This is a genomic window from Oscillospiraceae bacterium (assembly GCA_009780275.1).
In the GTDB taxonomy this organism is placed as follows: Bacteria; Bacillota; Clostridia; order Oscillospirales; family UBA929; genus WRAI01.
Map to the genome: position 1 here is coordinate 1 of WRAI01000001.1, position 57,671 is coordinate 57,671.

At 48.1% G+C, this 57,671-nt stretch carries 55 protein-coding genes and 1 tRNA gene (1 of these 56 running past the window's edge); 26 read left to right on the forward strand and 30 right to left on the reverse strand.

Going from position 1 to position 57,671, the window contains the following annotated elements:
- Positions 1-184 precede the first annotated feature (184 nt).
- The 18 genes from trpS to FWE06_00090 all read left to right on the forward strand — a co-directional run bounded on the left by trpS (position 185) and on the right by FWE06_00090 (position 19,181).
- On the forward strand, positions 185-1,213 hold the full coding sequence (gene trpS, locus FWE06_00005) for a tryptophan--tRNA ligase (GenBank protein ID MCL2545562.1): 1,029 nt from the start codon (positions 185-187) through the stop codon (positions 1,211-1,213).
- A 4-nt stretch (positions 1,214-1,217) separates the two neighbouring features.
- Positions 1,218-2,144 carry a glycosyltransferase family 2 protein gene (locus FWE06_00010; protein ID MCL2545563.1) on the forward strand — a complete coding sequence of 309 codons (927 nt, stop codon included), beginning with the start codon at positions 1,218-1,220 and terminating at the stop codon, positions 2,142-2,144.
- A gap of 3 nt (positions 2,145-2,147) precedes the next feature.
- Complete coding sequence (locus FWE06_00015; GenBank protein ID MCL2545564.1) at positions 2,148-3,647, forward strand: DUF6056 family protein; 1,500 nt, start codon at positions 2,148-2,150, stop codon at positions 3,645-3,647.
- Complete coding sequence (locus tag FWE06_00020; GenBank protein MCL2545565.1) at positions 3,644-4,699, forward strand: undecaprenyl/decaprenyl-phosphate alpha-N-acetylglucosaminyl 1-phosphate transferase; 1,056 nt, start codon at positions 3,644-3,646, stop codon at positions 4,697-4,699. Before FWE06_00015 ends, FWE06_00020 begins: the two co-directional genes overlap by 4 nt.
- 74 nt (positions 4,700-4,773) lie before the next feature.
- Positions 4,774-5,580: a hypothetical protein gene (locus tag FWE06_00025; protein MCL2545566.1), complete on the forward strand. Its 807-nt coding sequence runs from the start codon at positions 4,774-4,776 to the stop codon at positions 5,578-5,580.
- Positions 5,570-6,877: a 16S rRNA (cytosine(967)-C(5))-methyltransferase RsmB gene (gene rsmB / locus FWE06_00030; protein MCL2545567.1), complete on the forward strand. Its 1,308-nt coding sequence runs from the start codon at positions 5,570-5,572 to the stop codon at positions 6,875-6,877. Before FWE06_00025 ends, rsmB begins: the two co-directional genes overlap by 11 nt.
- The gene (rlmN, locus tag FWE06_00035; protein MCL2545568.1) at positions 6,874-7,884 is read left to right on the forward strand and encodes a 23S rRNA (adenine(2503)-C(2))-methyltransferase RlmN; all 1,011 of its coding nucleotides are present in this window, start codon (positions 6,874-6,876) and stop codon (positions 7,882-7,884) included. The genes rsmB and rlmN overlap by 4 nt, the downstream gene beginning before the upstream one ends.
- Before the next feature lie 3 nt (positions 7,885-7,887).
- Positions 7,888-8,631: a Stp1/IreP family PP2C-type Ser/Thr phosphatase gene (locus FWE06_00040; protein ID MCL2545569.1), complete on the forward strand. Its 744-nt coding sequence runs from the start codon at positions 7,888-7,890 to the stop codon at positions 8,629-8,631.
- A gap of 16 nt (positions 8,632-8,647) precedes the next feature.
- On the forward strand, positions 8,648-11,227 hold the full coding sequence (gene pknB, locus FWE06_00045; GenBank protein MCL2545570.1) for a Stk1 family PASTA domain-containing Ser/Thr kinase: 2,580 nt from the start codon (positions 8,648-8,650) through the stop codon (positions 11,225-11,227).
- Entirely contained in the window at positions 11,227-12,171 is a 945-nt protein-coding gene (rsgA, locus tag FWE06_00050) for a ribosome small subunit-dependent GTPase A (GenBank protein ID MCL2545571.1), read from the forward strand. Before pknB ends, rsgA begins: the two co-directional genes overlap by 1 nt.
- A gap of 80 nt (positions 12,172-12,251) precedes the next feature.
- The gene (locus FWE06_00055; GenBank protein MCL2545572.1) at positions 12,252-12,518 is read left to right on the forward strand and encodes an HPr family phosphocarrier protein; all 267 of its coding nucleotides are present in this window, start codon (positions 12,252-12,254) and stop codon (positions 12,516-12,518) included.
- 167 nt (positions 12,519-12,685) lie between these two features.
- Positions 12,686-14,497: an excinuclease ABC subunit UvrC gene (gene uvrC, locus FWE06_00060; GenBank protein ID MCL2545573.1), complete on the forward strand. Its 1,812-nt coding sequence runs from the start codon at positions 12,686-12,688 to the stop codon at positions 14,495-14,497.
- Between the two features lie 95 nt (positions 14,498-14,592).
- Complete coding sequence (locus FWE06_00065; protein ID MCL2545574.1) at positions 14,593-15,540, forward strand: phosphotransferase; 948 nt, start codon at positions 14,593-14,595, stop codon at positions 15,538-15,540.
- 103 nt (positions 15,541-15,643) lie between these two features.
- Entirely contained in the window at positions 15,644-16,183 is a 540-nt protein-coding gene (gene rsmD / locus FWE06_00070; protein MCL2545575.1) for a 16S rRNA (guanine(966)-N(2))-methyltransferase RsmD, read from the forward strand.
- Positions 16,180-16,692: a hypothetical protein gene (locus FWE06_00075; protein ID MCL2545576.1), complete on the forward strand. Its 513-nt coding sequence runs from the start codon at positions 16,180-16,182 to the stop codon at positions 16,690-16,692. Before rsmD ends, FWE06_00075 begins: the two co-directional genes overlap by 4 nt.
- Positions 16,693-16,818: 126 nt before the next feature.
- Entirely contained in the window at positions 16,819-17,325 is a 507-nt protein-coding gene (gene coaD, locus FWE06_00080; GenBank protein ID MCL2545577.1) for a pantetheine-phosphate adenylyltransferase, read from the forward strand.
- Positions 17,326-17,344: 19 nt separating this feature from the next.
- Positions 17,345-17,848, forward strand: a complete 504-nt coding sequence (locus FWE06_00085; protein MCL2545578.1) for an ATPase — start codon at positions 17,345-17,347, stop codon at positions 17,846-17,848.
- 142 nt (positions 17,849-17,990) lie between these two features.
- Positions 17,991-19,181, forward strand: a complete 1,191-nt coding sequence (locus FWE06_00090; GenBank protein ID MCL2545579.1) for a hypothetical protein — start codon at positions 17,991-17,993, stop codon at positions 19,179-19,181.
- A gap of 111 nt (positions 19,182-19,292) precedes the next feature.
- Here the strand turns inward: FWE06_00090 and FWE06_00095 are convergent, their stop codons facing one another.
- Positions 19,293-19,970: a phosphoribosylaminoimidazolesuccinocarboxamide synthase gene (locus FWE06_00095; protein ID MCL2545580.1), complete on the reverse strand. Its 678-nt coding sequence runs from the start codon at positions 19,968-19,970 to the stop codon at positions 19,293-19,295.
- 74 nt (positions 19,971-20,044) lie between these two features.
- Positions 20,045-20,425, reverse strand: a complete 381-nt coding sequence (locus FWE06_00100) for a hypothetical protein (protein ID MCL2545581.1) — start codon at positions 20,423-20,425, stop codon at positions 20,045-20,047.
- A 97-nt stretch (positions 20,426-20,522) separates the two neighbouring features.
- Here FWE06_00100 and FWE06_00105 point away from each other — a divergent pair.
- A tRNA-Ile gene (locus FWE06_00105) sits at positions 20,523-20,599 on the forward strand.
- A gap of 113 nt (positions 20,600-20,712) precedes the next feature.
- On the opposite strand, the gene FWE06_00110 is transcribed toward FWE06_00105, so the two are convergent.
- A complete protein-coding gene (locus tag FWE06_00110; GenBank protein MCL2545582.1) occupies positions 20,713-21,018 on the reverse strand; it encodes a hypothetical protein in 306 nt (101 codons plus the stop codon).
- 192 nt (positions 21,019-21,210) lie between these two features.
- On the opposite strand from FWE06_00110, the gene FWE06_00115 reads away from it, so the two are divergent.
- Genes FWE06_00115 through FWE06_00125 form a run of 3 tightly spaced genes read left to right on the forward strand, consistent with a single transcriptional unit; the run spans position 21,211 to position 23,270 of the window.
- Entirely contained in the window at positions 21,211-22,179 is a 969-nt protein-coding gene (locus FWE06_00115) for a MerR family transcriptional regulator (protein MCL2545583.1), read from the forward strand.
- A gap of 2 nt (positions 22,180-22,181) precedes the next feature.
- Positions 22,182-22,715, forward strand: a complete 534-nt coding sequence (locus tag FWE06_00120; protein MCL2545584.1) for a hypothetical protein — start codon at positions 22,182-22,184, stop codon at positions 22,713-22,715.
- A 21-nt stretch (positions 22,716-22,736) separates the two neighbouring features.
- Positions 22,737-23,270, forward strand: coding sequence for a hypothetical protein (locus tag FWE06_00125; protein MCL2545585.1), 534 nt, complete (start codon positions 22,737-22,739; stop codon positions 23,268-23,270).
- 256 nt (positions 23,271-23,526) lie between these two features.
- Here the strand turns inward: FWE06_00125 and FWE06_00130 are convergent, their stop codons facing one another.
- The 7 genes from FWE06_00130 to FWE06_00160 all read right to left on the reverse strand — a co-directional run bounded on the left by FWE06_00130 (position 23,527) and on the right by FWE06_00160 (position 37,541).
- Positions 23,527-27,702: a hypothetical protein gene (locus FWE06_00130; GenBank protein ID MCL2545586.1), complete on the reverse strand. Its 4,176-nt coding sequence runs from the start codon at positions 27,700-27,702 to the stop codon at positions 23,527-23,529.
- 608 nt (positions 27,703-28,310) lie between these two features.
- The gene (locus tag FWE06_00135) at positions 28,311-29,264 is read right to left on the reverse strand and encodes an N-acetylmuramoyl-L-alanine amidase (protein MCL2545587.1); all 954 of its coding nucleotides are present in this window, start codon (positions 29,262-29,264) and stop codon (positions 28,311-28,313) included.
- A 239-nt stretch (positions 29,265-29,503) separates the two neighbouring features.
- Positions 29,504-29,797, reverse strand: coding sequence for a hypothetical protein (locus FWE06_00140; protein MCL2545588.1), 294 nt, complete (start codon positions 29,795-29,797; stop codon positions 29,504-29,506).
- Positions 29,794-30,741 (reverse strand): hypothetical protein, encoded by a 948-nt coding sequence (locus FWE06_00145; GenBank protein MCL2545589.1) that lies wholly within the window; start codon positions 30,739-30,741, stop codon positions 29,794-29,796. Before FWE06_00145 ends, FWE06_00140 begins: the two co-directional genes overlap by 4 nt.
- 10 nt (positions 30,742-30,751) lie before the next feature.
- Entirely contained in the window at positions 30,752-34,291 is a 3,540-nt protein-coding gene (locus FWE06_00150) for a hypothetical protein (protein MCL2545590.1), read from the reverse strand.
- Positions 34,291-35,013 carry a hypothetical protein gene (locus FWE06_00155; protein MCL2545591.1) on the reverse strand — a complete coding sequence of 241 codons (723 nt, stop codon included), beginning with the start codon at positions 35,011-35,013 and terminating at the stop codon, positions 34,291-34,293. The genes FWE06_00150 and FWE06_00155 overlap by 1 nt, the downstream gene beginning before the upstream one ends.
- Before the next feature lie 5 nt (positions 35,014-35,018).
- Complete coding sequence (locus tag FWE06_00160) at positions 35,019-37,541, reverse strand: hypothetical protein (GenBank protein MCL2545592.1); 2,523 nt, start codon at positions 37,539-37,541, stop codon at positions 35,019-35,021.
- Between the two features lie 83 nt (positions 37,542-37,624).
- Here FWE06_00160 and FWE06_00165 point away from each other — a divergent pair, with 83 nt between their 5' ends.
- A complete protein-coding gene (locus tag FWE06_00165) occupies positions 37,625-38,434 on the forward strand; it encodes a hypothetical protein (GenBank protein ID MCL2545593.1) in 810 nt (269 codons plus the stop codon).
- Here the strand turns inward: FWE06_00165 and FWE06_00170 are convergent.
- From FWE06_00170 to FWE06_00200, 7 genes are all read right to left on the reverse strand, one after another.
- Positions 38,431-39,315, reverse strand: a complete 885-nt coding sequence (locus tag FWE06_00170; protein MCL2545594.1) for a leucine-rich repeat domain-containing protein — start codon at positions 39,313-39,315, stop codon at positions 38,431-38,433. The two genes, FWE06_00165 and FWE06_00170, sit on opposite strands and share 4 nt — an antisense overlap.
- Before the next feature lie 37 nt (positions 39,316-39,352).
- Positions 39,353-39,661: a hypothetical protein gene (locus FWE06_00175; protein MCL2545595.1), complete on the reverse strand. Its 309-nt coding sequence runs from the start codon at positions 39,659-39,661 to the stop codon at positions 39,353-39,355.
- 41 nt (positions 39,662-39,702) lie between these two features.
- Entirely contained in the window at positions 39,703-40,059 is a 357-nt protein-coding gene (locus FWE06_00180) for a tail assembly chaperone (GenBank protein ID MCL2545596.1), read from the reverse strand.
- An 85-nt stretch (positions 40,060-40,144) separates the two neighbouring features.
- Positions 40,145-40,630, reverse strand: coding sequence for a phage major tail protein, TP901-1 family (locus FWE06_00185; protein ID MCL2545597.1), 486 nt, complete (start codon positions 40,628-40,630; stop codon positions 40,145-40,147).
- 315 nt (positions 40,631-40,945) lie between these two features.
- Positions 40,946-41,410: a hypothetical protein gene (locus FWE06_00190; protein MCL2545598.1), complete on the reverse strand. Its 465-nt coding sequence runs from the start codon at positions 41,408-41,410 to the stop codon at positions 40,946-40,948.
- A gap of 1,034 nt (positions 41,411-42,444) precedes the next feature.
- Positions 42,445-44,052 carry a hypothetical protein gene (locus FWE06_00195; protein ID MCL2545599.1) on the reverse strand — a complete coding sequence of 536 codons (1,608 nt, stop codon included), beginning with the start codon at positions 44,050-44,052 and terminating at the stop codon, positions 42,445-42,447.
- Positions 44,053-44,937, reverse strand: coding sequence for an ABC transporter ATP-binding protein (locus FWE06_00200; GenBank protein MCL2545600.1), 885 nt, complete (start codon positions 44,935-44,937; stop codon positions 44,053-44,055).
- Between the two features lie 291 nt (positions 44,938-45,228).
- Between FWE06_00200 and FWE06_00205 the strand changes: the two genes are divergently transcribed.
- A complete protein-coding gene (locus FWE06_00205) occupies positions 45,229-45,513 on the forward strand; it encodes a DUF1294 domain-containing protein (GenBank protein MCL2545601.1) in 285 nt (94 codons plus the stop codon).
- Positions 45,514-45,628: 115 nt separating this feature from the next.
- Here FWE06_00205 and FWE06_00210 read toward each other — a convergent pair whose 3' ends face one another.
- From FWE06_00210 to FWE06_00225, 4 genes are all read right to left on the reverse strand, one after another.
- Positions 45,629-46,354 (reverse strand): N-acetylmuramoyl-L-alanine amidase, encoded by a 726-nt coding sequence (locus FWE06_00210; GenBank protein MCL2545602.1) that lies wholly within the window; start codon positions 46,352-46,354, stop codon positions 45,629-45,631.
- Positions 46,351-46,557, reverse strand: coding sequence for a holin (locus tag FWE06_00215; protein MCL2545603.1), 207 nt, complete (start codon positions 46,555-46,557; stop codon positions 46,351-46,353). The genes FWE06_00210 and FWE06_00215 overlap by 4 nt, the downstream gene beginning before the upstream one ends.
- 137 nt (positions 46,558-46,694) lie before the next feature.
- On the reverse strand, positions 46,695-47,291 hold the full coding sequence (locus FWE06_00220) for a hypothetical protein (protein ID MCL2545604.1): 597 nt from the start codon (positions 47,289-47,291) through the stop codon (positions 46,695-46,697).
- Between the two features lie 74 nt (positions 47,292-47,365).
- A complete protein-coding gene (locus FWE06_00225; GenBank protein ID MCL2545605.1) occupies positions 47,366-48,037 on the reverse strand; it encodes an HAD family phosphatase in 672 nt (223 codons plus the stop codon).
- Positions 48,038-48,118: 81 nt separating this feature from the next.
- Here FWE06_00225 and FWE06_00230 point away from each other — a divergent pair, with 81 nt between their 5' ends.
- On the forward strand, positions 48,119-48,439 hold the full coding sequence (locus tag FWE06_00230; GenBank protein ID MCL2545606.1) for a PadR family transcriptional regulator: 321 nt from the start codon (positions 48,119-48,121) through the stop codon (positions 48,437-48,439).
- Here the strand turns inward: FWE06_00230 and FWE06_00235 are convergent.
- From FWE06_00235 to FWE06_00245, 3 genes are all read right to left on the reverse strand, one after another.
- Complete coding sequence (locus tag FWE06_00235) at positions 48,408-49,739, reverse strand: beta-lactamase family protein (protein ID MCL2545607.1); 1,332 nt, start codon at positions 49,737-49,739, stop codon at positions 48,408-48,410. The genes FWE06_00230 and FWE06_00235 overlap by 32 nt on opposite strands.
- Before the next feature lie 157 nt (positions 49,740-49,896).
- A complete protein-coding gene (locus tag FWE06_00240) occupies positions 49,897-50,067 on the reverse strand; it encodes an Arc family DNA-binding protein (protein ID MCL2545608.1) in 171 nt (56 codons plus the stop codon).
- A gap of 2 nt (positions 50,068-50,069) precedes the next feature.
- Positions 50,070-51,086: an SPFH domain-containing protein gene (locus FWE06_00245; GenBank protein ID MCL2545609.1), complete on the reverse strand. Its 1,017-nt coding sequence runs from the start codon at positions 51,084-51,086 to the stop codon at positions 50,070-50,072.
- A gap of 145 nt (positions 51,087-51,231) precedes the next feature.
- Here FWE06_00245 and FWE06_00250 point away from each other — a divergent pair, with 145 nt between their 5' ends.
- On the forward strand, positions 51,232-52,356 hold the full coding sequence (locus FWE06_00250) for an aldo/keto reductase (GenBank protein MCL2545610.1): 1,125 nt from the start codon (positions 51,232-51,234) through the stop codon (positions 52,354-52,356).
- 456 nt (positions 52,357-52,812) lie between these two features.
- Here the strand turns inward: FWE06_00250 and FWE06_00255 are convergent, their stop codons facing one another.
- The 6 genes from FWE06_00255 to FWE06_00280 all read right to left on the reverse strand — a co-directional run.
- A complete protein-coding gene (locus FWE06_00255) occupies positions 52,813-53,961 on the reverse strand; it encodes a substrate-binding domain-containing protein (protein ID MCL2545611.1) in 1,149 nt (382 codons plus the stop codon).
- Positions 53,962-53,970: 9 nt separating this feature from the next.
- Positions 53,971-55,044 carry a 3-isopropylmalate dehydrogenase gene (leuB, locus tag FWE06_00260; protein ID MCL2545612.1) on the reverse strand — a complete coding sequence of 358 codons (1,074 nt, stop codon included), beginning with the start codon at positions 55,042-55,044 and terminating at the stop codon, positions 53,971-53,973.
- A gap of 140 nt (positions 55,045-55,184) precedes the next feature.
- On the reverse strand, positions 55,185-55,673 hold the full coding sequence (leuD, locus tag FWE06_00265) for a 3-isopropylmalate dehydratase small subunit (protein ID MCL2545613.1): 489 nt from the start codon (positions 55,671-55,673) through the stop codon (positions 55,185-55,187).
- 36 nt (positions 55,674-55,709) lie between these two features.
- Entirely contained in the window at positions 55,710-56,267 is a 558-nt protein-coding gene (locus FWE06_00270) for a chloramphenicol phosphotransferase CPT family protein (GenBank protein ID MCL2545614.1), read from the reverse strand.
- Positions 56,268-56,296: 29 nt separating this feature from the next.
- A complete protein-coding gene (gene leuC / locus FWE06_00275) occupies positions 56,297-57,556 on the reverse strand; it encodes a 3-isopropylmalate dehydratase large subunit (GenBank protein MCL2545615.1) in 1,260 nt (419 codons plus the stop codon).
- Between the two features lie 73 nt (positions 57,557-57,629).
- Positions 57,630-57,671, reverse strand: the end of a protein-coding gene (locus tag FWE06_00280) for a 2-isopropylmalate synthase (GenBank protein MCL2545616.1). 1,623 nt of this gene lie beyond the right edge of the window; only the last 42 of its 1,665 coding nucleotides appear in the window; its start codon lies off the right edge, out of view; it ends in the stop codon at positions 57,630-57,632.

The following is a 57,671-nucleotide window of genomic DNA, read 5'->3' on the forward strand; positions in this document are numbered from 1 at the left end:
AAGAGTTAGGCGGAAGCGTTGATCACGTCCCGGAAAAAGCAAAAGACTGGAACGGTTATCACTTTTATTTCAGAGATTTAGATGGACATTATTGGGAGATAGCATATTAAACAACTACACCGAATAAGCATTCGCTTCACATGTAGGGAATGGCGTCCCCGACATCCCGCAAAGGAGAAACATCATGCAAAACAACTCGCAGGGGACAGCCCCCAAAACCACCATATTCAGCGGCGTAAAGCCGACGGGCGTGCCGACGCTGGGCAACTACCTCGGCGCCATGAAACATTTCGGAACACTGGGCGATGACCCGGACGTGCTGGCGTTATACTGCGTTGTTGACCTGCACGCCATCACCATCCGTGTACCCCCTGCCGAACTGCGTGAAAATACCCTGACATTGCTGGCGCAGTACATCGCCTGCGGCATGAATCCCCAAAAGTGTGTGCTGTTTTTGCAAAGTCATGTGCCGGCGCACGCCGAATTGACGTGGGTGCTGGATTGCTACACCATGTTCGGCGAAATGTCGCGCATGACGCAATTCAAGGACAAGTCGGCGAAAACGCCGCAAAACATCAATGTCGGGCTGTTTAACTATCCTGTGCTGATGGCGGCCGATGTGCTGCTGTATCAGGCCGACATTGTGCCGGTCGGCGAGGACCAGAAGCAGCACATGGAAGTGGCCCGTGACATTGCCGAGCGGTTCAATAGTGTATATGGCGATATATTTACCATTCCCGCGCCGCAAATGCCTAAGCTGGGCGCGCGCATTATGAGTTTGCAAGACCCGTCGCGCAAAATGGACAAGAGTGACGAAAACGAGAACGCCTACATCAGCCTGCTCGATGAGCCGGACGTGATTATGAAGAAATGCAAGCGCGCCGTAACGGACAGCGAGGGCGGCGTGTATGAGTCGGCGGACAAGCCCGGCGTGTCGAACCTGATGACCATATACGCCCAAGGCGCGGGCATGACAATGGCACAGGTGACGGAGCACTTCGCAGGCAAAGGCTACGGCGACTTCAAGCGCGAAGTCGGCGAGCTTGTGGTAGAACTGCTGACGCCTATTCGAGAGGAAACGGCGCGATTACTTGCCGACAAGGAATATCTGTACGGCGTTTTGCGTGATGGCGCGGCAAAAGCGGCAGATCTTGCCACACCGACGTTAAGAAAAGTATATGAGGCTGTCGGCTTTATACCGCAGGGAGGCTAAACTCATGGAATTAACCATCGTCATCCCCGTATACAACGAAGCATCAGCCATCGCACAGAATGTTGATGCTATTCAAGCGCAGCTCGCCGCTGACGGTATTGCGGCTGCGCTGATTTTGGTCGACGACGGCTCACGTGACGATAGCTGGAAGGTTATCCAAATGTTGGCGGTCGGGCGAGACAATATCACCAGCTTACGCCTGTCACGCAACTTTGGTAAAGAAGCCGCGATTTTCGCCGGCATCAAGCAAGTGCAGACTCAATATTGCCTTGTTATGGATGCCGACTTGCAACATCCGCCGCGCTACATAAAGGATTTTTTGCAAACGGCAAAGGATACTAACATTGACATTGTCGAAGGTATAAAAGCCGATCGCGGCAAAGAAAGTTTGCGCTATAAATTGCTTGCCAAGCTCTTTTACCGTATCCTCCGCACCGTAAGTGGTGTTGATTTAGCAAACTCCTCTGACTTCAAGCTGCTCAATCGCCGGGTGATGGATGTGATCAACAGCTTCGACGAAAAAAGAGTATTTTTTCGCGGTCTGGTTGGATGGAGCGGTTTTGAGCGTGCGCAGATTGAGTTTATGGTCGACGAACGCTCAGGCGGTGAGACCAAATTTTCGACACGAAAACTCTTGGGGATGGCGGTCAACTCTATGCTGTCATATACCGGAAAGCCCATTTACCTTACGCTCTTTTTTAGCGTACTTTTTGGCATCGGGGCAATGATTTTGGGTGTGCATACGCTATATAACTACTTTGCCGGTCACGCCGTTAGCGGGTTTTCAACGGTCATACTATTGCTGCTGACCATTGGCGCGTTGATTTTATTTTCGCTATGTATTATCGGCGCGTATATCGCGCGCATTTATGATGAGGTTAAAAATCGACCGCAATACATTATCTCGGAAACAACAAGAAAAGAGGATTAGTTCATGAGTAAAGAGCAACGCAGGACGATACTGTTCTTGTTGGCGTTTGGTGCGGCGTTTTACGCAATGGCGCTGCATTTTCCGTTGTCGGGGGATGATTGGCAGTGGGGCAGCCATCATGCTATTGAAATTCCGCGGCTTAACGGGCGGTATTTGGGAAACTTAACGGCCATTATGCTGGCGAAAATGGTATGGTTGCGCCCGATTGTAATGGCGATGGCCGTGACGGCCAGTGTCTATTTCGTCTCAGCGATTTCGGCGCGTATATCCGGCGCCAAGAGCCGTGCGCCTATGTTGCTGACGGCGTTGCTGTTTATGTTGCTTACCCCCGCTATAATGCGGCAGGTTTATCCGTGGTCGTCGGGCTTTGCCAATTATGTGTTGCCAACGATGTTTGTGCTCGGCACCATCTTTTTCTTTGTGCGCAAACCGGATGCCAAAGCATGGTACATTGCCGCAGTGTGCGCGTGGGCGATATTAGGGCAATTCTTTGTCGAACATATCACATTGTATGCTGTGGCAGCTTCGTTGTTTGTGACAGGGTGGTATATTGTCAAATATAAGCGACTTCATCCCTTCTTAACGGCATTGACAGCAACATATGTGGCCGGCGCGGCCTTGATGTTCATGCATGGTGCGTACGGTGCCGAGGATTTATACGGCAGTCATCCTATGCCAACGGGGTTGCGTGAACTGCTTGGCAATGTGTCAGAAAATTATTTTGATGTTATTAGTCCGCACGGCATTGCCAATAATATGTTCCTCAATGTGTTGATCGTTGTTGCTGTGCTATTGTTGATTCGATCATCGGACAAACTGAAAACACGATATACGTGGGGCGTGGGCATTGCGGCATGTATATCGCTGTTTCCCGTGTATGTGTTTTTGCGGCAACTTCACCCGCATTTGCCGTACGCAAGACTGGTGCGATATTTTGACGGCGTGATGTCGGCACTGTTTTTTGTTGGGTTTGTTGCAGCGGTCTGTCTGTTTATGCCGCAGAGTAAGCATAAGCGACTGGTGCTTTTCGCGCTGGGTTCAGTGGCAATTTTGCTTGCACCGTTGATGGGCATCAGGCCCCTTGGACCTCGCTTATTTTTTATTGTGTATGCTATGTTGGTGCTCGCTGCAGTGAGTGTTATTATGCATCTCAAAGAGCGCAGATTGTTGCCGCAGAGTAAAATGTTGGCTGACCTTTGGCGTGTGGCGGCAAGTGTTGCATTGGCGGCAATGTTCGTTATGTTTTTTGGTGTGTATCGACGTATCCACAACGCCGCTGAACAGCGACAAGTATTTATTGAGCAACAGTTAGCACAAACTGATTTGACGCAAGAAGAGGTTTGGATTTATATGCCGCATTTGCCGTTCGAACATTACGTTTGGGTCGGCACGCCGACGTCATATTGGAATGGGCTTATGTATCGGCGGTTTCATAACATACCCAACAATGTACGATTTAAATTCATTTCATATGATGATTGGCAGCGAGGAAACTTCTCATGACACATACGCACTATACACTTATCATGCTTTTTGTGGCTGGCTTGGTCGCTTTTGCAGCAACGCCACTTGTAGGCAAGTTGGCTGCTTTCATTGGCGCGATTGACGTGCCGCAGGACGAGCGGCGCATGCACAAACAGCCTATTCCGCGCTTAGGCGGATTGGCTGTCTTTGCCGGATTTATCATCGCCGTGTTGGGCATGTATGCCTTGACAGAGCAGTTGGTTATGGATTGGACGCTGGTGTGGATGCTCATCGGTGCGGTAATGATTGTCGTCATCGGCGTCATTGATGACATTAAGCGGTTGACAGCGTGGGTGAAATTCCCTGTACAGGTCGCGGCGGCGTTGATTGCCGTGCTCGGCGGCGCGGTGATTGAAGGGTTTAGCAACCCCTTTGTCGACGGTGCGTTTGTCGAGTTGGGCATTTTTGCCGTGCCAATTTCAGTTATTTGGATTGTGGGCATGACCAATGCCATAAACTTTATCGATGGCTTAGACGGTCTGTCCGTTGGCGTGTCGGCAATTGGTGCGATTACCATTTTTATCGTTGCAGCCATGAAAGGTAACTGGCAGATTGCTTTGTTGATGGCGGCACTTGTCGGCGGGACGCTCGGTTTTTTGCCGTATAATGTCAATCCGGCAAGTATGTTTGTCGGCGACACAGGCGCGACATTTTTAGGCTTTGTGCTAGGCGCAGTGTCGATCATGGGGCTGTTTAAGTTTACCGCTATCGTTAGCTTTGCCGTACCTTTGCTGATTTTAGGACTGCCGTTGTTTGATATGTTGTTTTCTATTGTGCGCCGCATTCGAGCAGGTAAAAGTCCTATGGAAGCCGATCGCAGCCACGTCCATCACAAGCTCATTGATATGGGTTTTTCGCAAAAGCAATCGGTGAGCATCCTCTACGCCGTATCAGCAGTGTTGAGTATCGCTGCGGTTGTGCTTGCTGCATTCGATGAAGTGCGCGCCTTGATTTTTCTGCTTGCCGTGATGGCGGTGCTTGGCGTGGCAGCATGGGTGATTGTGACGCTGCGGCGAAATCGTAGATTGTAGAAAAGACGTCTGTGATGCCATGAATAAGGCGCGTTGAGGTCGCCATGCCCGCGAAATAAAAAGGAGGCATTTTTATGTATTCACGAAAGCGTGTTAGAAAAGGTCGTGTTGTCGGTGTTGCTTTTGTTGCGCTATTTGTAGTAGGCGTTGCATTTGGTCTTGCGTGGTGGATTGTGCAGGGTGGTGACGGGGAAAGCGGCGGCGGACTCTTCAACAGACCACAATCTACACCGGCCGGAACAGAGGGAACGCCCCCCGAGCCGACGCCGCCTCCCCGGCCAACCTTAGAGTTGGCAATGAATATCTCAACAGACAATATCGCGGCATTTTTAGAGAATCAGCAGCCGGTTGCTGCCTTTGTCGCTGAAATCCGCGCTGAATACTTTTGGCAACGCAATGGTACACAATCGGCAGCGTTGTACCGCAGATTGTATATCGTGCAAGATGGTGTGAAAATCGAATACACCGACGCCAACGAACATGAGCGGCATGTTTGGTTCAGTGGCGGTCGTGTCTATGAATGGGTTGGGGGCGAGTACGCCCATGCACCCATTGCGAATCCGCTGCAACCCGCTGATTTCCTAAACATTCCTGAAGTTGAAACGCTGATTGTTGACAATCTAGATGGTTTGCGTGAGGTGCGCCGCGAAGTGCGCGACGGACGTGAGTTCATTTTTGTCGAACTCGTTAATGCCTCGACAAATTATCGCTATGAGCTGTATATTTCGACGGACTTCGTTCTACTTGAACAGGCGCGGGTGTATGACGACGCAGAATTGATTTATGAAATGCGCCTTGTTGCGCCGCCGTCGGAGGACGTGCCGGCGTTTGCACGGCCGCAGATAGAAGCGCCGCCGGCTGGAGATAACGATGGAACATGACGTGGCACGCAAAGCGGCGTTGGCGGCGCTAGCGGAGAATCGAAAAAGCGGCACATATATCGAGCGCGCTGTCAATGACGTGACCGAGGGCCTGAGTGCCCGTGACGCTGCGTTTTGTACGTGGCTATGCCATGGTGTAGTGCAGAATTTGACGTTGCTCGACTTCTTCATCGCGCAGAAAGCGGATCTTGCTAAAATTGAGCCGCGGGTATTGAATTGCCTGCGTCTGGGCGTATATCAACTTTTTGCGAGCGAGACAATTCCGCCCTCGGCGGCTGTTAACGAAACGGTCAACTTGGTGCGCGGCTGCGGTGCAAGCCAACGTGCCGTCAATTTCGCTAACGCCGTTATGCGCAACTTTACGAGAGATGAAAACCCGTGGGCTTTGCCGCCGCGAGAGCCTTTTGACGAGTATTGCGCCGTGCGGTACAGCTTGCCAAAATGGATGATACAATGCTTTATCGCGCGATTGGGCGAGGCAGCAGCCGAGGCGTTGTGCCAAGCCTTCCACAGCCAACCGCCTACGACCTTGCAGTTTATGGACGTCAATAAAGAAGAGTTGCGCGCGCAGTTGATGGAGGCGGGCTTGGTTGTAAGCGATAGCCAGCTTTGGTATGAGTGTTTACAAGTTAACAGTGCGGCACGACTGACATCACTGTCGGCGTGGCGTGACGGGCATATTTGGGTTGCTGATGTTGGCGCGATGCTGGCTATTGAGGCGGGCGGCGTACAACCCGGCATGAAAATTCTTGATGCCTGTGCTGCGCCGGGCGGCAAGACATTTGCGTTGGCGCGCGCGCTGAACGGTACGGGGCATATTACGGCTTGCGATGTGCAAGCAAATAAAGTCAAAGCCTTGCAAGCCGCTGTCAAGCACATGAAGCTGGATAATGTTGACGTGTGTCGTCAAAACGCCAAAGTCTTTGTGCCGCAATGGGAAAATGCATTTGATTTAGTGGTGTGTGATTTGCCCTGTTCAGGGCTGGGTGTTATTGCTAAAAAGCCCGACATTCGATGGAAAGAGGAACATGATATTGCGCATTTGCCGGCCATGCAAGCCGATATGCTTAGTAATTTGAGCAGGTATGTTAAGCCGGGCGGCAAGTTGTTGTATGTGACTTGCACGTTGTTAGAAGAAGAAAACGAGAAAGTGGCCGAGAATTTTACGAGAAAGCACCTTGAATTTGTGCCAAAAAATTTCGAATGCTTAGGACAAACGGCGTCTAGCGTGACGCTGTGGCCGCATATACATGGGATAGACGGATTTTTCTTTGCCTCATGGGAGAAAATACAATGACAGCGCTATGTTTGACGCTTGAAGACTGGCGAAATGCTCTGCCGGATGAGCCGAAATTTCGTGCCGCACAAATTTTCGGCTGGCTGCACAAGGGCATGGATTTTGACGATATGAGCAACTTGCCAAAAGCCTTGCGGGAGTGGCTAAAAAGTCGATTTGGCAGTGCATTTCCGATTATGGAAGATAAGCAGACTTCACATGATGGCACGCGCAAATATCTTTGGCGCATGCAAGACAGTGAAAAGGTTGAAAGTGTTGCCATGCAGTACAGTTATGGCTGGTCGGCGTGTTTATCGGTGCAAGTGGGTTGTCGTATGGACTGTGCATTTTGCGCCACCGCGAAAAACGGCTTTACACGCAACTTATCATCCGGTGAAATTCTGGGTCAACTGCTCGGAATGGCACGGGATATCGGCTCAATGCCGTCTAAGCTGACGTTGATGGGCATGGGTGAGCCCTTAGACAATTGGAATAACGTGCTGGCGTTTTTGCAGCTGGCACACAATCCGGATGGCTTGAACATGGGCTATCGCCACATGTCGCTATCAACATGTGGGCTGTCCAAAGGGTTAGAGCAGTTGTTGCAAGCGGCATTGCCCATTACGTTGTCGATTTCTCTGCATGCGCCGGATGACGCCACACGCAGCAAACTGATGCCTTGCAATAAGGCGATGGGTGTTGAACAATTGATAGATTTTGCAAAAATATATAATGACGAAACGGGTCGCAGAGTCAGCCTTGAATATGTTATGATACAAGGTGTGACTGATGCCGACACGCAGGCGGCGATGCTGGCAAAGTTGTTAAGCGGCTTTGCGGCGCACGTCAATTTGATAGGCTTAAACGCTGTGACAGATTCAGTGTATCGCCCGTCGGACAAAGCACAAGTTAAGCGATTTGCGGCGTTGCTTGAACGGCGCGGCGTGCAGGTGACTGTGCGGAGAAAGTTGGGCGAGGATATTGATGCGGCATGTGGACAATTGAGAGCCGCTGTATACGAGGCGTGACAGGTGGGGAGTGATTTCATGCGTGCGTGGGGCGCAACAGATCAAGGCAAAGCGCGTACCGACAACCAAGACGTGTACTACTTTTCGTGCGACGATGATATGGCGTTGTGCGTTGTTTGTGATGGTATAGGCGGTGCGCGGGCGGGTAAAGTTGCCAGTAAGGTGGCCTGCGATACGGCGGTTGACGAAATTAAACGGCGACGCAAAGCCGGACAAAAGGCGTCGTTGAGCGAAAAGAGTATTGCCGAAGCTGTTGAAATTGCCAACCGCGTTGTTTATCACATGTCGACGACCAATGAGAGTTACTACGGTATGGGCACAACGATGGTGGGTGCACTGATTAGTGGCGGCGAAACGCTGGTGTTCAATATCGGTGACAGCCGGGCGTATTTACTGTCGGGTAGTAAGTTGAGCCGTATCACACGCGACCATTCGGCCGTTGAACATATGGTTGAAAAGGGGGACATTACCGCCGAGGAAGCGCGCAGCCATCCCGATAAAAATTTAATTACCCGGGCGCTGGGTACGGACGAGGTTGTGGAATGTGACTTCTATCCGCTGAAAGCCAAAAAGGGCGAATGGCTGCTTTTTTGCAGTGACGGATTGAATGATATGTTGGATGACAACGAGATGGAAAACATTATGACCCGCGATGCCGACATGAGTGGTTGCTGTAAACGCCTAATCGACGCAGCAAATGCGCGGGGCGGGCTGGATAATATTACGGTAGTTATCGTTGCTTTATAAGGAGGCTTATTTAAACATGGACAGAACAGCAGAACAATACATCGGAAAACTGCTCGACAATCGGTACGAGGTGCAAGAACTGGTCGGCTCGGGCGGCATGGCTTATGTCTATAAGGCGTTGTGTCATCGGCTTAACCGCGTGGTGGCTGTGAAAATTCTCAAAGACGAGTATGTCAATGACGAGGATTTCCGCAGGCGTTTCCACGCTGAGTCGCAGGCTGTAGCGCAGTTGTCACATCCGAATATTGTGTCAGCGTATGATGTGAGCAAAACGAGTGAAGTTGAGTACATCGTCATGGAGTACATCGACGGCATGACGCTGAAACAATATATGCAACGCAAGGGCGCGCTGCCGTGGCGTGAGGCATTGCACTATGTGACGCAAATTACGCGCGCACTCAATCACGCCCACGCACGGGGTGTCATTCACCGAGACATTAAGCCGCACAACGTTATGCTGTTGCGTGACGGCAGCGTTAAAGTTGCCGATTTTGGCATTGCGCGGTTTATGTCGATGCAAAATACACTTGTGCAGGAAGCCCTTGGCTCGGTGCATTATATTTCGCCCGAACAGGCGCGCGGCAGTCAGATTGACGTACGGAGTGACCTGTATTCAACTGGTGTTGTGCTCTATGAAATGCTGACGGGTCGCTTGCCGTACGAAGGCGACTCGCCCATTACGGTTGCCATTCAACATATCAATTCCATGCCGCTCAGCCCGCGAGATATCAATCCCGATATTCCGCTCGGCTTAGAAGAGATCACCATGAAAGCCATGGCACCTAACATCGACGCGCGGTATGCCAACACCGACGAGATGTTGTATGATTTGGAAGAGTTTAGAAAAAATCCCGCCATTATATTTGGCTATCAGCGGAATATGGCCTCTCGAGGGGAAGACGATCCGACAATGGTAATGGCGCCTGCTACGCTTATCCCCGCGCCCCATGAGTTGGGCAACGATGAAGACATGCCGCCGCTGAAAAACAGTGGATATCCCGCCACGGCGAGTGAAGCGGCCGATGGCTTGAACGAAACCGAAGCCTTAATGATGGATCAAAAAAACAAGAAAAAGAAAAAGTTCAACCACACTTTTATCATCGCCGCGGTAGGTGTGCTGGTTTTGCTCGGCGCGTTGACATGGGCATTTGTGGCATTGCTCGGCGGCATTTTTAGTCCCAGCACCGGCGATGTTGTACCGGATTTGGTTGGCCAGCACTACGCTGACGTGTTGGCGGGCGCTGAAGTAGATGAGTACGACGAAGAGGGGCATCCTGTACGTCATATCTTGCGTGGTTTTATCATCGAAGAAGAGGGACGTGAGTTTGATAATTCGGACACGCCGACTGTGCCGGGTACCATTATTCGTCAAAACCCGGATGTAGGCACACGTGCCGCGCCCGGCAGTCTTGTAGAATATGTTGTATCACTGGGGCCTGTGCCGGCAACTTTGCGGAGTGAAGACTTCGCGGGGGAAACGCCGGAGGCTGTTCACATGCGTTTGCGCGCGTTGGGCATTGAATATGTTCTCGAGAGAGAGCCCAGCGACGACGTGCCGGAGGGGTTGATTATCCGCATTGAGCCGGACGATGTCGCCATTGCCGCACTGCAAGATGGCGAAGTGTTGACACTGGTCGTCAGCGAAGGCCCGCCGCCGGTAGAAGTGCCTAACGTCATGGGGTTGAATATCACGGCAGCCCAAGCGCTCTTGGAAAATCTGGGGTTGGTGCTTGCTCCGAACATCTATGTGGTGGGATCTCTCGGACAGGCTACTGGAACAATTACTGGGCAAGACCCAGAGCCGTTTACTGTAGTTGACCGAGGGGCGGCGGTGCAGTTGACGATAGTCGATCCTGACAACGCCGAAAGCGGCGAAACTGTCCCCAATATGGTGGGGAGTACTATGGAGGCAGTGCGCGGTAATAATCAATGGAATAACACATTCCATATTGTGGAAGCGGGCCAGACAGAATACAGTGACGAACATGCTGCAGGGCGTGTGATTCGACAAAATCCGGCATCGGGTACACGCGTAGAAGCCGGTACGACGATCACTTTGACAATCAGTCGCGGTCTACGGGCAACGGTGCCCAGTATTCAGCAAGGACTGACCGAGGCGTCAGCACGGCGGGCGCTGGAAGATGCCGGCTTGACTGTTAATGTTCAACGCGAGTATTCGACGGCTGTCAACGCCAATCACGCCATTCGCACTGATCCGGCGGCAGGCGCGCGCCTTAATCCCGGCACTAGTGTGACCTTATTTATCAGCAACGGACCGCAGCCGCAGCCGTCGCCGCAACCATCACCACAGCCGTCACCGCAACCATCTCCGCCGCCCAGTCCACAACCGTCTCCGCAGCCGCAACCAATTACGCGAACGATGAATATTGCTATTCCGGCTGCTTTTGATGGCGGCGATGTGTTGGTGCGTGTCACGCGTGGTGCGGTGGTTGAATTTAACCAAACCATCAGTTTTGATGCCGCCAATGGTCGATTTATCCTGGCGGTTACAGGGTTGCCAACGGAGGTAATCATGGTAACGTTTGACGGCGGACATCCGCGGAGCTTTGCCTTGCAGGATACACCGACGAGCTGATGAGCGCAGGCACGCTGGTCAAATATGTCGGCGGGTTGGGTACGGTGCTGCTTGATGATGGACAGATACTTGGAAAGGTGGCTCTCCGCGGCATATTTCGGCATGATGAAATTAAACCATTGGTGGGGGATAAAGTATGCGTGTCATGTGACGATAGTGTGAGGATTGACGAAATTCTCCCGCGTCGCAATGTGTTGGTCCGTCCGCCGATCGCTAATGTCGATTGCCTTGTCATGGTACTGTCCGAAGCACCGCCCAAGAGCGACCCTATGCTGGCCGACAGCTTGACCGTTACGGCAGAATGCTATGGCATTGACGTAGTGATTGCCGTCAACAAGTCAGATATCGACGAGGGGAAGCATTGGCAGGAACGCTATGCCGCAAGCGGGTATCCCGTCTTTGCCGTAAGTGCCGAAACAGGCAGCGGTATCGCTGGCTTAAAAACCGTATTGTGCGGCAAGATAGTGGTATTGGCAGGCAAGTCGGGTGTTGGAAAATCGAGCTTGCTCAATGCGCTGTTTCCCGATTTAGCGCTACAGACTGGAGAAATCAGTGAGCGATTAAAATTGGGCAAACACACCACGCGGCACGTTGAATTGATTTCTTGTGACTGCAATACTAAACCAAGTCAAGAGCAGATAAAAGCGAACACAACATCATCAATAGAACGTCAAGGTGATTCGGCATTGTCTGCGGCGTCGCGCCGTAGCCTGATTGCCGATACGCCCGGCTTTACCATCTATGATCCCACTTGCATCAAGGGGAAAACGCCCGGTGAGTTGGCCTATTGCTATCCCGAAATGCGGCCGTATATTGATCAATGCCGTTATCGCAGCTGTCGTCATGAGCGTGACGAGGGCTGTGCTATCTTGCAAGCCGTGCAAGACGGTAAAATTTCGCCTGAACGACATGCGACTTATGTTGCGTTGTTGGCTGCACTATGATATAATAACATTGTAAGGTAAGAATGAGACCTTGCTTTACAATGTGAATCTATTGACCATTTATAATGCGGAGGACAACGATGTATTCCAAAGAATTTACCATCAACAATCAAATCGGGTTGCACGCGCGTCCGGCTACTTTTTTTATACAAAAAGCCAACGAGTTCCGTTCCAGCATTCATGTAGAAAAAGGCACGCGTAGCGTCAATGCTAAGAGTTTGCTCGGTGTGTTATCGCTCGGCATTGTGCGCGGCACGGCAATTACCATCATCGCTAATGGTGCTGACGAAGAAGAAGCTGTCAATGCATTGGGTGAGATGATAGAAAGTGATTTTATGGAAGCGTAAAGCCGCCGCGCAAGAGGCGTGACAGAATAGAACTGCCGAACAGCCGCCTCAGCAAAAATGGAGTCCTGGAAATTTTCGCGTAGTTGCCACAGGCACCGGAGTCGGAAGTTGGAGCGGGTAAAATTTTGCCGATGAGGCGGCGTTGTGAAGCATGACAGGAAAACCACATGACTGATCGAAAACAAAAAGCCCTTGCGCTGCCGTTAGAGCCGGGCGTGTACCTCATGAAAGACAAAACAGGCGCGGTAATTTACGTTGGCAAAGCCAAGCAGTTAAAAAGCCGCGTTTCGCAGTATTTTCAAGACCATAAGCATGATGCAAAGACGCGCCGCATGGTCGCCAACATCGACGATTTTGATGTCATTGTCGTCAACAGCGAACGCGAGGCATTGGTGTTGGAAGCCTCGTTGATTGTCAAATATAAACCGAAATATAATATTGCGTTGAAGCGGATTAAAGGCTTTCCCTACATCAAAGTGTCGGCGCAAGAGGAATTTCCGAAGCTGTCAACGACGTTAAAATGGGAAAAGGACGGCAATAAGTATTACGGACCGTATATGTCACGCACGAATTCAGAAATTGTATTGCAGAAAATTAGCGAGGCGATGAAATTGCCCACTTGCAAGTACGAGTTTCCGCGTGACATCGGTAAAAAGCCTTGCTTAAATGTACAGATGAACCGCTGTATGGGCATATGCACGGGCAAGATTTCAAGCCAGCAATACCATGCCATTATCGGCAATATTGTGTCAGTGCTGGAAGGAAAATATATGAAAGTTGCCGACAGCTTGCAGGCTGAGATGGAAATGGCGTCTGACGAGTTGAATTTTGAGTTGGCAGCGTTGCTGCGCGACCGTTACAAGGCGATTGTGGCACTGGGACAGCGGCAAAAGGTTGTTAGCGGCAGTATGGCCGACTGTGATGTCGTGGGGTTGCACGAACAGGACGGACGTTGTTGCGTCGCAGTATTGCATTATGCCGATGGCGTGGTGTTTGACAAGCATACTGAGGTGATTGACGCGGTGGTGCACGGCGGTGCATGCGAAACGATGACCGAATTTGTCAAGCAGTTTTACCTGCCGCGCAACCATATGCCGCGAAAACTTTACTTGTCACATGACATAGATGACAGAGATGTTTTTGCAGCCGCGCTGAAAGAGCAGGTAGGGCATACGGTTGAGGTTAATGTGCCGCAACGCGGGCAATATAAAGAGATGACCGATTTGGCAGTAAAAAACGCGCGCGAACAGCTGGAATGGATGACTAGCAGCGAGGAAAAAACCTCGCGTATGCTGGAATCGCTGCAAAAAACATTGGCACTTGATGAAACGCCCAAACGCATTGAGGCGTGTGATATCTCCAACACCGGCGACGTTGGCATTGTTGGCGCGATGACAGTGTTTATTGACGGCAAAGCAAAGCGCAGTGAGTACAAGCTGTTTAAGGTAAAGGACGTTACATCGCAGGACGATTACCACAGTATGCAAGAAGTGCTGACGCGACGGTTCAAACGCTTGCAGGAGCAGAGCGAGGGCTTTGCCAATGCGCCGGATTTGCTTCTGGTTGACGGCGGCTCGACACACGCCGCAATGGCGCGAAAAGTTGTGCGGGAAATGGGCTTTGATATCCCCGTGTTCGGCATGGCAAAGGACGCAAAGCACCGTACCCGCGCACTGGTTACGCCGGACGGCGACGAAATTGGCTTACTTGCGCATTTGTTTTCGTTTATCGGGCGCATTCAAGAGGAAACGCACCGATTTGCGATACAATTTCACCGAAACCAACGCGGCAAGGCGAGTTACAGTTCGATACTTGATAAAATTGAGGGCGTTGGCCCGGCACGCCGTGCGGCGTTGCTGACGCACTTTAAGTCAATGAAGGCCCTGCGCGCCGCGAGCTTAGACGAATTATGCGTGGTTGTGCCATACCCGATTGCTAAAACGGTGCATGAGTTTTTGGGTAGTGAGAATATTTCGTAGGGGCGAACAGTGTTCGCCCGTGAATAATCGCAGGCGTAAAAGCTGCGGGTCGAAAATTTGATTTTCAACACTTCGGATAAGGATAGGAGGTCGCCATGGTATCAGATAACCTATTAGAATTTGCGGCAAAAAACTATGGTTTTGACAAAGCAACACTTCAATTTGTCAGTGACTCAACCAATCAGATTTATGCGTTTCAAAAGGATGGGCAATATTATATCCTAAGATTTTCGAATGGCTCATTTAATGAAACAAAAGCCGAAATGGAGTGGCTATTTTATCTTGCGCAAAACCATATTGGTGTGGGCTTACCGTTGAAAACGATACACGGTGAGCTTGTAACTTCAACACACGAGAATGGTAAGGATTTTATTATTTCCTCATTTAAAGTTGTTGCCGGAATGCCATTTGATAAGAATAATTTAGAAAAATGGAATGAAAAAATATTCTTTAATTGGGGCAAGGTGATGGGTGATATTCATCGTCTTACAAAAGATTTTGCATTTACAAGCAATACCATTACACGCGGCTCATTTGACGGTAGATTCGCGCTTGGCGATAGTGTAAAAAGTTGCCCATCGGTGAATATAATTGTTGAAAATTTGATAAAAGAAATGATGGCACTGCCAAAAGACAAAGACTCTTACGGGTTGATTCACAATGATATGCACCCGTGGAATTTCCATGCAGACGGCGATAGTATCAATGTTTTTGACTTTGATGACAGCCTGTACAGCTGGTTTGCTTTGGATATAGGCATAGCATTGTATCATGGGTTGTGGTGGGGACGTAAGGATGATGCCGGTAATGATTTTACCGATAGCATAATCAAAAACTTTCTCAAAGGATACTTATTTGCAAATAATTTGAGTGATTTTTGGCTTGCAAAAATACCGATGTTTATGAAATTTCGGCAGATATGCAAATTCAGTTGGTTTTTTGACCCTGCAAATATAGATGAACATCAAAAGAAACGAATAGATAACATAGAAAACGATATCCTATTCACAGACTGCGAGATAAAGCCTTCGCTTTTCGAGTAAGCCCGAGGGGCGAACCGTGTTCGCCCATGAATAATCAAAGCGTTTTGGCGTGGTATCATGCCACGGGCGGCAGAATGCCGCCCCTACAAAGGAGGAGCAACACATGAGAGTTATTACAGGACAATGGCGCGGCAGTAAGTTGCACAGCCTGCCCGGCGACGCGACACGGCCGACATCTGATCGTGTGAAAGAAGCGATTTTTAATATTATTCAATTTGACGTCGAGGGACGGCGCGCGCTGGACCTGTTTGCCGGCAACGGGCAGCTGGGTATCGAGGCATTGAGCCGCGGGGCACGGGATTGTGTATTTGTTGACAACAGTCGTGCGGCGGCAGATATTTTGCGTCAAAACGTCGAAAAAGTGCATGCGCAAGAACAGTCACGCGTATTGGTCAAGGATGCATTGGCGTTCCTGCAAGGCGCGGAAGAGCCGTTTGGGTTGATTTTTATTGACCCGCCGTATCGCAGCACTTTCATCCGCAAGGCGTTGGCGTTGATTGCCGAGCGGAATTTACTGCAAGATGGCGGCCTGATTGTCTGTGAAAGCGATATCGATGACCAATGGGAAGCCCCCGCACAATGGAATGCGGTGGAGTATCGCTACGGGCGGGTGAAAGTGACGGTGTACGGGGGGCGGGCATGAAAAAGGTCAGCCGTTTACTATGTATGGTATTGATTTTCATTTCCATACCATTGACTGCAGCGGCGGCACGAATGGTTGAGGATTATGAAATGACCGTGTCGTTTGCGTTTGGTGACCGTACGGGGATATTCAGCGGAATGCTCGATGAAGATGGTCTGCCGCAAGGATTTGGGCGATTTGAATCTGTTAATCCCAGTGGCCTGGGCTGGATATATGAAGGTGAACTTGTTGACGGACAGCTTCACGGACAAGGTACAATCACTTGGGAAAATGGCGATCAAGAGGTCGGTGAGTTTTACAACAGTTTGCTACGGAGTGGATACAGGCGCGATGAAAACCTTTCACGGACGCTTTCTATCCGAGATGGCGTGCTTGTCATCGGTGTTTGGGATTGGACTGTTGTTTTTCTTCCTGTTATCATTCCAACTGTGCTCGGTGTTATTATGATTGCTGTTGGTGTTAAAACTTATAAATTGGCACAAAAAAAGAAAGCGAAGGCAGACTATTGAAATCGAACAACGGCAGGGAGCCGCTTACTGGATGTGTCCGAGCTGCAGCGCACCCAGTCCAAGCCAAGACCGTCATTTTTGCAAGTTTTGCGGTACGGAAAGACCTGTGTAGGGGAGGAATGACCTATGAAAACAGCCATCTATCCCGGCAGTTTCGACCCATTGACGTATGGGCATCTCGACATTATCGCCCGCGCGGCAAAACTGGCTGATACACTTATCGTTTCTGTCATGCGCAACATCGATAAAATGTCGCTGTTTATGCCTGACGAACGTGCGACAATGCTTCGCTGTGCTGTTGACGAGCAAGAGTTGGGGGAAAATATCGAGATTATCACTTCCGAAGGGCTTGTTGCCGACCTTGCGCGGGGGCTTGACACTTATGGTAAACCTGTTATAATAAAGGGTGTGAGGGATGCGCAAGACTTTTATATAGAACAACAAATGGCGGCATTAAATCAGGCAGAAAACATGATGTTGGAAACGCTTCTGCTGCCCGCCAATCCGCAATTGGCGCATTTGAGCAGCAGCGCGTTCAAGGAGTTTGCGCGGTATGGTGGCAACTTAGCGCATTTCGCGCCGGATTTTGTTGTTACAGCGGTAAAGAAAAGAATCACCGAATTGGTGAATTAAACATACGGAGGAAACCACAATGTCGGGAATTTCAGGCAACACGGAAAATTTATTGGACAATCTGAGCGAACTTTTGCAGAAGGCATTTTCTTTGCCGTTTGGTGCGGATAGGTGCATTGTAGACCGTGATAAGGTGCTGGGGTTGATTGACGAGGTGCGTAACGTCATGCCGCCGGAAATTGAGCAGGCTTGCCAAATTGTGCAAAGCCGCAACGACATTATCAATGATGCCAAGCGTGAGGCGGCGGCGATTAAACGGCAGGCCGAAGAGCGGGCACTGCAAATTGTCAATGAGAGTAAAATTGTGCAGGAAGCCAAGTCGAAAGCGCGTGAGATTGAGTCAAAAGCGCGGTTGCATGAGCGTGAAGTGCGTGGTGCGGCGAATGACTATGTTGAAGATACGTTGAAGAAATTGGGTGAGTTCGTGGCGCAATTGGGCGGCGGATTGAATACGATAAACGGTGAGTTGCAGAAGGTGCGTGGCGAATTTAAGAGCGCGGCAAGGGCAGTGGAGCAGAGATAGGGAAACACTTATCACGCTACACGTGCACGAAAGAGGGCTTGTGATTATCCATACCACGGGACGCAATCCCCTGCGTCCCGTGGTATGGTGTAAATTTTATCGTATGTGCAAATAGATTTGAGTAAAGGAGAAGATATATAACTTGAAAAAAACGATAAAAACCTTATGGGAAGAAAACCCGAATTCTTATGAAGATAAAAAACTGCATCAGATTCTTGGGTTTTGCGGAAATGGAAAATTAACTGACAACAGTTCTACGTCAATTGAGTTTAAGGAACTGTTAAGCAATTTGCCCACAACTAAATTGGAAACTTACATAAATGAGTGCTTGGCAGAGTCAGGTGAAAATGCGCATAAAGCTTTACAAGATCTAGTAAATGAGATTGGCGTAAGATTGGGTTTTACAGTTGAGTTTGGGCTTTATAAAGGAAAAAAGGGTAGTGTTGGAAACGATGGTTTATGGGAAAGTCAAGATAGCGCCATTATTGTTGAAACAAAAACAACGAACGTATACTCTATAAACTTAGATACAATTGCTGAATACAGAAAAAAACTTATTGCTGGTGGCAAAATTAATGAAAACGATTCATCGATATTATTGATAATTGGAAGGGATGATACCGGCGGTTTAGAGGCTCAAATAAGAGGGTCTAAACATGCATGGGATATACGACTGATAAGTGCAGAAGCATTGCTGAAATTATTAAAGATTAAAGAAGACCTAGTCGATAATGAAAACACATTTAAGCAAATTAGTCAAATACTAAAACCCCTTGAATTTACAAGGCTTGATTACCTAATTGACACCATATTCACCACAGGTGAAGATGTAAAATATAGCAATGATGAGAATAATCTGATTGTTGATGAAGATACAGAACGACGAAATAATGCTAATGAAACGAAAGCTACGCCGGTTAACTTTAATGATGCTTGTATTAAGAGAATCCAAAAACATCTTAATATCACGGTAAAAAAACAAACAAGAACATTATATGCTAATAAAGAAAGCGATATGGCTATAATTTGCGCAGTATCAAAGAATCATGGGACGACAGAAAAGCCAGAGTATTGGTTTGCGTTTCATCCACATCAAAAAGAATCACTTACTAAATATAAAAATGCTTATGTTGCATTTGGTTGTGGCGACGATTCGGCAATCTTCGTTTTTGAGTTCGAAGAATTTATATCATTTACGAATGATATGTGGGAAACAAACAATGGACATAGGATGTACTGGCATGTAAAAATACGAAAAGAGAAGGGAAAATACATTTTGCGCAGAAGAAATAAGGCGCATGTTGACATTACTGATAAAATAATGCGCGCTTAATTTTTTACTATATAACAGCATTTTAGGGTTCTGCTATAAATACAGAAATGGTTTCGTGACCACTGAGAAATAACAGTACAAGTTAAGAGCGGGCGGTAAGCCTGTTTTTTACTATCCAAGGATTAAATCAACCAGCCCCAACGGCTCAACATACACGCCGTCCTTATACACGCGCATATTGCCGCCGCTGATTTCGTCCATCAAGGCAATCTGCCCGTCAATACGCCCGAATTCCAGCTTGATGTCGTATAGGTCAAGCCCCTTCTTTGCAAGCAGCTGCTTAATCAATCGCGAAATCTCCTGTGTCAAAACGACCAATCTATCGTACTCGTCATGGCTCAATAAGCCCAACATGGCCGCGGCATCGCGTGAAATAGGTGGATCGCCGCGCTCGTCGTCTTTGAGCGTCATTTCCACAAAGGCGTCGAGTTGCTGCCCTTCGGTGCAATAGTCGCCGTACCGCCGCAAGAAACTACCCGCGGCGCGAAAGCGGCAGATAACTTCCAAGCCCTTGCCGATGACTTCAGCGGGTTTAGCGGTCAGTGTCGCAGCATCAACATCGGCGGCGATGAAATGCGTGGGATAGCCGGCGTTTTCGATGTGCGTGTAGAAGTATTCGGTCAAGCGAAGCCCCGCGCGCCCCGCGCCCTCAACGGACAACCCAATAGTGTTGGCGCCCGGGTCAAATTTGCCATCTTCGCCGGTCATGTCGTCTTTGAATTTTAACAAATACTGCCCGTTATCGAGTTTGTAAACGTCTTTGGTCTTGCCTTTGTAAACTTGTTGCATCGGAACCCCCCTATAATGTAAAATTCTGCAATGATGCATTACATTATAGCACGTGAAACCAATATGCGCAACGCCTATGTTGTAAAATCGTCGAGCAATTGCTGTAATTTCATATTGTTTTCGACAAGTATGCCGTCGACAAGCAAGTTCTGGTCATGTTGTCGCAATGTGCGAACGCGGACATCGGTGCGGTAGAATGGTGTATCAGGGCTTTCGCGTGTGAATACTGTGAGCAGACCGTTGTAGTCGCGCAGAATGTAATCAAACTCGGCAAGTTCGGCAAACGCAGGAACGTGTGGCGGCTCGTCATTGAGGACAAGTATAAGAGCACTGTCAGCGGGTGTAGTATATGCCATGCGCCGCGTGCTGCTGATGGCAATGGCCATAACGATGAGTGCAATCGTGACGCAAGTCAGTAAAACTGACCGCACACGCTCTGTATTGAGAATACGCACAACTTCACCTCCGTGGTTGATGTAGTGATATTGTGTCCATATTTTGGGAGATTATGCACTTGACATAAATGCCATCTTGCGTTACAATACGTTGTATGGGCTCTTAGCTCAGTTGGTTAGAGCGACCGGCTCATAACCGGTTGGTCCCGGGTTCAAGTCCCTGAGAGCCCACCAAATGTCCCTTAGATGAATCCCTTATGGGTTTTTCGAGGGGCATTTTTATTGGTTGCTCGCTTGCGTAGCAATAAATCTCAACTCGTGCATCATCGCCGTCAAAAATACGGATTTTATCGACAAACGCACCAATCAGCGATATACGAAACGCAGGGTCGTAGGGGTTTGCCGTGCTTGAACTTTTCAAAGAAGTGCTTTACATTGTTATACGAGAGTGTCGGACGAATGGCTTGTTCCAAAGTGAGTTGATTTTCTAAATCCTTGCGTTCGGCTTGCCGTTTTTCAATCTGTACGCTTAATACATCAACCGCTTTGCCCGATTCGATAGTCTTTATGAGATTTGTGACGGCTTCCTCATTTTCTTTGAGCAACTTTTTGAGTCGTTTGACTATATCAGTATTGCCCTCTTTGACAGACAAGTCGGATATCTTCTGTGCTATGGCGTAACGGTGTGGCGTGTGGTATCATATTTATATTATCCGTATTCGGCGATAAAAATCGAATACGGAATTTTTATCAAAAACTTTACGAAAAAGGCTTGACTCTGCCGTTGGGGAAGAGTTTATAATAGATTTATCTTTGCGATAAATTTAGAAATGAGGACAAGCATAATGAGCGACCTAATCAAAATCAAAGACGTATCGGACAAGTACGATATTACAGCGCGTACTCTGCGCTATTACGAGGACATGGGGTTGATAGAAAGTAGCCGTAGTGACGAGTACGCCTATCGCTTATATGACGAAAATGCCGTGCGAAGAATTGAGCAGATTCTAATTCTACGTAAACTCAATATCAGCATCAAAGATATACAACGAATTTTCAACACGTCCGGCTCTGATGCCGTTTTGGATGTGTTAGGCAAAAAGGTTGATGATATTGACGGCGAAGTGTCGTTATTGCACGAACTCAAATCAATAATTTTAGATTTTATCGCAGAAATCAAGCAAGTTGATTTTGGTAAAGGCGCAGATATCAAATCATTATATGACAAAGCAAATGAAATCGAAACACGGCTTGTCAATGTGGATTACGGCGGCAATCCAGCAACAGTGAACCGATTGGCAGAAATTACGGAAAAATTAAATTCCAACAAAATGCCGGAAGTACGTGTTATACAAATACCAAAATGTAAAGTGGCAACTTCGGGAGCACCTGATACTACAAACTCGAAAGTTTGGGATTTTTCAAATTGGTGGTCTGACTATGAACCGAAAAGGCGATATACTAAATATTATCCATATAACGATTTTTTGTTCGGAGAAGATGGTGGCGCCGTATGGTGGATGATGGTAGAAGATGATGCTACAAGCGAAGATTGTGGCGGATATGAAATCATCGACTTTGAAGGTGGGTTATATGCTGTTCACACTGCTATAGACGGTGACGGCGAAAGTAATAGTCTTGTAATTGAAAAAATTATGAAATGGATTGAATCAACTAATTTTGAGTTTGACGAAATACGCGGCAGACGTTATTGTATGGGACATATGATAAATCCTACAGAAGAAATAAAAAAAGGATTAGGCTATCATCAATATGAATTATTTGTGCCGATTAAATTGAAAGAGGGTGTGTAAAAATGACTGAAAAATCAAAGGCAAGGATTGACGATTTAATTGCCCTTTTGCCAGACAACGAAAAGGATTTATATCGCAATATAGCCGAATACGCGACAAAATTAGGATATTCGCCCGCGAAAGTTAAAGACAAATACGAGCCGGTTGTTTTTGCAAGGAAAATTAAAAATAACAGCTACAACAGACTATGCAAAATTAGTCCGCCTAATCCTTTGACAAGCAATGACAAAACGACTCTTGCGTTAAAGTTTTATGCCACGTCTGATTATTCGGATATATTCCATGAAGGTGTAAAAAGGGAATGTGAATCCCGAAAAACTCGTGTCGGAATCGAAAGTGGATGTAATGGAAAATGCGGAGGTTGCTATACTTATATTTATCCTAACGGGAAAAAAATTGCTTGCTGTCACGATAAATTGATTATTCTGCCGACAATTAGTGATAGCTATTTAATTGAAATTAAAAATATGATGAAAACACAAAACGATTTCTTAACAAAACATCGCACAGATGGCTCGGCAATCAATAGCGATTAAACTTTATATTAGGGATGGTTTATGGAAATGATTAGTTCTGCACCTAAAATGTCAAAATTTGAGCAATATATAACAAACTTGCCTGTAGAAGTACAAAATGAAGCAAGAAAAACAGATGAGTTTTTGATGAAGGATATGAAAAACAGCCTGAATATCAAAAGGACAGTAAACGATTTTGGCATAAGATATGTATCTGCTCTTGGATTCATTTATAAAATGCGAAGATTAAATTTTGAAGAGCTGCATGATATGGAAATACCAAAAATAAATGAAAAAAACGGTACAATCGAAACACTATCCAAGTTAGCAGAAACATCGCCGGAATTTGCAGATAAAATGTTTTCAAACCTGCCCGGCAATATTGCCGGACGTATATGTAATAATTGCACAATTCCAAGTGGCGGAAACGGGTGCAGACACGCAATAAAATATGAATACAACGATAAAATAAAAATATCATGTGGCGGGTTACAATTCCAATGGACACCATCTGACTTTCAAGATGCAAGAAAAGTAATAGAAGCTGTAAGTAAACTCTTATCAGCGGAAGTATAGTTCGCAGTATAAGCAAACTCCCGTCTTGCCCACAATCCCCGACCCATACCATGAGTAGGCACATTATGAATAGCGAAAGCAGTACAAGAAAAGCCTTGTACTGCTTTTTTCTACCCCTTGACAAAGTAATCAAGACGACGCCATGATAGGCGATGCAGATTTACGCAGAAGGAAAACAGGTTGGCATAGGGCTTATTTTGCAAATGGATTAAACGAAGCAGAATAATAGCTTAATTATCTCGACAATCACTAACTTTTAAGAAAGACCGCATGGTGTCTGCCGCTTAATCTTCTCTTTCGATTTATGCCACAAGATAAAGCTTAGTGCAACCATAGCCATAATAATCAGAAATCCTCCCAGCAACGTAAATGCCAAAGGAACGCCGGATCCGCCGAACAGAGGCAAGATCAACTGTAACCGATTGCCAACAAAGAATGTGCCATCAAAAAATGCACTATCTTCAAATTCGCCGCCGATATTAACAAATGCCGGAATTGTTGAATCCCCTTGATACGTAATTTGGAAGCCAACAGCTCCATCACTATCACGCTCCACCGACACAACGCGCCACTGACCTAACGGCAGCGTATATCCTGCAGGAGCTATAGTCTCTACTAATTGATAATAGCTATCAGGCAATAGCTGAAACTCGATCGGTGCACCAATGAGTCCGCTGCTAATAGCGCTTCCGGCATATACCCAAGTGCCGGTAGTAATCATATCCTCAGTAACGACCCCAGAATTCGGTGTTCCGTTTCCAGTATAACGGAATATTGAAAAATGCGCGCCGCCGCGCAGAACCGTATCAACCCACCCCGGTGTGTTCCATTCAGGCACATTGTATATGTCCTGCCCGGTTTTATGGAACTCAAAGGCAAATGTTCTAAGTTTCCATATCGCTTCAAACTCAGTCGAATTTTCAACTTCCCATGCTGCTACATCTGTCCATGTTAAAATATAATCTGAAAAATCGCCGTCCCAATCTTCATCCCAGTCAGGCTCAATGTCGCGGTTACGCCAACCAACGAAAATGTAGCCTTCTCGAATTAATGCAGGTGGCGGCAACATGCCCGGTACGCGCGCATCGCCGATTATTAGCTGCGCCGGTGACCAATCGGTTTGAAATATATGTTCAATAGGACCTTCATTACCGCCAACATTACCACCATCTAAAACAAAAGTTACACGCCAGTTCGATCTGTAATTAATATTGTGATTTGTAAGCAACTGTCCGTTAAAACGACTAATTGCACTCCAGTTGCTGGGAGGTGCAAATCCGCCCCCGCCGGCAAAGTTGTTGTCGAATGTAACGCTGTTTGAGATCACTTGAACTCTTTCATAGATAGTATCCGGATCCGCTACGGGATTATCCGTGTAGGTCGGATTTACGAAAATCGCACCGCCGTCACCTCCGGCGGAATTTCTTGTAAGCGAGCCGCTAGTCATAGAGAATGGGTTTAGATGATTGGCCATCCAAATGCCACCGCCATTGTTATGCGCGGTATTGTTGTCAATTATGCCTCCATCTATCGTAACTGTGGCGTTCCTCACATTTATACCGCCACCGTTATGCGCGGTGTTGTCGTAAATAGTGCCGCCTAGCACGATTAAATTGTCATTCGAATTATGCGCATGAACACCGCCACCGCTGCCGCCGGCCGTGTTGTATCTGATGGTTCCGTCTTCCATCGTGAAACTTCCCGGCGAAACAAGCATGCTCACACTGGCTGTCACGCCACCGCCATTGACGTTAGCGGTGTTATGATGTATATCACCGCCATGCATGTGGACGTTGCCGCCGCGCATATATAAACCGCCGCCATGATTTGCTGAGTTTTCATAGATGACAATGGTGTCATGTATATGCAAAGTATTGCTGAAGCTCGATCCTACAAAAATGCCACCACCGGCACCGTTTGTAGTGTTTTCGTAAAAGATAACGTTCGTATCCAACGTAATATTGCCCGCACTGCCGATTCGCATACCGCCGCCGCGGCTGTTTGCGTGGTTGTTTGCGAAGATGCTGTTTTGGATTGTAAAATTTTCGATTTGAATGTTAAGCCCGCCCCCGGCGGCATTTGTCATATTACCGCTAATGAGAGACCCATCTATCAAAGCCGTTTGTACAGCACCGGGAACACCATTGATGATATTCACGCCGCCGCCATCACCGCTGCCCAGACTCTTGTTGTTGCTGACTGTGCCATGCAGTTCCAGCGTGCCGCCGGCAAAATTCAAACCACCGCCGCCTGTGGCGCCATGAGTGGTATTTCCGATAATAGACGCATCTTCCGAAACATACAAACTATTGCCAACAGCAGTGCCTATGTGTATGCCGCCACCATCACTTTGCGCGATGTTGCCGCGAATTTCGCCATCGTGAAGTTCTACTGTGCCGTTGCCGCTCATCCTTATGCCGCCGCCGCTTGAATCCGAGGTGTTGTTTTTAATAACGCCGTCAAGCATTTCAAAGCTGCCTTGGTTGACGTTCACGCCGCCGCCCTGGTTTCTTGCATGATTATAACTGATTTCACCGTTTTGCATAACGACATCAAGATTTGTGCCACTAAAAATGCTGACGCCGCCGCCCAAGTGTGCCTCATTCTCAGTGATCATGCCGCTCTCTATTGTAAATACAGTGGGTGGATCGGCAGAGGGAGCGCTTCGAAGGTTCACAGCACCGCCTTGGCCGGCGTTCGCGTCGGTGCCAAGTGCTGTATTACCGCTAATTTCGCCGCCGCGCAGATATGCCCGGCCGCCGGTCATATTTATACCGCCACCATCACGGGCAATAACGCCTACAGTCACAGTACCCGATGTATTATCGCTGATGATGGCATCCTCATATAGAAACAATCTACTGTTCATGTTGGTCGCAAAATGGATGCCGCCGCCGGCATGGCCGGCGCTGTTGTCATGAATCTTGCCGCCGGTCATCGTGATCGCAAAACCGGAAAGCCGCATGCCGCCGCCGTTCGTCCTTGCTGTGTTGTCTTCAATCCGACCGCTACTCAGTGTGAATGGCTGCTGCCCGGCACCCACCGTCACATCAAGATTCAAACCGCCGCCTTGTTGGGCTCTATTTCCGGTGATTGCAGCATCGCCGCTCATGGCAATACTGCTGCCCGCGCCTGTTGCGTGTATGCCGCCGCCGTTGCCGGTGCCGCTCGTCCAATTTCCGCTGACTTCACCGCTGCTCATTATAAATGTAGTACTCACGAGGTGCAGTCCGCCACCATGCGCAGCACCGGTGCCAAGTGTCCTGTTCGTGCTGATTTCACCGGCACTCATCGTGAGTGTAGCGTTCGCAACGTGCAGTCCCGCGCCGGTACGATTACCGGTCGTCCTGTTATTGCTGATTATACCGCCTCGCAGATAAATTGTACCGGCAGTCGCTTGTACGCCGCCGCCATCGCTGGCGACTTCATGGTTTGTAATCAAGCTGTTATCATACATATAAAAACTGCTGGCGGCATTATGAAGCCTTACACCGCCGCCACCATCAGCCGGCTGAGCGTCTGTAAGGTTGTTCGCACTGATTGTGCCGCCGTACATTGTAAAAGTAGCCGCAGTATTAACATTGCCAATATTCACACCGCCGCCGGCTCTTGCGGCATTGCTGTTGATTATCCCGCCTTCCATCGTAAAGCTACCGCCGCCGGCAACGGCCACACCGCCACCATAGCGCCCGGTAATCGTGTTGCTGCTGATTGTACCGTTTTCCATCAAAAATTCGCCGCCATACACCCGCACGCCGCCGCCGCCAATCGTATTGACTGTGCCGAGTGCTTGATTGCCGCTGATTTCACCGCTAAGCATATATATTTCGCTGTCAGCACCCACAGCATTTATGCCACCACCGCCATTATTGGCAGAGTTGCTGGTTGAAGTATTGCCGCGAATCACACCGCCATCTATGGTGAGCGTGGCGTCATCCAATTGTACACCACCCCCGGAACTAGCGCGGTTGTTCTCAATCACACTGCCCGGGTCAAGATACAAACGCCCCCCGGCGTTCACTAGAACACCACCATGCGCGGTTCCAAGAGTCGGGTCACCACTCAAGGTGACATTCTCCAATTTCAATGTGCCGTTTACATTAAAATGCCGTTGGCTGGTCACGGTAAAGGTAAAGTTATTGCCTGCTTCGCTCCTTAATATAACATCTGCACCTGCATTGATTGGAAGTGCCGTGTGTGTCCCGTCAATGTCGTCCAATAGCGTGATTGTTGCCGATACTCCGGCAGCATTCGCTATTACTATCGCATCGCCCAGTTCAGTGCGATCGCTGGCAAACAAGTCCATTGCTGGTACGATGCCTTCGGGTTCTGCCGCTATGGTTGTTATAAAAATCTGAATAAGCGCAACACTTACAAATAAGACAAATGATAGAAATATTGCAACTTTTTTGAACACGCTGATTTTTGACATATTGCCTTCTCCTTCGTTTTTATATAAATGTTTATTATCTGAAAACATAAACAATATATTCAGGTTATCATAAATTTCTGTACTTTTCAATGGAATTTATTTGAAGTTTTCAACAATTTGTTTTTGCACTCAAATACTATATGCTGCATCATAAGATTACTTTTTATGCAACACCTTAAATGTCAATATGCAGATTTACTGTTGTAAGTTGCAATAAACAAATGCTAAATGCTTTTTTTATAGCGTGCTCTTAGTCTTATGGTTAATTTTTTCGATAATTTTTTTGCATCACGCGTCTCTTTAGACAATGATGGTATTATAACACAATCTCTCCTAAAAATCAACTCCGCCTTGTTTTTTCACCTATTTAATGCTATGATGATGACAAATCAGTTTGGAAATACTCGTAAATTTGTATTGGAGGCAATTTGTTCCACCAGTAGAGGTGTTGTTATGGCAATTTTGTTGTGTCAATGAGGAAAGGTTCGCTCTGTGACATAAAATAGGTACTTTCTACATTAACTTCGTTGCAAAGCCTACAATGACATCACCACCAAAAATGCCGAAAATCATTGAATTTTCAGCATTTTTAATGGGTTTGTTTGCTTTTATGCCCTCAGCATCTCGTTTACTCGTCTCTGCACAGCCGCAGCATCATATCCTGCTGCCGTCAATTGTTGCCGACGTTCTGTACCATTGCCCCAATTGCCGCGAATGACTTCGTGGGCGATATCATCCAATGGGCGGTGTGTTGTCGCTGGTTCCGGTACTTGTGTAGATATCGCATCGCTGCCAACTACCGTTAAGTGCCTCACATTGACTGGACTTTTAATAGCATGTGCACCCGATTGGCTCTTGTCAATGACAGCGCGGTCGCCCCATATGGCAGACACAATCCAGTTTTCGTTCCGTACCCATGCCGGAATGGTCCGGCCGTCGTAATATGTAGCACTATCAGTAAGTCGTACAACATCACCCGCCGCAATAGCGGAAGGTGTAGGTGGTATTGCAGGACGTGCTGCATGTTGTTCGCTAATACGCCGGATAATCTCATTGAATGGAAAATTTACACCCGGGCAAAATGCCCTTGTACGCGGGGTAGTTTCATTGTGACCAATGATATTTGTCCGCGTCATAGGAATTTCAAAGTCATAGATGCGTCTAACTTCGTCACGAATATGTGAAATTAAAGCGACTGCTGTGTCAACCTGCTGCGGGCTGGCATTACCATTAGCCATGTCGGCAAAGCCGATGCCAACGGTATATAAGTTTGCGTTGACTTGGCGATCGCGCACAGTAGCAATTGTCGAATGTCGATTATCCGCGTTGCCGCCGTTATTGGTCGTTCCGGCGTGCCACGCTGTGTCAATAAGCCGTACAAGCTGCGTCACTGCACCGTCACGTGCCACGACATAATGATAAGACACTTGATTGGCGGAATTCATGATTGTGTTGATCGCGCTGGTAAAGCTGCCGCCGGTTGTATGGCAAACAATAAAGTCAGGCGTGTGCCCCTGCCGTCCCACTCTGTGATTTGGGCTATTTCTTTGTGTAATAGTCATTGTCAACGTCTCCTTTTGTGAAGTAATAAGTAATGATCGAGCCCGCGAATCCCGCAAAAATGGGCGAAATATCATCGCCGCGCAATGATTGTATACATAGCACAAAAACGATGGCTAGCGTGACGAGGGTCTTTACCTTCAGTAGGTTTTCGGTGATTCTTAACGGTATATCACTGCGGGTTTTTGACTGTAATTTTGAGTATTGGCCCGCTCTTTCTGCTCTCCTCATATGAGACACCTCACTTTCGTGTTTGCGCAATCAAAAACTGTCGAATAACCACACTGGTTTCTACGACTGAGCCGTTACACCCTTGCTCTTGCAAGCCTTCAAGGCAAGCCAATACGCCGCCGAGCAGAACCGCTCTTGCATCCTTAGATGTAGCCATCTCTGCTTGATGTTTATCGAGTTCATTTTCGAGCGCTTCTAATCGACTAAGTAATTTGCGTACCGGCTTATATACGACAGAGAATCCGGCAATAAGGGTGAGGATAGCTGCAAAAATCGCCGCCATTTCAATGAGTTTATAAGTCATAACATTTCCTCCAAGTGTGTCTTAAGTTTAGTAAGAGCCGGCATTTCGCCCGCGGATGATTTTGTTAGTTCAACAATAGCACGTGTGAGGTCGTCAAGTGTGGGCGTAGCGATATATGTGCCGTCAACGAGCTGTTGTGCCATCAATGCATCGGTTACGGCAGTGCCTTCCAAATGTGCCACTTCTGCCGGAATATCATTGGCCTCTACAATATAATCTTCGCCAACCCAAATCTTAGCATTCTCCGTGAGTTCTTGTAGTTCTTCTTCAGAGTAGACTTCAACTTCGACATAATCGGGCATATTGAGTGAGTTAATACGTTGGATTAAATCCATGCCCGTATATCGACCACCCAGTGGTTTGTACTCCTTTGGGATGACGGTTAGCATGGCATTGAACTGCTCTTCACGTCCATACAAGCGGTCATGAATACGTTCAAACTCACTCATCAAGAATAAAGTGCCGTTAACAAGAATATACAATGGGAATTCATCACTGAAATGCTCAACGACACATCCACGGTTGGTAAACCAATGTTTGAATAAGTGCAGATTGCCTACTTGATGCGGCGGCCAAGCATCATTCCCTTCGCCGGCAAGTGCAATAACCTTTTGGATGTCTTCAAGTGTGCCGTGCATAAGGGCAGTCAGAGGGTCGATTTTGAAAAAATCTGTTACATCGATGAGCGCGCCATCCAAGCGAATGCGCAGCGGGTTCTTGCCTTCAAAGGAAAACTCATGTCCGGCCCGGCGGAAATACTCTTCGACCGGCACATTGCTTTCATCAGCAACCCACATATTCGGATGCTTTGTTTCGACCACACGGCTTTCATCGTAATCCCACTCCACCTTTTCATCGTTTTTTATGTGAACGACATACTTGAGAAATTCTATAAATTTCCCCTTGGGTGTTTCTGATAGTTGAAAATGTTTGCTTTTCATCATTTGTTCTCCTTTACACAGGGTGGTTATTGATTCTGGTGTTTGCAGCATTATTGCTTGTAGTGGGAGTAGGACCTAAATTATCAGTTACCAAGGAAGCGTTTAAATCTCTAAATTGACTTATTCCTGAAGAGATGTTGCCGGTTATGCTAAATCTGCTTAATTGCGGATTTCCGGTGCCGCTCCTCATAACGATGATCCGATTGCAAATATTATCCGAGATTTTAATCTGATTCACGTTGCTGACACCATAGGTTGAAACAAACTTTATATCTCCGGAGAAGCTATTGTTTGAAACATTTATAAGCGACATTGTTCGTTGACACATAATGCTGAAATTCGTACCTGTTGTAGTATTCCCTGTAATAGCGTGCCGCGTTATTGCCCCCTCGGCAATAAACAATCCGCCGCCAACAACATTGTTGCTTTGTACTCGCCAATTGTCGCCTGATGCACGAATGGCGTATGAGGTAGATGTTAATTGAAAGAAGTTGTTACCAAAAAGAACGATGTTATTGCCGGTGATTGATATTGGGCGTGTGAAGTGACATGTTCTGATTGTACTTCGAGATTGATTGACCGCGGTATGGATCGCATAACTTCTAAATCCGCCTAAGAAGCAGTCGGTAATTCTGCAAGTTTGCGTATTCACAAATACACCATGGTTATAGCGCGTTGTAAAAGTTGATGCGTCTCTTGTATTCCCATCAAACACACAGCGTTCAATGATCGTGTCGATGCCTTGGAGGCGAACCAACGCAGTGGTGTTCGCCGCACTGACAGACTTCACCCGTACATCTTGTAATTGGCTTGCCGCTTGCATATCAATAGCAGTTGCTGCACTTACATTTAATACTGTGGCATCCTTTCCCGCACCTACCAAGGTTACGTTTTCCGGAATGTTGATAAGAGTGTTGCCTACATTGTATGTCCCCTCAGATAAGTACACCTTACCACCTGCACCGGCGGCTTGTAGAGCTTGATTGATTTGCGTATGGGCATTGGTGGAACCACAACGAAAATCGAAACCGGCGTTGATAGTGTGCTGCCGCGCATCGTGGGCGGCCACTACAATGGTGCTGGGGCGGCCTGGGGCGGTTGCGTTGCCTGCTGTGTTATTCCACCGTGTACGTTCAGCGGCAGTGATATGTACGGTTGTGTTGCCGGTGTGTGCAGTGAGATTGGCTGTCGTTGCCGCTCCAATATTAGCCGCCGTAAGGTTGCGTATTGCAAGTCCTGTGGTATGACCTTGTGCGTCTACCGTAACATTGCTGTACACTTGCCCGCCGGTTAGTTCAGTGTTCCGTGCGGTATGCGCCGGGTGAGTGAAATTGTTCGCGTTGTTCGCTACACCGTCTAATTTAGCCTTGTCTGCGCTAGACATAAACCCAGCGACTGCCACTGTTGCGCTTCCGTGAGCCGCGCCGGTTGAGCCGACATGGACGGCGGGTGCAGCGCCTACATTGGCCGGTGTGTGTGCGTTAGACGATGTCAAATGCGAGGTCGGAACAGCGCCTACTTGCACCGCTGTATGTGTATGGTTGCCCAAGCTAACTGTTGACGCTGTTTCTCCTATTGGAATGCGCGCTATAGTCAATGTGCCGGCAGTGATATCAGCGGCATTGTGATCGTGACCGCCGGTAGCTGCGCCTCTTGCTGTACTTTGTGACCCGGATGATGGGCCGCGGCTTAGAGATGCTTGCCTGTCGCCGAATATCAGGCTGCTTTTGATGGGGCTAACAATATCAAGCTGTTGTTCAATGAGGCGATACTTGGCATTAATGCCCAAAATATGATTTTTAGCTCGATACGTATTACCCACTTCAAAGGGATTAAAGTTCTCGGCGTCAACTAGCGATAAATCAAGTGCGCTGATGGTGACGCTGTTGGGCAACAGAAAATGATCTGACCACGCACTGCCTTGTCTGACTAACTCAGCCGGACTTGATACATCATCAAAGATAAGTGCCTTTTCTACAACCGGCAAAGGAGCGTATGCATTTTTTTCATCTGCTATGTTATCGCTTGTATAGCGAATCAACCATCGGATGCGATCTGTTAACATGCATCTCTCTTCAGGTGGTGTTCTATCATGAGGACAACCGGGGCACCTAGGCAACCCACGTTCAAAACGACAGGCTACATTAAAGCGGGTTTTCCAAAAATTCGGTGCGGTAATGGCACCTATTCTTGCAAGTCTGTCAACCGCAGTATCGAACAAATCTTGTCTGTCAACACTTGATGGTCTCACCGGTGTTTCACTATAATTGAGCAGTGACAGCATAATCATCAACCGCCCCGCTTCATTGCTGATGAGCGTGTGATTATCTCGCCACCAACGCACATTGCTCTCCTCACTATCCATGAGCCCGGCGTCAACCAGCCGCTTAATGGCTTCATCAACGCTGGATACAGGAAGCCAATCTCGTTTATCGTTTGTTAGACTCCGCATGGTTAGACGCTGCCTCGGTGCATCGACCAGCGGTGAGCGAGGGTTATATATGTCTAAAGCATAGTTTACACGGCAGAATAAAAGCCGCAAATTTCCGTGGGTACAATCAGTTGGACAAGCCTCTGTGCATATGGTTTTCCAATAGTCCGGGTTATTAACAACGCCCGCTGTGCTTAACGAAGCAATAGCAGCATGAAACGCTTCACGGTCATGGGGAATGTTAGCAGAGTTTAAATCAACATCGTTGCGAAAATTTGACTCAGAAAAGACAATCAAAGCACGTCCGACCCAGCGAGTTCCCAGAGCACTTGACTCAGCGAAGCCACCCTCACGATGATACCTGTACAACCACCACTCAGGTGAACGTATGACCCCTTTAAGCTCCAGCCTCCTAATCGCAACTTCTACGTTGTCTAGCTCCATACCCAACGGCACAATACGAGTAATAGACTGCTCAGGCCGCTGATTGGATTGAATGCTTTGCAAATTGACGGCAAGCTCAATGGTAGTGCGCTCATCGGATTCTTGTGTGCTCGGATTCGGCAGGTAATCTAAACGACGACTGCCATTATCATCATAACGCAGCTTGACGTATCCACCCAACTCATTGACAAGATTTTTCACATTCTGCCATGAAGACTCGTGTGTGATATGGCGAAAGGTTCTTTGCATCTCAATGTCGATAGTACCAAGTTTAATCTTCTTTTTGCCGTTGGTTCTTCTGTTATGGTGTTTAAGAATTGCCTTTAAGTATGTCTCCGCCGTGGAGTTATGCAATTCCTGAACATCCTGTACGCTGTCCAATAAATACGCCAGTTCACACTCGGCGATGTATTCTTTGAGCATCAGACCGTCATTACCCATCTTTTGTGTGCAATCGATGATACGGCCGCAGAACACTTGCGCGTCTCCACGCATAACGGTTACGCGCGATCGATACGGCTCAATGCCGCCGTCAAACAGCGGATGGCTCTGTAAAATAGAGAAACGGAAATCATTGATTGCATTGAGGACAAGTGTAACTTGTCCTCGATACAATACTGCCGAATCCGAGCTCGGATCATGTAAGGGTTTGTTTTCGTCTATATATGCGTAATACATTATAACAACTCCTCTCGCCATGTAAGTGTAATATCTGCACCCGTAAATAGAAATCTGTTAGCATGCATCCAAATCTCATTTTGGCCCGGGCGCAATTTAAACAGCGTCGGACGATTGGGCGGGACTTCCTGTAGTTGATTATCATTGAGCCCAATGTTTACGTATCCTGTTGACAGTAAAGTGAGCGGTATAGGCAGTACTCCGTTGTTAAATATATGGACATTGGTAGGCGAGTCCCATAGAACTGACCATCTTAAAATTTCGGCATCGTTGCGAAGCTTGAACGGATGCAGCTCAAACGTCATCTCAACCCGCAACCGCCGATGCGCATATTCGTCGACCACCAGCACCTCGCGGCACTTGCCGCGGTAGAAAAAACCAGACTCGTAGCTGTCATGCAGCGGTTCGTCAAAATTCAACATCACCAAATTGGTAATTGCAGATTGCATATTACCTGACTCATTCTTGGCCACGCCAAATCGATAGAACGTATAAGTAATGGTCCGATTCTCATATACACGATGTCCCAGGAGATGGGACATATCAACGCAGCCTTGTTGATAAGGCACGCTGACTTTAATTTCTTTCTCCTGCGGCGTTGGTGCAACGCGCTCATGCAGAAATAGTTTGTGTTCTTTTGAGTTGAATTTGCCGAATCGAATGCCGTGAGTTATCTCCTTTTCAGCTGAAAGTCTATTTGTTACATTTGGTAAGTTATTCATAAATATTACCTCCCCCATCTTGAGTTGTACGCAATGGCTTGTCCGCCTGCGGTATCGAAGTGCGAGTATGTCGCGCCAACCAGCTCGCCGGAGTCCATTACGATTGTTTTGCCCGCCTCTACGGCGCCGATTAACCGCTCCATCATGCGGGTCTGTGTTGTGCTGTCTCCATCGGCTGTGACAAGGGCTAAGTTGCCGCTGATTTCACCGGAGTTCAATGCAACATTTAGCCCGTCTTGCACCATGCAGGCCGTTTGTGTTATAATGCTTTTGACGCGCCGTTGCATGCGTTCTATGCCGAGGCAGAAACCGCTGATAGTGTGTCGCCCGAGACTCATCATCACACGTGATGGCGAATTGATGCGCAAGGCGCGTGAGATGGTGTTGCTTACACCGTTAGCAATTCTCTGCGCAGCCGATGTTGCGGCTCGCTCTTTGTTGTTTATGCCGTTGATAAAGCCCTGCATGGTCTGAGTGCCCATGTCATCCATGACCCGCGATGGCGAGTTGATGCGGAGGCTTCCGCGCAATCGGCCTAAAATGCTGTCGCATATCCTATTAATGGCATCTCCGGCGGCGCCTTCTCGGCTCCTCAACCCGTTGATTAGCCCATTTATCGAATCCTGACCATATCGTTGGCATCGATCGCTCACATCCAATTCTTGTATTTGTGTTTCGTAAAGAGTTACAATGGCTATCATGCCGTTTTCAAAGTCTGACTCAATCTTGGCCATGGCGCTTGCTAAATCCTGTGCGCCCATATCTGCAGAAGCAAACGCGCTATTGACAGCGTCCATCTGCTCTTCTGCCGTATCGCCCATCTCTGCCATTGAGTTACAGCCGTTTTCAATGCCGTCCAGCAACGCGTTAAGTTCTCCGGCACGGCTTACATCGTTAAATGCTGCGACAACTTCCGGTGCCATTCCCATTTGTGCGGCTCTTGCTAAGTTTTCCGTATGTTTTTCAAAGTCCGCTGCTTGACCCAACCAAGTGTTAACCATAGACCCGGCAGTTTTTTCGGTTTCAAAGTCAAGGCGGCCAAACAGCCCGATTTGCGACTCAATGCTTGACAATGCCGCGTCATACGCGTCATCGTAGGCTTGCATAAGTTGATCCATAGCAACAGCGGCCTCTACGGTTGCCCCGGCTAGCTCCGGCGTCATATTGACAAGGTTTTGCATAGGGATGCCTTGACGTTCCAGCGTGTCTGTAAGTTCGTCCAACGATACCCCAAACTCATCTGCTCTATCATTAAGCATACCCATGTGCGCCGCCGCATCATCCATACAAATATTATAGCGACGCATAGCCCCAACAATCTCATCAGTCGATGTATTATGACGTTTAGCAAGGTCTTCAATCAACTCGCCGGACTGTGAAATTGCGTACCGTTCGGCATAGGCATATTGCTCATATGCATCGGCTGCATCTAACAAGCTTTGCTCCATGCTTTCGATACGTTCACGCGATTCGTCGATTTTATCGCTGTCTTTACTGTTGTTGGATGCTTCCAGTCGCTCAAGCTCCCGCTGTTCTTCTATCAATGCTTGTTGCAGAGAGCTCTGTTCGTCTAAAAGTTCGTTTCTGCGCGTTTGTATTCGTTGAAGCTCCTCTACACCTTTTGCCTCTCGTATGTGCTTCTGGATTTCATCGGTGGTATGACCGAGCAAATTGCCATACTCATCGACGGAAATATTAAGGTCGCTGTATGTACTATTAAGTGTATCAACAATTTCGCGTGTACGCTGTTTATCTGCCGCCGATTTATTTTCTATCCGGTTCAACCGCTCAAGCTCGTTTGTCAGTCTGCTTGCTGTGGTAGTTTGTTGTTGAATAGATTGACGCGCTCGGTCGTTTGCTCTGGCGTTAGCCGCGATGCTTTCGTTTAGTTCTTCGTACTGCTTTTGTAGTCGTTTAGATTCGCAATTATTGCGCCTAAAAATTGAAATAAGTCCGCCAACGATGGCTACTAAGGCTACAATAGCCGCTATAACAGCGAATATGGGGTTCATCATCAGCACTTTGTTAAAGATTTTCACAGCAACAGATGCGACTTTTAGCGCAACACTTACTATTTTAAGACCAGCAGCTTTTAGTTTGAGTGCTATTGCACTTTTTTTCGCTCCGTATCGGAGAGCTGTTTGTGACGCTAGCAATGCATTGTTCTTGGTTTTCAGCTTCGTTGCCGCAGCGTCATTAAGTGTTAAGGCGGCTGTTTCGACCTTATATGCAGCGGCACTTAGTTTTGCTTTTGCTGCTGCTATAATTTTTTGGGCATTATAGGCTGCCTTTACTGCTTTTGCGCGTGTTTCAGCATCCTTGACTTTGTTGATTGCCTTTCTTGCCTTATCTAATGCCCTATAAACGTTATTAAATTGTCCGGCTCTATGAGCCATTCTTTCCCATGAACTGGTTGTTTTATTAGCAGAACTCGTTATATCATTTAGGCGTTGACTGATATTTGCTAATTGTGATATAACATTTGTGGGTAAGTCGAGTTGTAGTGCGATATTTTGTATTTGACTCATAATAGTCTCCTTTGTATGATTTGATTTTTGAAATGGCATGTGATATAGTGATAATAATTAAGCATTATAGAAGGGCGTATCTTATGTTATATTTGTTTATAGGACTTAGCGTAATCATTATAATAATTGTGGCAATTGTTTTACATTCTGCTATTTGGGTTGCGCGAATGTCGAAAAATCCAAAATTTGCACAAAAACAAAATAAAAAGATTCATAAAGAGAATAAAAAGATTGACGAACGAATTGCAAAAAACGCTGAACGCATTGCAGAGAATAATGCAAGGGTTGCAATATGTGAAGAGCGTATTGCAAAAAATAAAGAGCAAATTGCAAAAAATAAAGAATTTATCACTAAAAGCAAAGAGATTATCAAAGAATGCGATAGAGAAGATTCAAGGTTAAAAAGTTTTGAAACTATCGATTTGCCGTTACTCATGAAACTAAAAGGACAAAAAGTTTTCACATCAGAAGAGGTATTAGAAATCTCGGCACTTGAAGCCCAAGCACAGGAACTTTCGAGCTTTGGTCATGGGGTTTTAAATCGTTACGCTGATTACACTAATGACTATTCTGATTTTGTGGAAGCGACTACTTTGCTCGTAAAGACATCAAACTCATTAATGTCACGTATAAAAAAACTTACATTAAAAAGCGCCTCCTCATTTAGCGACCAAAAAGTGGCTGAATATAGAACTGAGCGCAAAAAAGTAGAGGCTGAGTTAGATAAAATCAATGCCGAAGTAGATGAAAGGGAGTCCGAGGCTAATAATCGTGCTCAAATTAAAGACGAACTTTATCAACAAGTGTGTAAGTTTTATGCGGACGACAAAGCTATGGAGGCAAGGATTCGAGAGTGGATAGCGATAGGGAAGCAAAGACAGGGTGGTGTTTAGGCGTTATTCCAAAACCATTCAAACATGTCATGGCCATAATGCCCTTGTGTCCTTTCGATAACTTCGCGTGGAGAATATGTGCGTTTTCTCTTTGTGCCCAATAACAGGACAAACTGTTCTACGCCAAGCCGACAAGCGCCGGTGATAACACGATACATAGACAAAATTTCGTCCAATGGAATTTGCTCATCAATATCGATATGCCTGTATTGGTCGGCGCCGCGTTCATTCGAGTGCTTAAAGCGCAGGTCGTCCATTGCGGCTTTAATTGTTTTGCCGTGTGCATACAGCCCATTTTTTTCAACAACAATACAATCATCGAGAACGAGTGCCTTGTGTCGCATCCCGTGAAAGGATTGTGCTTTATATACTTTCGTGCCTGCGTTGTATACGCGATAGCCTTGGATAAAGGTCAATATTTGATCAATGCACTTGCACTGATGTGTGATTTCTCCGTCTAGTGAATTGAGTGTGATGTTTTCTAGTTCATTACACCCGTGAAAAGCCTCATTGCCAATAAACCTCAGTGTGTTCGGAAGTGTGATTTCAGATAGTTCGGTACAGTCACGAAATGCCCAAGCGCCAATGGATGCAAGTCCTTTCGCGAAAGAAATTTCAGTTAGACGTGAGCAATCGCAAAAAGCACCATCGCCAATGGTAACGAGGCTGCTTGGGAATGTTATGTCAAACAATCCGGTGCATTCGCGGAATGCTATGTTGCCAATTGATAAGATTCCTTCAGGCAATACAATATGCCTTAATTCTTTTCGCCCTCTAAATACGCCTTTGCCGATGGCCGTAACGCCGTTGGGTACAATAAACTCGCCGTCTTTAATGTCAGCATCGGTGATTGATATCAGACGATTCCATACAATTTGCATAATCCTCTCCTCTCTGCGGCGGTTTGCTCTATATCGGCTAACCGCCGTTCATCGTGTTGGCCCGCAGCACCATAGCCTTGAGCGCGTCCATCTCTTGCACCTTCTGTCGCTTCGCTGGCGAATCCTCTTCGGGATATGAGAAAAACGCATCAAAGCTTTTGAAATACGGCACGACTTTCTTGCCGCGCTGCTTAGTTGCTTTGGCTTGTACATTAAGCCATGCTTGGGCGTGTAAATCGCGCTCTTTGTCAAGTAACTGTAAGCGAACGGCTTTCATTGTGAGAAAGTACTGCCGCAACGTGAAACGACCCAGTTGTATGGGGTCGTAGATTTTACAGTACCGCATGATTTCGATTTTGAGGTCGTCAATCGTGCGGGATTTTTTGGTTACTTCCCGCTGACCTCTGCTGTCAGTTGTCCGAGTTTCTTCATTGTGAAACGAGTCGTCGGTGAGGTCTCTAATTGTGACAAAAAATCGGTCATCAGCACCTCGATATCAGCGTCTTTTTCGATATAGGCTTTGATATCCTCGGTTTTTGGCTTTGCGCCTGTCTGTGTGCCGGCAACGATAAGGTCGACGAGAATGAGCGGATTGCCCAATTCAATTTGCGCCAAGACGTAAGTTAAACCTTGACCGAGTTGAAATCCATTTTGCGAGACATGGTATTTTTTGTCCAAATAGGCAATAAAGTCAAGCCCGAAATAGAGGTTGTAATCTTTTTGTTTGATAGTGATTGTCATCATTGTAATCTCCTTATTTAGTTTGGGGGTGGGCGACCCGAAAACACCTCTGTGTTGCAAAGACAGTCGCCCAGCCCCTGTGGGTTAATTACGGCGTAGGAATAGGTGTGATACTGAGTCCACCCGCCGCCAATGTAACTTGACGAGATGTGCCCACGCCATCGATGGCGGTAGACAACGAAATCTCGACGGAATCTTCTGCACCGGCGGATTCATTCCATTCTGTGATGAAACCCTCATAACGCATTGCAGGACATTGGCCGCCCGCCGCTGCGTCTACGCCGGTTTTGTTTACATCCCAAAACTCAACCGTTGTGCCAGCCAAATAAGCTGCTTCCAGCGCGTCGCGAGCTGTATCCGTAACTGCCATCAATGTGGTTAACGAAAACTCAATGACCACTTCTGACAGCGAATTGACGTTGCCGTCTTTTGTGATGGTTGAATTAGCGTCACGACTGCTTGATTTCTCGTGGTTGGTTTGAAATGCCATGCGGAACGCATCGCCGGGGGTGCCATTTGCCGGTAGTGGTCGCATAAACAAAACGCGATCCGCACCTCTTACTACATTTGCCATTGTGTAACTCCTTTTTAAAATGAAAATTTTTCTTACCACAGCCGAATCCTCGTCATGCGAGCCACGCTTGTATAAATTATGTGCGCGAAATGCGCTGTTTTCGTGTGCGTAGACGACCGATTGACTGTGGTTTTGTCTCACCGTTGTTTAACGTCTAATGGTTCGGAAACGACGTATGTTAAACCACCGCGGATGGTTAGCTGGGGAAGAGAGATGAAAATAATTCTCTGTTGCTTAACGTTTTATAGCCAGGCAAGTGACGTGAAAACCCTCTCATATAGTTGGACACTTAGAAGCAAAAAAGGAAGCTTGACATCAAAAGTTTTTCAAATTTTGCTTTATTGCCTCTTTTGCGAGTGCAATGCTATACCTTACGGCGCGATCCGTACAGCCCTCAATCACAGCTATTTTCTCGCTGGTAAGCCCAACATCATGATGAAGTATAAATCGTCGCTTTTGCACTTCGGATAATTCATCCACCGCTTGTGCAAATAATTCAGTGTACAATGCATCTAATACAGTATCCTCTATGCTTTGCGGCTTATGTAGAGCACGGTTATAAAGTTCTTCGTCTTGTAAGTCGAGTTGCTCTAGCCGCCGCCTGCCCCAACGAGCAAAAGAGTTATCTTGTCGTTGAGAATCTTCAAGTGTCGTGTAAACCGCTTCTGATACCTCAATATTCTGCAGAATATTTTCGCCGTTTATAAAGCTGACGCAAAACCGTGTGATACCCTCAATCAATTCGGTTTTGAGAATGTAGTCATTTTTGTTGTCGAACATAGTTGTTACTCCAATCTAATTTTTTGATTAAAAAAATAGATTGAAGTTGGCGGCCCGCGTATGGGGCAATATATACGCTCTTCCATAATTGCCTTTCTGCTTTTTTGCTGGAAAGGCAAAAAAGAGCCTTACATGTAGCTAAAAAAGCTACTTGTAAGGCTCCTACCGCAGACCCCTCAACATCTATGGCGAGGGCAACCCCGAATTCACAGCCGGGTGAGTGGTGCGCTTGACTAAGTATGTATCGTTAATTTCACTATGTTACAGATATGCCAATCTGCTTTCCGCACTTGTGGCATTTGATAAAAATCTTTGCCAGATGATATTGTGGCGGTGGATGGGTATATACGGTTCCTCTCTTATTCACTGCGACATTGACAAGTTTTCCTCTTCCGCAAATAGGGCAAAATACACTTCGTTGCTTTTGTTCAACCATAAAAATAATCTCCAAATCAAAAAATGTTCGCTAACTTGTAAGTGCTTAGGGCAAAGTATACACATATTCAGTTCAAATTTAAGCTCATGAAATCGGATTTTCATAGCTTGCTTTGATACTTCAATTATATTAGCAAGTGCTGCAATCACATCCTTCACCAACTTATTCCCCGGGGTGTACTCTGGTAAATCAAAGCTCACAGTATTTCGGATGCAACAATTAAAGCGTACGTGCCGGTTTAATTGTTGTTAAAAACTAATTGCTTTTGTAATTCTTGGTGAAATCTTTTGAGATACAGGCCTCGCATCTTTTTTTCATATCGCATAGATATACTATCGTGAGGTGTTCCATGAAATTGCCGGACACTTATGTGTGCATGCATTTTGTTGAGGTTTTTTGATGAAGAAATTCGTCGAATGGCGTCATGTCATTTTCCATTTTTCGACTCCTTTCACGCATGGTATTCATATTATAGCGAACGAACGAACGTTTGTCAATAGGAAAAATACAAAATATTTGAATGATGAATATGTCATTGCTGATGATGGGCAGCGCACATTAAAAAAGTCCTCCGCAATCGCGGAGGACTTTCTTCGTTTTATACGACACCGATATCTCGCCGTCGATAACCTATAAAGCCTAGTGTTGTTAAACTCAACGCAACGGCAAGCATTACGATAACCGTTGTCCAGTTAATCGTTTCCATCGGTAATTGTGGGAGCATACCATGGGGCGAAAGGTTGCCTAACCACGTTAAGCCTTGCATATTGCCAAACATTGCGCCAAAAAAACTGACACCAAACGCAGCCCAAATAAGCCCTGTCAACTTTGGAGCAACTCCAATCAAAAATAACGCCAGTCCTAAAAATGCCCATTGTGCCGGCAAGTACGCTAAGTTGGCTTCGATCAACCCTCTCAACGGCAAGTCGGCGGGGCTGTTAAGCAGTTGTGACGCTACGACGTAGAGCGAAAACGCCGTTACCAGCTGCAACACAATACTGGCAATAAAGGAAATGACAGCATAGCCGTTTAAATAACTGGCTCGCTTGATAGGTGCTGAGAGAATCAGCTCGCTGCGATGCTCTTTTTCTTCGCCCTTGGCTTTATTGATGTATAGCAATAGAAATATCAGAGAGAAAATCGACATTTGCATGGTAATCATGCCGGCAAATAACTGCGGCATAGTAAAGCCATCAACGTGGAGCAGCAGTTGTTTATAAAACGCATTGCTTTTGATAAATCCGTCAATGTCGCCTATAATTGAGCCATAGGATGCGGCTGTTAGAGACATGGTAACAATGCCGATAATTAACAGAGGTAACAGCAATTTCAATGCAAGTCCGATATGATGTGTCAACAGCTTGCCGCCATAAGGCTTTCCGGATTTGTCAGGCAGAAGCCCTTGATCAATGTCACGCCGCAGATTTAAGCGGTAGGCAATGCCTGCAATGCCGACTGCCGTTAATAATAGAATCGGCACAGGCCACCAGTGATTTTCGATAAACGGCTGGGCACGGAGAATCAAACCCATCGGGCTAATACGTGACAGCCATTCAATGCCACCCGCGTCGCCTGCGCCGCGTAGTAGATAGGATACCGCCAGCGCGGTAAAGCTGTACCCTTTTGCGCCGCGTGAGCTAGATGACAACTGCGCAAATAGTGCCGCAATCGACGCGAATACGAGCCCAATGGCCATGAGTATTGTGCCCCAAAGCAATGCGCCATTGAGCGTGATACTTGACTCGCCGCGCCCTATCAAAAACAACGCCAATGCTACGACTAAACCCATGACGATATTGACCAACACTGCGCTAATCATGGCGGCGTGCAGATTGGAAAGTCGCCCGACAGGCAATGAGCGCACGACTTCATAACGTCCTTTTTCCTCGTCGGCACGCGTGTGACGCACAACGAATATAATGTTGGCCACGGCAACGGCAATGGCGGTAAAGAGCAACATCATAACGGTGTACATTGCGCCGATGGTGAAGTTATCCTGCCCGTAAACAGGGCCGCACATAGCGACCATGGCGGGATTTCCCATCATGCCGGCAAGCTGCGTACGGCTTGCTTCGTCAGCCATCGCCGAACCAAATGTGATGTAAATCATCGCCAACACGCTCGCCAGCATAAGCACCCAGACAGTAGACATCGTGCGTTCGCGGCGTAAAGCGAGGCGGGTGAGAGTGGGGGTGTTATGAAACATTTATATCACCTCGTCCCTGCCGTAATGCTGCATGAATAATTCTTCCAGGCTCGGTGGAGTGCTCTGTAATAATTTTATGCCAAACTGATTGACATGGTTGATAATCATACCCATTTGTGCCGTATCGACATGGAACGTCAGCGCATCACCCATTGGCGCGATATCAAAGATGCCTGGCAAATTCTCCAACCCCTCAATCGGTCGATCGGTGACCACTTTTATGGTGTAGCGGGTCAAATGACGCAACTCGTCGAGCGTGCCGACCTGCACAACTTCGCCGTCGCGGATAATGCCGATGCGATCACACAGCTTTTCGACCTCGCTCATGATATGACTGGACAGGAAAATACCCTTGCCGCGATTCTTTTGCGCCAAAACGTACTCTTGAAAAACAAGCTCCATCAAGGGATCCAGCCCGCTGGTCGGTTCGTCAAGGATGTATAAGTCAACATCAGAAGCAAAAGCGGCAATCAGCGCGACTTTTTGGCGGTTGCCTTTGGAATAGGTGCGACATTTTTTTGTGGTATCGAGATCAAAGTCTTTGACGAGTTTATCACGTAGGCCTTTGTCATAATGACCGCGCAATTTGGCAAACAAATCGATAACCTCACCGCCGGTTAGATTTGGCCAGAGGTTGACATCACCCGGGACATAGGCGATTTTCGTGTGAATCCTGACAGCGTCGCGCCAAGCGTCTTGGCCGAAAACTTTGGCTTGACCCTGTGTGGCTTTGAGGATACCCAACAACACGCGGATGGTCGTGGATTTGCCCGCGCCGTTGGGGCCGATGTAGGCGAAGACTTCACCCGATTCGACTTGCAAATTGACGTTGCGCAAGGCCTGCACCTTGCCGAAGTTTTTGGACAAGTTAGTCAGTTCAATCATGGCAGTCACCCCATATTAAGTTATTATTTGTAGTGTAGCATATTTTTGTCTTGGGGTCTAGTTGCCGATGGGCGCTTTCAGCGTCCAATTGCACTTAAAAATGTTTTGTGCGCTGTGTAAACACCCTATAAACATATCTATGCAACACTTGACAAATACCTTATAAAATTCGATAAAAGCGTGCTTTTTTGTGGGGTAGCGTTACATCATATGCGGAGTGGGAAAATCATTCGCCATTATGACATTGCTGTGTATAGAGATATATCGTCCTCTCTTTACAAAGAGGAGACGATGGAGTATAATCAACACATGGATATAATATTGACTTACCTCGCCGCGATTTCGATTATCGCTGTCATTGCCGCCGTTTACGATAAACAAGCCGCTAAGAAGCAACGCAGCCGCGTGCCGGAACGGACGCTGATGCTGATTGCGCTGTTGGGTGGCTCGGTTGCTATGTTTGTCTGCATGAAGTTGGTGCGGCATAAGACCAAGCATAAGAAATTTATGCTTGGCTTGCCATTGATGGCGGTGACGCAGGGGGCATTGGTTTGGTTAATGTGGAGCAGGATGTAGAGAGAACAATAATAGAGGCAGTCGATGATGATACATCGACTGCCTTTATCTTAGCTGTTGTGTTCGAGTTTTGTTGCGTTGTCATTTATGGGCATGCCTGTTTCTCTGCTATCGGTTACATTTTCGCCGTAAAATCCAGTGCAATCCATCCGCGGCCGTTCAACAGCCGACCCCAACGCCTTGCGCCCTGGCCGTCGGATTCGGCAACAACGGTGACTTGCGTGTTGCGGGGTAAAGCGCCGACGCGGGCGTAGTTTGTGCCTGCGCCACGGCGGATGTTAAGGCCTCGGGCTGCCGTCACGTGCACGCGGTAAGGTGTGAATGTTGGCGGTGCAGGCGCGGGTGGTGGCTGTATTGCGCCGCGTACGCGGGCGAGGAATGTGTGCCAATCATACGGACGCCCGCTGCGGAGCATTTGCGGGCAGCTCTTGCCGTTCCAATGATGGTGTTGTACGATATTTGTTGTTTGAATGTTGTACCGCCGGCACAACAACGCTGTTAACTCAGTCGCGCGATTGTTGGCGGCGAGTAGGTCGCCATCGGCATTTTGGCAGATTTCGATGCCGATGGATTGCCGGTTGCCGGGGCCCGCGCCATCGCCGGCATGAAAAGCGTCTTCGTTGTCGGGCAAGTGTTGAAAAATCTCACGTTCATCGACAGTGTAATGCCAGCTTATTGGTGCGTTGGTCGCTGTCGTGCTGCGAATGAATGTATTGTGTGCCCGTGCGTTAGCGCCGCGGTCGCTGTTGCCGGTGTTATGGATGGTGATAAAGCGCATGGGGCTCACCCGGCCGGGGCGGTTTCTGCGGCCCACAGGGATAAAATCTTGTACAATGTTCATTTGTCTTCCTCCTTGCATTCGGGCAAGCCGGCCAACGCCGTTAAAACTGACAAAATGCCCGATAACGCGACGGCTGAAACAACGATTTGCCAATTGACTTCGCTCAATACGGCTTTGGTACTGATGATTGCAGCCGCTGTCTGTGCCATGGTACGGACAGCGCGGATGCTTGCGGCGCGGAGCCAGATTTTAATGGCTTGCATGGGTTGACCTCCCTTTATTTTTATTTCAACATATGAAACAGCCGCCCCGTTTACGCGCGGAGCGGCTGTTTGGGCGGAATCGGCTGCCTCTCCGATTCCATGTTATGTTGTTATACGACAAGTTGTGACAAGATGAGTTAGCGTACTGTGAAGGTTTCCAGCATGGTGACAACGTCGTCCATAAAGTCGGTGTCGTCCATGCGTGTGTAGGTGACGGTGAAAATCATGTCGTTGGCAAGAATAAAAAATTGATAGGTCATCTCTACGCCTGGAAAATCAGATTGGTACATAATAAAGGCGGCTTCTTTGCCGTTGATTTCCAAGTCGTCTTCGCGCTCCATCAGTTCAAAGCCGCTGAAAAGGTTTTCGAGCATGGGGATTGTAGCGTCAAGCATATCATCAAGATCGAAGCCCTGCGAGTTTTCGGGAATGACGTTGATGTTAGACGCGCTGTGGGGTGCTGCAAGCGCCGCGATTCCGGGCAGCAAATCTGAAATTTCCCAACCATCGGCGATTTCCATTGTAAAACGTTCGCCTGTCAGCAAACCCTCTTCATCGATTGGCTCAGTTATAGTTGGTTCTGTTGTTTCGCCATTAGGCTCGGCAGATATTATGGTCTCGGTGGGTGCTGTTGTTTCGCCATTTGGTTCGGTTGTCGTGCCGTTATTGTCGCAAGCTGTCAACAGCAGAACGAACAACGCGCACAGGATTGCGGGAATTAAGATTTTCTTCATTGAATTTTTCCTCCTAGATTGGCGGCCCTTTATCAGCCGCAGAAAAAATAGTATACATCACTGTTGGCGGATTGTCAAGGCGAGTAGCGGCATAACGTTGTCACATGCGCCCATGCAATGTCATCAAATGCCGCGAGCGATCCATGCGCCTGTGACTGATCGAGCCTGTGCCGGTTGGTGGCTGTGTAGGCAACACAGGTCATGCCGGCCGACAATGCTGCTTTGATGCCGTTGGTGGAGTCCTCGATGACCAGACACTCGGACGGGACAGCATCCAATTGCTCAGCGGCTTTAAGAAAAATATCAGGGAATGGCTTGCCTTGGGTTACGTCGTCACCGGTGACGACGGCTGACAGATATGGCGCCAGCCCGAGCCGTTCAATGACAAAGTTGACCATCTCACGGGTCGAGGATGAAGCGATGGCCATCTTGATGCCTTGTGTTTGGGCGCGTTGCATCCATGCTTTGACGCCGGGTTGGAGCTGTACATCGCCATGGCGTAAGGCATCCATTAACGATTTGACGTAGATGGATGACAGTTCATCCTGCGTATGCGGCAAGTGTGGGTACCACTCGCGCATGAGTCGACCGAAAATGTGGTAGGATACGCCGGTGAGCGCTGCAATTTCCTTTTGCCCAAATGGTAGCCCGAGGTCGGCGAAAAGCGCGGCATCGGCGTCGTTATACAACGGCTCACTGTCGATAAGCACGCCGTCCATATCCCAGAGGATGACTTTGAAATGCATATTAAAATATCCTTTCTGATGTTGCATTTTTGCGTTATATATGCTATACTGTCGAAAATATGACACAGAGGAGATGCCGTCATGACAAACGAAAATGCCATTCGAGAATACTTGCCCATGACAGAGACGATGTATTATATCCTGCTGTCACTGCATGAGCCGCGCCATGGTTACGGCATATTTCTTGACGTCAAAGCTTTGACCGGCGGGCGCCTGTCGCTTGCTGCAGGCACAATCTACAACAGCTTGTCGCGTTTAGAACGTGACGGATTGATTGTTGTGTGCGAAGAGACCGAGCGACGGAAAGTATATGCCATTCAGCCATCGGGCAGGGCGGTGTTGCAAGCCGAAGTGGCGCGCTTAGTAGAGCTTACGACAAACGGAAAGACATTGATAGGGTAGTTGAGCCAAACATGCCGTTAGCGGGGCAGGTGAGGTAAAGATTGTTGCCGTCAAAGCGCAAAACCAGCCTATCAAAATGCGGGAAGTTGCGATGTTGCCATTCAATCGTCAGCATGTCACCATCCCAATGGAAGCACGCTGAGACATTGCCGCCGGAGGCTACGTCGCTACCCGATGTCCAGTACACTGTGCCGAACGGCAGTGGTTTGTGTGGCGTTGTTAGCCAGTGTTCGCGGCCGGAGGTTATCGTATATGCGCTGTCATTCATTTGCATGGTCAATATGCAAGTGCCATTGGTGAACTGTAAACGGATTTGCCCGTCTTCGCCTGAGAATACTTTGTTGTTAATGTTTGTCTCAATATCGGGTGCTGCCAACGCAGGTAAGATGTGTGTGTAGACGTGTTCGAGTGTGGCTTGCATATCAACAACGAAACCCGACAGCGCCAATACGGCGTCATGTTCGGGGAAGACAATGCAGTATTGCCCTAATGCGCCGTCACCGCGAAATGTGCCGTGCTGTCCGCGCCAAAACTGATAGCCGTAGCCTTGAGACCAGTCGGGGCGTGGATCGAAGATGCCGCTGTCCGAATGGGCGGTGGTTGCTTGTTTTATCCAGTCTTCTGACACAAGGCGTTTGCCGTTATATACGCCGGCATTGAGGTAGAGTAAACCGAGCTTTGACAGGTCTTCCAACCGTAGCATCAAACCCCAGCCGCCTAAACTTGCGCCCGAGGCGTCGGTTTGCCACGTGATGTCGGAAAATTCGAGCGGCGCAAAGAGCTTCTCTTGCAAGAAGTTTTCTAATGTACGTCCTGTCACTTTCTGTAAAATGAGTGACAACATATGGCTTGCCGTTGAGTTATACACAAAGTGCGTGCCGGGCTGTGATTGCAATGGCGCGTCAAAGAAGGCCTGGGCCCAGTCGTCACTTGTGCCGTTATGGCGCGGCCACTCCGGCTCAATGTGATGTCCTGTGTTCATCGTTAGCAAGTGGTGAATGGTGAGCTGTTTGACGTAGGGACAATCGGGGCGCCCGTCGCCTGCAAGAATCCTTGATTGCGGAAAGTAATCAACAACGACGTCATCAACCGAAAGTAAACCGTCATCAACACAAATACCGATAGCTGTTGCCGTGAATGACTTGGTGATAGAGTAGACATATACCTTGTCATCAGCTTGGTATGGCTGCCAGGCTGTAGAACGCAAGATTTTGCCGTGTTGCAGCAACGTGTAACCGCGAATGCAGTCCTGCGGATTAGACGTGACGGCGCGTTCAAAGGCATCGAGATGGTTGGTCATGGGGTATCCTCCTGATGGTTTTCGAGGGGTGAGATGGCAAGGTGCCTGTGGATGATAGAGTATCGTCACTACAATATATCAGATTGCCTTGTGCTTGTCAAAATGAGAAAAGCACTCACCGTTTTTTTACCGTGGGTGCTTTTCTTATTCACGCGCGCTATGACTCGGCGTTATGCGAGCCTTTTCTCTTTTGGACCGCTTCATGCAGCAAATATTCAATTTGCCCGTTGAGTGAGCGGAAATCGTCTTCCGCCCACGCGACAAGTTCTTTCCACAGCGTGGCAGACAGGCGCAAAGGGATTTGTTTTTTAGCGTTTTGGTCCGCCATGTTTAGTATATTGAGCCGCTGTTGACGATGGGCTGTGCCTCTTTTGTGCCGCACAGCACAACCAGTAGATTGCTGACCATAGCCGCCTTACGCTCCTCATCCAGATGCACCAGCTCGGTCTCTGACAACTTTTTCAAGGCCATTTCGACGATGCTGACCGACGCATCGACAATCATTTGTTTGGCGTCAATGACGGCGGTTGCCTGTTGCCGCTGCAACATAACAGGCGCGATTTCAGGCGCATAAGACAGATGCGTGATGCGCGCTTCGATGATTTCGAGGCCGGCTAGCCCAACTTTTTCTTGGATTTCAGCTTGTAACTTTTGCGCAATTTCTTGGCACGAACCGCGCAGAGATTGCTCGCTTTCGTTGCCCTGCGCGTCATAAGGATAGCGTTGCGTGATGTCGCGCAATGCTGAATTGCATTGTACGGCCAAATATTCTTTATAGTTATCGACGTTGAAAACAGCCTTAGCAGTGTTGATAACGCGCCAGTTCAGCACAATGCCGATAGTAACAGGCGTGCCAAGCGCGTCATTGATTTTTTGCGTGTCATTGGAAAAAGTCAGCACTTTGAGTGAGATTTTGTTGTTGGGCATAAGCGACTGCAAGCTGTTGATGCTTTTTTGTACGGTATCAACGGGCGTTTGCTCCAATGTTTGGATATTTGTGCCGCGCGCGGGGTTGATGGTGGTGACAAAGGGATTGACAAAGAAGAAGCCGCCAGACTTAATTGAGCCGATGTATTTGCCGAACAGTACGAGCACGAGCGCCTCGTTGGGCTTCAAGACTTTGAGGCCGGCATAGAGTGTGGGGCCGATGAGAAGAAGGTACAACCCGGCGACAACAAATGCCGTGACAGCCAGCCAGACAGGCATGTTACCGTTGTACAGCAATACGGCGCATACGCCGATTATGGCGCCCATCACCAGCATAGCCAGTGTGTTGAGCAGCAGGACCGCCATGCCGCTCTTGGGGGTAAGGACAATTTCCTCTTGATGGATGTTATGATTTGTCATGTGAACTCCTCCTTGATATTGTTTTGATATCATGAATATATCACAGAAATTTTTGGTTGTCAAGCGTTTTTTTGCGTGGTATAATAAAAATAATAGAAAATGGCGCGTCGAAGTCGCTGCGCCCTAAAACGCGGGAGGTATTTTCATGCAATATCGTACATTCGGCAAGACAGGATTGCAGGTTTCGGCACTCGGCTTTGGCGCAATGCGGTTTACTGATGGGCTTGACGGAAAGGTTGACCAAAAACTGGTTGATCAACTGGTCGGCACGGCCGTTGAGCGCGGGGTCAATTATTTCGATACATCGCAAAATTATCTCAACGGGCAGTCCGAGCCGGTGCTGGGAAGCGCCTTAAAAGGCTTGCGTGACAAGGTGTATATTGCTACAAAGGTCGGCTCATGGCATGACCAAGGCGGCGGACTGGCCGACCTTGACAAGCACCTTGAAGGACAGCTTAGAGATTTGCAAACCGATTACATTGATTGCTATTTGTTGCACACGCTGAATGATAACCATTGGCCAAAGTTTCAAAAGTTAGACGTCTGCAGTTGGTTGCAACGAAAGCAGCGTGAGGGTAAGATTCGATTTTTAGGATATAGCTTTCATGGCGCAGAGAGTTATTTTTCCGCGATTTTGAACGATTTTGACTGGGATTTTACCATGATTCAGTACAACTATGTTGATGTCAAGTTTCAAGCCGGCGAAGCGGGATTGCTGGCCTCGCACGCCAAGGGGTGCGGCACAGCAATCATGGAACCTATGCGCGGCGGGACGTTGACCGATAAATTGCCGCCCGCGATGATGGCGTTGCTCAAAGAGGCCAACCCCGTGCTGTCGCCTGCGGCGTGGGCATTTCGTTTCTTATATGATCGTGAGGAAGTCAACATTGCCATCAGCGGCATGAACTGCATGGCGCATTTAGAAGAAAATTTGGCATTGGCGGATGTATCGGCCATTGGCTGTTTGTCAGACAGTGAGCGTGCGACGCTGCATAAAGCTGGCCAAATGTTTCACCAATTACTGCGTGCGCCGTGCACCAATTGTGGTTATTGCACGCCTGTATGTCCGCAGGGTATCGACATCCCAACGTATTTGCTTAGGTATAATGAACATGCACTGTTTGACGTTAAGTGGCACAAGAATGCTTACTTGGAAAGCGTGAAGAAAAGTAAACCATGCATTTATTGTGGTAAGTGCAATGCTGAATGTCCGCAAGGGATTGATATTCCGAAGATGTTGGGGGAAGTGGAAAAGCATTTTAAGGGCTAGTTTGCTGTCAACCATTGTGCGCCTTCTTCTGCCCAAAACAGCGTGGTGTAAAACGCGGTAATCGCTTATTATTAACGATTACCGCGCTCTTTTTTTCTAACATTACCAACGTAAATTTGGATCGTAAGTATAGTCTTGGGACATCTGCGTAGTTCTTTTTGAGTTTGGTACAGGTTGATATATTAGCTTCGCAACCTTGTTTTTGCAATTCACACGTTGCATTGATCATCGGAATATCGTCACGTATGATGTTTGATACTCCGAATTTTTATTATCCCTATCAAGGAACATTACTCTAAAATACCGAACCGCGTATCTAGGCAGGTTAAAATCTACTTATCTTCATTGTCCTTGCAGAAACACGCCTTGTGCCGCCGCGTCATTTTCCAACGCGGCGCGAAGGGCATAGACGTTGGCGTGAAGTCTGAGAAAGCAGCAGTATGGTGTGCACTCATGTTACCCTAACCCCACATATCCCGCCAGTTCAATCAATCGCTGCCCTTGCGGCGACACAAGCCAGTCAAGCACTTTCTGCGTGTTTGGATTCTCCAGCCCGCGCGTTGTTGTGATGGCGTAAACGTTACCGGTGAGCGGATAGCTGCTGTCGGCGATGTTTTCGGGCGTGGGTTCAATGCCGTCGATGGCAAGCAGCCGCAGGCCCTCTTGCGGGTTCATGACCGTGGCGTAGAAGCGGAAGGAATAGCCCAATGCACGCTCGTGGTTGGTGTATTCTGCCACACTACGCAACATCATACCCATGCCCATCGCTCTTAAATGGCTTTCCGGCTCAATCATCGTCAAGCCCGCCATCACGACTTCTTCCATAGCTGTTTGGCTGCCCGAGTTTGACTCACGCTGGTAAGCGGCAATTTGTCGATTATGCCCGCCGACGTCGCGCCAGTTGGTAATATCACCACTATAAATCTGCCGGATTTGTTCAATTGTCAGGCATTCAACGAGATTATTTTCATGGACGAAGAACACAAAGGCTTCTCGCGCAATCGGCGTTTTGATAAACTCTACGCCGTGCCTGCGCGCAAATTCAACTTGTTCTTGTGATGGTTGAAGAGTAAAGATGATGTCAGTGTGCCCATGCGTTAAATTTTCAAATGCGCCGCGTGTGGTAGACATTTGGATATAATCGCCGCCTCGGACTGGTATATCGTCTAAACTATAAAAAAGATAAATCGTTTCAGCAATCGCTGAATAAACGGGCAGAAGTGCTGTTGAGCCGTCGAGGCGCGGCCAGTCTTCCGTGATGACCATGTCAGGCTCAAAGTCGGCGGTGATTGTGCGTGTATTATGCCCGAACGGGTGGAATTGTCTCCAAAAATAATGCGTTTCTCTGTAATTTTGCATATCATCCCACATATAGGGCCGCCGTGATAATTCACTCACCCACACCGTGTGATGAATGCCGAGTGCCGTAACAAGCAACACAACCGCCACGCACATTGCAATCACTTTGCGGCGCAAGCTGGGTGCCTTTTTTCGTCCGATCATCCAAGCAATCAGCACGACCGCGCCGATAATTGCCGCCGTCAAAACGAACACTAAAAATCCGTAACCAAGCATATCAAAAGCGTCAAAAAGGTCGAAATTCATAGCAGCCTCCTACACCGCATCCGCAACCAACCGCCCAACTTCCTCCGTGCCCACCAGCGTCTGCGTGGCCGTCGGCCGCAAATCCCCGGTGCGATAGCCTGCCTGCAATACAGACTGCACCGCGCGTTCGATGACATTGGCTTCGTCTTGCAAGTCAAACGTATAACGCAGCATCATAGCTACGGATAATATCGTTGCCATGGGGTTGGCTTTGTCCTGTCCCGCAATGTCGGGCGCAGAGCCGTGTACCGGCTCGTACATACCAAAATTATCGCCGCGCAAACTCGCCGACGGCAGCATACCAATCGAGCCGGTAATCATGCTCGCCTCGTCGGACAAAATATCGCCGAAGATATTGCTGGTTACAATTACGTCAAACTGCTGCGGGGCAACCACCATTTGCATGGCGGCATTGTCGATGTACAAGTGGCTGAGCTCAACTTCGGGATACTCTTGCGCGACCTGTTCAACGACTTTGCGCCACAGCCGTGAGCTTTCAAGCACGTTGGCCTTGTCTACGCTGGTAAGTTTTTTGCCGCGTTTCATCGCCATATCAAACGCCACGCGTGCAATGCGCTCAACCTCGCCGACGGCATATTGCTCCACGTCATACGCCGCTTGCCCCAACGGTGTTTCTTTGTAGCCGCGTTCGCCGAAATAAATGCCGCCCGTCAGTTCGCGTACAATAACGATGTCCAAGCCGCCGCGCACAATTTCGGGCTTAAGCGGACAAGCGTCTGCGAGTTCGTCAAACAGTATCGCGGGGCGGATGTTAGCAAACAGCCCAAGTTCTTTGCGCAAGCCAAGCAATGCGCGTTCGGGGCGTTGGTCGCCGGGCAATGTGTCCCACTTCCAGCCGCCGATGGCGCCGAGTAGTACAGCGTCGGCGTTACAGCAAGTTTCCAGCGTTGCGTCGGGCAACGCCGTGCCGTGCGCGTCAATCGCGCACCCGCCTGCAAGCGCGTGGGTGTATGTAAACGTGTGGTCAAACTTTTTGCCGACTGCGTCAAGCACGCGCAGAGCCTGCGTTGTGATTTCGGGACCAATGCCGTCACCGGGGATGATAGCTAGATTGATGTTCATGGTGGGTTCCTCCTGCAAATATCGTGCCACGGGCACGGGAAAATCACCCGTCCTGCGGGACACCCTCTTTAACAAAGAGGGCAAGGTATGCCGCTTGCGTAGCAACTCCGCAGAGGCGGGTGATTTTCCCCGTTGGCCCCTTACATCTTCGCCTTAATCGCCGCAAGCAGTCCGCCGGCTTTAATAATCTCTTGAATAAACGGCGGAAACGGTACAGATTGATACGTTTCGCCTTTGGTAACATTGGTAATCACGCCGGTATCGAAATCAACTTCAACTTCGTTGCCGGCATCAATGCCGACGCTTGCCGCCGGGCATTCGAGAATCGGCAGCCCGATATTGATGGCGTTGCGGTAAAAAATACGCGCATAGCTTGCGGCGATAATGCACGACAATCCGCTTTCTTTCAGCACAATCGGCGCGTGTTCGCGTGACGAACCGCAACCAAAATTTTGCCCGCCGACCATAATATCGCCTTGCTTGACCTTGGACGCAAAACTCGCGTCAATGTCTTCCATAGCGTATTTCGCCAGCTCTTTCATATCGGAAATTTGCAAATATCGCGCGGGGATAATCACGTCGGTATCGACATTGTCGCCGTATTTATGGGTTGTTCCTTTGACTGTCATGTGGGTGCTCCTTTGTTAAGTTTTTGTTGATAATGCTTATTTGGTACGTTTCACCCAAAGTGTCTTAAAAGCTTGAAAATTATCGGAGCTACCTAACAATGCGATAATCTTGTCTGCACATTCATCCGTAGTGCTTGCGTGGGTGTCAACTTTAATATCATAAGTATTGCATAAAGGATGCAGCTCTGACAGTTGGCTTATTGCAAGACCAAGTTCTCTGTCGCCACGCTCTTTTTCCCTTCTTGCAAGCTCTTCTGAAGGACAAGTTACATGAACAAAAAGCGCGGGAGCGTCATGAAACAACGCAATCATTTTATCCAGCCAAATGTCATCATCCATTACTGTGTCTATAATCACGCCCATCCCTAAATTGGAATACATTATTGCAGAGTGATACATCGCATAGATTGAATCAATCCACGCCCACTCATACTCATCTTCGTCAAACATATATTTTGCAGGAGTCATTTCCCTAAAAATATCTTCCGAGAACCAGTAATATGGTTTATTCAATTTCTCCTGCAAGGTCTTCGACAAGGATGTTTTCCCTGCGCTTGACACTCCATTTAGAATAATGATTTTCCCTTTGCTCATATTGCTCCTCCTGCACAAAATATAAACTTCTACACCCCCCGCGGGTCGCTGATTTTGCCTGTTAGGGCGCTTGCGGCCGCAACGCTCGCACTCGCCAGATACACTTCACTCTCTACGTGCCCCATGCGCCCGACAAAGTTTCGATTTGTTGTTGCCACGCAGCGTTCACCCGCCGCCATGACACCCATGTGACCGCCCAAACACGGCCCGCATGTCGGTGTCGACACCACGCAACCCGCCTCGATAAAAGTGCGGATGTAGCCTTTTTCCATCGCGTCAAGGTAAATTTGCTGCGTACCGGGGATAACAATGCAGCGCACACCTTTTGCCACTTGCTTGCCCGCCATAATTTCGGCGGCGATTCGCATATCTGACAACCAGCCGTTTGTGCAAGAACCAATCACCACTTGATCAATCGCCACATCGCCGACGTCGACGATCGCGCGCGTGTTTTCAGGCAAATGCGGGAACGCAACCGTGGGTTCAAGCGTTGACAAATCAATATCAATCGTGCGCACGTACGGCGCATCGGGGTCGGGCGTGTAAATGGTGTAATCGCGCTTAACGCGCCCGTTCATGTACGCAACTGCTACGTCATCAACAGGGAAAATGCCGTTCTTTGCGCCGGCCTCGATTGCCATATTGGCAATGCACAAACGGTCGTCCATGGTCAAACTCGCCACACCGTCGCCTGTGTATTCCAAACTTTGGTACAGCGCGCCGTCAACGCCGATTAAGCCAATCAAGTGCAAAATAACGTCCTTGCCGCTAACATGCGGGCGCAATTTGCCCGTTAAGCGCACTTGAATACCGTCGGGTACTTTGAACCATGCTTCGCCTGTCGCCATACCGGCGGCTAAGTCGGTCGAGCCGACACCGGTGGAAAAGGCACCCAACGCGCCGTATGTACAGGTGTGTGAGTCGGCCCCGATGATACATTCGCCGGCCGCAACAATGCCTTGTTCGGGCAGCAGGCAATGTTCGATACCCATTGCGCCTACGTCGTAGAAGTGCTCAACATTGTGTGCGCCGGCAAATTCGCGGCAAGTTTTGCAATTTTCGGCAGACTTAATGTCCTTGTTGGGCGTAAAGTGGTCCATTACCAGCGCGACTTTGGTTGGGTCAAAGACCTCGGTAAAGCCGGCGGCTTTGAATTCGCGGATAGCAACGGGTGCGGTGATGTCGTTGCCCAGCACCAAATCGAGTTTGGCGTTGATGAGTTGCCCGCCGTGTACTTCATCAAGTCCGGCGTGAGCGGCGAGAATTTTTTGTGTCATAGTCATTGGCATGGTGGTCGCTCCTTTCAGCTGCAAAATAAAAAGTAAGAAATTTTATGTATGGGCGATTGTCAATGGGCTGATTTCAACTATTCCCCAACTCCAACCGATTCACCGCTGACAGCAA

What these genes read in the sequence shown, in the direction of transcription:
- trpS (MCL2545562.1), top strand. Translation starts at nt 185, where the DNA reads ATGCAAAACAACTCGCAGGGGACAGCCCCCAAAACCACCATATTCAGC.
- FWE06_00010 (MCL2545563.1), top strand. Translation starts at nt 1,218, where the DNA reads ATGGAATTAACCATCGTCATCCCCGTATACAACGAAGCATCAGCCATC.
- FWE06_00015 (MCL2545564.1), top strand. Translation starts at nt 2,148, where the DNA reads ATGAGTAAAGAGCAACGCAGGACGATACTGTTCTTGTTGGCGTTTGGT.
- FWE06_00020 (MCL2545565.1), top strand. Translation starts at nt 3,644, where the DNA reads ATGACACATACGCACTATACACTTATCATGCTTTTTGTGGCTGGCTTG.
- FWE06_00025 (MCL2545566.1), top strand. Translation starts at nt 4,774, where the DNA reads ATGTATTCACGAAAGCGTGTTAGAAAAGGTCGTGTTGTCGGTGTTGCT.
- rsmB (MCL2545567.1), top strand. Translation starts at nt 5,570, where the DNA reads ATGGAACATGACGTGGCACGCAAAGCGGCGTTGGCGGCGCTAGCGGAG.
- rlmN (MCL2545568.1), top strand. Translation starts at nt 6,874, where the DNA reads ATGACAGCGCTATGTTTGACGCTTGAAGACTGGCGAAATGCTCTGCCG.
- pknB (MCL2545570.1), top strand. Translation starts at nt 8,648, where the DNA reads ATGGACAGAACAGCAGAACAATACATCGGAAAACTGCTCGACAATCGG.
- rsgA (MCL2545571.1), top strand. Translation starts at nt 11,227, where the DNA reads ATGAGCGCAGGCACGCTGGTCAAATATGTCGGCGGGTTGGGTACGGTG.
- FWE06_00055 (MCL2545572.1), top strand. Translation starts at nt 12,252, where the DNA reads ATGTATTCCAAAGAATTTACCATCAACAATCAAATCGGGTTGCACGCG.
- uvrC (MCL2545573.1), top strand. Translation starts at nt 12,686, where the DNA reads ATGACTGATCGAAAACAAAAAGCCCTTGCGCTGCCGTTAGAGCCGGGC.
- FWE06_00065 (MCL2545574.1), top strand. Translation starts at nt 14,593, where the DNA reads ATGGTATCAGATAACCTATTAGAATTTGCGGCAAAAAACTATGGTTTT.
- rsmD (MCL2545575.1), top strand. Translation starts at nt 15,644, where the DNA reads ATGAGAGTTATTACAGGACAATGGCGCGGCAGTAAGTTGCACAGCCTG.
- FWE06_00075 (MCL2545576.1), top strand. Translation starts at nt 16,180, where the DNA reads ATGAAAAAGGTCAGCCGTTTACTATGTATGGTATTGATTTTCATTTCC.
- coaD (MCL2545577.1), top strand. Translation starts at nt 16,819, where the DNA reads ATGAAAACAGCCATCTATCCCGGCAGTTTCGACCCATTGACGTATGGG.
- FWE06_00085 (MCL2545578.1), top strand. Translation starts at nt 17,345, where the DNA reads ATGTCGGGAATTTCAGGCAACACGGAAAATTTATTGGACAATCTGAGC.
- FWE06_00095 (MCL2545580.1), bottom strand. Translation starts at nt 19,970, where the DNA reads ATGCAACAAGTTTACAAAGGCAAGACCAAAGACGTTTACAAACTCGAT.
- FWE06_00115 (MCL2545583.1), top strand. Translation starts at nt 21,211, where the DNA reads ATGAGCGACCTAATCAAAATCAAAGACGTATCGGACAAGTACGATATT.
- FWE06_00120 (MCL2545584.1), top strand. Translation starts at nt 22,182, where the DNA reads ATGACTGAAAAATCAAAGGCAAGGATTGACGATTTAATTGCCCTTTTG.
- FWE06_00125 (MCL2545585.1), top strand. Translation starts at nt 22,737, where the DNA reads ATGGAAATGATTAGTTCTGCACCTAAAATGTCAAAATTTGAGCAATAT.
- FWE06_00130 (MCL2545586.1), bottom strand. Translation starts at nt 27,702, where the DNA reads ATGTCAAAAATCAGCGTGTTCAAAAAAGTTGCAATATTTCTATCATTT.
- FWE06_00135 (MCL2545587.1), bottom strand. Translation starts at nt 29,264, where the DNA reads ATGACTATTACACAAAGAAATAGCCCAAATCACAGAGTGGGACGGCAG.
- FWE06_00140 (MCL2545588.1), bottom strand. Translation starts at nt 29,797, where the DNA reads ATGACTTATAAACTCATTGAAATGGCGGCGATTTTTGCAGCTATCCTC.
- FWE06_00145 (MCL2545589.1), bottom strand. Translation starts at nt 30,741, where the DNA reads ATGATGAAAAGCAAACATTTTCAACTATCAGAAACACCCAAGGGGAAA.
- FWE06_00150 (MCL2545590.1), bottom strand. Translation starts at nt 34,291, where the DNA reads ATGTATTACGCATATATAGACGAAAACAAACCCTTACATGATCCGAGC.
- FWE06_00155 (MCL2545591.1), bottom strand. Translation starts at nt 35,013, where the DNA reads ATGAATAACTTACCAAATGTAACAAATAGACTTTCAGCTGAAAAGGAG.
- FWE06_00160 (MCL2545592.1), bottom strand. Translation starts at nt 37,541, where the DNA reads ATGAGTCAAATACAAAATATCGCACTACAACTCGACTTACCCACAAAT.
- FWE06_00165 (MCL2545593.1), top strand. Translation starts at nt 37,625, where the DNA reads ATGTTATATTTGTTTATAGGACTTAGCGTAATCATTATAATAATTGTG.
- FWE06_00170 (MCL2545594.1), bottom strand. Translation starts at nt 39,315, where the DNA reads ATGCAAATTGTATGGAATCGTCTGATATCAATCACCGATGCTGACATT.
- FWE06_00175 (MCL2545595.1), bottom strand. Translation starts at nt 39,661, where the DNA reads ATGCGGTACTGTAAAATCTACGACCCCATACAACTGGGTCGTTTCACG.
- FWE06_00180 (MCL2545596.1), bottom strand. Translation starts at nt 40,059, where the DNA reads ATGATGACAATCACTATCAAACAAAAAGATTACAACCTCTATTTCGGG.
- FWE06_00185 (MCL2545597.1), bottom strand. Translation starts at nt 40,630, where the DNA reads ATGGCAAATGTAGTAAGAGGTGCGGATCGCGTTTTGTTTATGCGACCA.
- FWE06_00190 (MCL2545598.1), bottom strand. Translation starts at nt 41,410, where the DNA reads ATGTTCGACAACAAAAATGACTACATTCTCAAAACCGAATTGATTGAG.
- FWE06_00195 (MCL2545599.1), bottom strand. Translation starts at nt 44,052, where the DNA reads ATGTTTCATAACACCCCCACTCTCACCCGCCTCGCTTTACGCCGCGAA.
- FWE06_00200 (MCL2545600.1), bottom strand. Translation starts at nt 44,937, where the DNA reads ATGATTGAACTGACTAACTTGTCCAAAAACTTCGGCAAGGTGCAGGCC.
- FWE06_00205 (MCL2545601.1), top strand. Translation starts at nt 45,229, where the DNA reads ATGGAGTATAATCAACACATGGATATAATATTGACTTACCTCGCCGCG.
- FWE06_00210 (MCL2545602.1), bottom strand. Translation starts at nt 46,354, where the DNA reads ATGAACATTGTACAAGATTTTATCCCTGTGGGCCGCAGAAACCGCCCC.
- FWE06_00215 (MCL2545603.1), bottom strand. Translation starts at nt 46,557, where the DNA reads ATGCAAGCCATTAAAATCTGGCTCCGCGCCGCAAGCATCCGCGCTGTC.
- FWE06_00220 (MCL2545604.1), bottom strand. Translation starts at nt 47,291, where the DNA reads ATGAAGAAAATCTTAATTCCCGCAATCCTGTGCGCGTTGTTCGTTCTG.
- FWE06_00225 (MCL2545605.1), bottom strand. Translation starts at nt 48,037, where the DNA reads ATGCATTTCAAAGTCATCCTCTGGGATATGGACGGCGTGCTTATCGAC.
- FWE06_00230 (MCL2545606.1), top strand. Translation starts at nt 48,119, where the DNA reads ATGACAAACGAAAATGCCATTCGAGAATACTTGCCCATGACAGAGACG.
- FWE06_00235 (MCL2545607.1), bottom strand. Translation starts at nt 49,739, where the DNA reads ATGACCAACCATCTCGATGCCTTTGAACGCGCCGTCACGTCTAATCCG.
- FWE06_00240 (MCL2545608.1), bottom strand. Translation starts at nt 50,067, where the DNA reads ATGGCGGACCAAAACGCTAAAAAACAAATCCCTTTGCGCCTGTCTGCC.
- FWE06_00245 (MCL2545609.1), bottom strand. Translation starts at nt 51,086, where the DNA reads ATGACAAATCATAACATCCATCAAGAGGAAATTGTCCTTACCCCCAAG.
- FWE06_00250 (MCL2545610.1), top strand. Translation starts at nt 51,232, where the DNA reads ATGCAATATCGTACATTCGGCAAGACAGGATTGCAGGTTTCGGCACTC.
- FWE06_00255 (MCL2545611.1), bottom strand. Translation starts at nt 53,961, where the DNA reads ATGAATTTCGACCTTTTTGACGCTTTTGATATGCTTGGTTACGGATTT.
- leuB (MCL2545612.1), bottom strand. Translation starts at nt 55,044, where the DNA reads ATGAACATCAATCTAGCTATCATCCCCGGTGACGGCATTGGTCCCGAA.
- leuD (MCL2545613.1), bottom strand. Translation starts at nt 55,673, where the DNA reads ATGACAGTCAAAGGAACAACCCATAAATACGGCGACAATGTCGATACC.
- FWE06_00270 (MCL2545614.1), bottom strand. Translation starts at nt 56,267, where the DNA reads ATGAGCAAAGGGAAAATCATTATTCTAAATGGAGTGTCAAGCGCAGGG.
- leuC (MCL2545615.1), bottom strand. Translation starts at nt 57,556, where the DNA reads ATGCCAATGACTATGACACAAAAAATTCTCGCCGCTCACGCCGGACTT.